General features: G+C 68.2%; 48 protein-coding genes (1 of these 48 running past the window's edge). 34 read left to right on the top strand and 14 right to left on the bottom strand.

Annotated features, from left to right (window positions below; translation table 11 throughout):
* On the bottom strand, positions 1-553 hold the 5' end (the start) of the coding sequence (locus SYV04_RS40655; protein ID WP_321551481.1) for a FadR/GntR family transcriptional regulator. It extends 695 nt beyond the left edge of the window; 553 of the gene's 1,248 nt are visible here — the first part of the coding sequence; it begins with the start codon at positions 551-553; the stop codon falls past the left edge of the window.
* Between the two features lie 165 nt (positions 554-718).
* On the opposite strand from SYV04_RS40655, the gene SYV04_RS40650 reads away from it, so the two are divergent.
* The 5 genes from SYV04_RS40650 to SYV04_RS40630 all read left to right on the top strand — a co-directional run bounded on the left by SYV04_RS40650 (position 719) and on the right by SYV04_RS40630 (position 5,651).
* Complete coding sequence (locus tag SYV04_RS40650) at positions 719-2,356, top strand: acetate--CoA ligase (RefSeq protein ID WP_321551480.1); 1,638 nt, start codon at positions 719-721, stop codon at positions 2,354-2,356.
* Between the two features lie 78 nt (positions 2,357-2,434).
* On the top strand, positions 2,435-3,292 hold the full coding sequence (locus SYV04_RS40645) for a hypothetical protein (RefSeq protein WP_321551479.1): 858 nt from the start codon (positions 2,435-2,437) through the stop codon (positions 3,290-3,292).
* Positions 3,292-4,008, top strand: coding sequence for a hypothetical protein (locus SYV04_RS40640; protein ID WP_321551478.1), 717 nt, complete (start codon positions 3,292-3,294; stop codon positions 4,006-4,008). Before SYV04_RS40645 ends, SYV04_RS40640 begins: the two co-directional genes overlap by 1 nt.
* Positions 4,009-4,011: 3 nt before the next feature.
* Positions 4,012-4,539: a hypothetical protein gene (locus SYV04_RS40635; protein WP_321551477.1), complete on the top strand. Its 528-nt coding sequence runs from the start codon at positions 4,012-4,014 to the stop codon at positions 4,537-4,539.
* A gap of 38 nt (positions 4,540-4,577) precedes the next feature.
* Complete coding sequence (locus SYV04_RS40630) at positions 4,578-5,651, top strand: glycosyltransferase family 39 protein (RefSeq protein WP_321551476.1); 1,074 nt, start codon at positions 4,578-4,580, stop codon at positions 5,649-5,651.
* A gap of 12 nt (positions 5,652-5,663) precedes the next feature.
* Here SYV04_RS40630 and gndA read toward each other — a convergent pair whose 3' ends face one another.
* The 4 genes from gndA to SYV04_RS40610 all read right to left on the bottom strand — a co-directional run bounded on the left by gndA (position 5,664) and on the right by SYV04_RS40610 (position 10,294).
* Positions 5,664-7,085, bottom strand: coding sequence for an NADP-dependent phosphogluconate dehydrogenase (gene gndA / locus SYV04_RS40625; protein ID WP_321551475.1), 1,422 nt, complete (start codon positions 7,083-7,085; stop codon positions 5,664-5,666).
* Positions 7,086-7,128: 43 nt separating this feature from the next.
* Positions 7,129-7,797: a 6-phosphogluconolactonase gene (gene pgl, locus SYV04_RS40620; protein WP_321551474.1), complete on the bottom strand. Its 669-nt coding sequence runs from the start codon at positions 7,795-7,797 to the stop codon at positions 7,129-7,131.
* Positions 7,794-9,338 carry a glucose-6-phosphate dehydrogenase gene (zwf, locus tag SYV04_RS40615; protein ID WP_321551473.1) on the bottom strand — a complete coding sequence of 515 codons (1,545 nt, stop codon included), beginning with the start codon at positions 9,336-9,338 and terminating at the stop codon, positions 7,794-7,796. Before zwf ends, pgl begins: the two co-directional genes overlap by 4 nt.
* Positions 9,339-9,415: 77 nt before the next feature.
* Complete coding sequence (locus SYV04_RS40610) at positions 9,416-10,294, bottom strand: NmrA/HSCARG family protein (RefSeq protein WP_321551472.1); 879 nt, start codon at positions 10,292-10,294, stop codon at positions 9,416-9,418.
* Between the two features lie 368 nt (positions 10,295-10,662).
* Here SYV04_RS40610 and SYV04_RS40605 point away from each other — a divergent pair, with 368 nt between their 5' ends.
* From SYV04_RS40605 to SYV04_RS40575, 7 genes are all read left to right on the top strand, one after another.
* A complete protein-coding gene (locus SYV04_RS40605) occupies positions 10,663-10,974 on the top strand; it encodes a hypothetical protein (RefSeq protein ID WP_321551471.1) in 312 nt (103 codons plus the stop codon).
* Entirely contained in the window at positions 10,971-11,576 is a 606-nt protein-coding gene (locus SYV04_RS40600) for a hypothetical protein (RefSeq protein WP_321551470.1), read from the top strand. The genes SYV04_RS40605 and SYV04_RS40600 overlap by 4 nt, the downstream gene beginning before the upstream one ends.
* 49 nt (positions 11,577-11,625) lie before the next feature.
* On the top strand, positions 11,626-12,420 hold the full coding sequence (locus SYV04_RS40595) for an SDR family oxidoreductase (protein WP_321551469.1): 795 nt from the start codon (positions 11,626-11,628) through the stop codon (positions 12,418-12,420).
* A 136-nt stretch (positions 12,421-12,556) separates the two neighbouring features.
* Positions 12,557-13,324 carry a lysophospholipid acyltransferase family protein gene (locus SYV04_RS40590; RefSeq protein ID WP_321551468.1) on the top strand — a complete coding sequence of 256 codons (768 nt, stop codon included), beginning with the start codon at positions 12,557-12,559 and terminating at the stop codon, positions 13,322-13,324.
* A complete protein-coding gene (locus SYV04_RS40585) occupies positions 13,315-14,094 on the top strand; it encodes a PhzF family phenazine biosynthesis protein (RefSeq protein ID WP_321551467.1) in 780 nt (259 codons plus the stop codon). Before SYV04_RS40590 ends, SYV04_RS40585 begins: the two co-directional genes overlap by 10 nt.
* Before the next feature lie 96 nt (positions 14,095-14,190).
* Positions 14,191-15,819: an HAL/PAL/TAL family ammonia-lyase gene (locus tag SYV04_RS40580; RefSeq protein WP_321551466.1), complete on the top strand. Its 1,629-nt coding sequence runs from the start codon at positions 14,191-14,193 to the stop codon at positions 15,817-15,819.
* A 48-nt stretch (positions 15,820-15,867) separates the two neighbouring features.
* Positions 15,868-16,992, top strand: a complete 1,125-nt coding sequence (locus tag SYV04_RS40575) for a DNA alkylation repair protein (protein ID WP_321551465.1) — start codon at positions 15,868-15,870, stop codon at positions 16,990-16,992.
* On the opposite strand, the gene SYV04_RS40570 is transcribed toward SYV04_RS40575, so the two are convergent.
* Together SYV04_RS40570 and SYV04_RS40565 are read right to left on the bottom strand one after the other, a co-directional pair.
* Positions 16,967-17,719, bottom strand: coding sequence for an immunity 52 family protein (locus SYV04_RS40570; RefSeq protein WP_321551464.1), 753 nt, complete (start codon positions 17,717-17,719; stop codon positions 16,967-16,969). The genes SYV04_RS40575 and SYV04_RS40570 overlap by 26 nt on opposite strands.
* A 12-nt stretch (positions 17,720-17,731) precedes the next feature.
* The gene (locus SYV04_RS40565) at positions 17,732-19,111 is read right to left on the bottom strand and encodes a Tox-REase-5 domain-containing protein (RefSeq protein WP_321551463.1); all 1,380 of its coding nucleotides are present in this window, start codon (positions 19,109-19,111) and stop codon (positions 17,732-17,734) included.
* A 443-nt stretch (positions 19,112-19,554) separates the two neighbouring features.
* On the opposite strand from SYV04_RS40565, the gene SYV04_RS40560 reads away from it, so the two are divergent.
* Together SYV04_RS40560 and SYV04_RS40555 are read left to right on the top strand one after the other, a co-directional pair.
* Positions 19,555-20,796 (top strand): exonuclease SbcCD subunit D C-terminal domain-containing protein, encoded by a 1,242-nt coding sequence (locus tag SYV04_RS40560; protein ID WP_321551462.1) that lies wholly within the window; start codon positions 19,555-19,557, stop codon positions 20,794-20,796.
* Positions 20,793-24,581 carry an AAA family ATPase gene (locus SYV04_RS40555; protein WP_321551461.1) on the top strand — a complete coding sequence of 1,263 codons (3,789 nt, stop codon included), beginning with the start codon at positions 20,793-20,795 and terminating at the stop codon, positions 24,579-24,581. The genes SYV04_RS40560 and SYV04_RS40555 overlap by 4 nt, the downstream gene beginning before the upstream one ends.
* Here SYV04_RS40555 and SYV04_RS40550 read toward each other — a convergent pair.
* The 3 genes from SYV04_RS40550 to SYV04_RS40540 form a co-directional block, all read right to left on the bottom strand.
* Positions 24,578-25,552: a TIGR02266 family protein gene (locus SYV04_RS40550; RefSeq protein ID WP_321551460.1), complete on the bottom strand. Its 975-nt coding sequence runs from the start codon at positions 25,550-25,552 to the stop codon at positions 24,578-24,580. The two genes, SYV04_RS40555 and SYV04_RS40550, sit on opposite strands and share 4 nt — an antisense overlap.
* A 109-nt stretch (positions 25,553-25,661) precedes the next feature.
* Complete coding sequence (locus tag SYV04_RS40545) at positions 25,662-27,419, bottom strand: M14 family zinc carboxypeptidase (RefSeq protein ID WP_321551459.1); 1,758 nt, start codon at positions 27,417-27,419, stop codon at positions 25,662-25,664.
* A gap of 33 nt (positions 27,420-27,452) precedes the next feature.
* Entirely contained in the window at positions 27,453-28,388 is a 936-nt protein-coding gene (locus tag SYV04_RS40540; RefSeq protein WP_321551458.1) for an MBL fold metallo-hydrolase, read from the bottom strand.
* 137 nt (positions 28,389-28,525) lie between these two features.
* Here SYV04_RS40540 and SYV04_RS40535 point away from each other — a divergent pair, with 137 nt between their 5' ends.
* From SYV04_RS40535 to SYV04_RS40455, 17 genes are all read left to right on the top strand, one after another.
* On the top strand, positions 28,526-29,971 hold the full coding sequence (locus SYV04_RS40535; RefSeq protein WP_321551457.1) for a sensor histidine kinase: 1,446 nt from the start codon (positions 28,526-28,528) through the stop codon (positions 29,969-29,971).
* Positions 29,968-31,365, top strand: coding sequence for a sigma-54-dependent transcriptional regulator (locus tag SYV04_RS40530; protein WP_321551456.1), 1,398 nt, complete (start codon positions 29,968-29,970; stop codon positions 31,363-31,365). The genes SYV04_RS40535 and SYV04_RS40530 overlap by 4 nt, the downstream gene beginning before the upstream one ends.
* Before the next feature lie 137 nt (positions 31,366-31,502).
* Positions 31,503-32,192, top strand: a complete 690-nt coding sequence (locus tag SYV04_RS40525) for a M15 family metallopeptidase (protein WP_321551455.1) — start codon at positions 31,503-31,505, stop codon at positions 32,190-32,192.
* 156 nt (positions 32,193-32,348) lie between these two features.
* Positions 32,349-32,975, top strand: a complete 627-nt coding sequence (locus SYV04_RS40520; protein WP_321551454.1) for a DUF47 domain-containing protein — start codon at positions 32,349-32,351, stop codon at positions 32,973-32,975.
* Between the two features lies 1 nt (position 32,976).
* Positions 32,977-34,002 (top strand): inorganic phosphate transporter, encoded by a 1,026-nt coding sequence (locus tag SYV04_RS40515; protein WP_321551453.1) that lies wholly within the window; start codon positions 32,977-32,979, stop codon positions 34,000-34,002.
* A complete protein-coding gene (locus tag SYV04_RS40510; RefSeq protein ID WP_321551452.1) occupies positions 34,003-34,605 on the top strand; it encodes a hypothetical protein in 603 nt (200 codons plus the stop codon).
* Positions 34,606-34,634: 29 nt separating this feature from the next.
* Positions 34,635-35,852: a hypothetical protein gene (locus SYV04_RS40505; protein WP_321551451.1), complete on the top strand. Its 1,218-nt coding sequence runs from the start codon at positions 34,635-34,637 to the stop codon at positions 35,850-35,852.
* A 90-nt stretch (positions 35,853-35,942) separates the two neighbouring features.
* Positions 35,943-36,827, top strand: a complete 885-nt coding sequence (locus SYV04_RS40500) for a Dyp-type peroxidase (RefSeq protein ID WP_321551450.1) — start codon at positions 35,943-35,945, stop codon at positions 36,825-36,827.
* A 150-nt stretch (positions 36,828-36,977) separates the two neighbouring features.
* Positions 36,978-39,197, top strand: coding sequence for a M64 family metallopeptidase (locus SYV04_RS40495; RefSeq protein WP_321551449.1), 2,220 nt, complete (start codon positions 36,978-36,980; stop codon positions 39,195-39,197).
* 56 nt (positions 39,198-39,253) lie between these two features.
* A complete protein-coding gene (locus SYV04_RS40490; RefSeq protein WP_321551448.1) occupies positions 39,254-40,090 on the top strand; it encodes a hypothetical protein in 837 nt (278 codons plus the stop codon).
* 156 nt (positions 40,091-40,246) lie between these two features.
* Positions 40,247-41,875 (top strand): cell wall anchor protein, encoded by a 1,629-nt coding sequence (locus SYV04_RS40485; RefSeq protein WP_321551447.1) that lies wholly within the window; start codon positions 40,247-40,249, stop codon positions 41,873-41,875.
* 240 nt (positions 41,876-42,115) lie between these two features.
* Positions 42,116-43,141 carry an efflux RND transporter periplasmic adaptor subunit gene (locus tag SYV04_RS40480; RefSeq protein WP_321551446.1) on the top strand — a complete coding sequence of 342 codons (1,026 nt, stop codon included), beginning with the start codon at positions 42,116-42,118 and terminating at the stop codon, positions 43,139-43,141.
* Positions 43,138-46,260 (top strand): multidrug efflux RND transporter permease subunit, encoded by a 3,123-nt coding sequence (locus tag SYV04_RS40475; protein ID WP_321551445.1) that lies wholly within the window; start codon positions 43,138-43,140, stop codon positions 46,258-46,260. The genes SYV04_RS40480 and SYV04_RS40475 overlap by 4 nt, the downstream gene beginning before the upstream one ends.
* Positions 46,260-47,657, top strand: coding sequence for an efflux transporter outer membrane subunit (locus SYV04_RS40470; protein WP_321551444.1), 1,398 nt, complete (start codon positions 46,260-46,262; stop codon positions 47,655-47,657). Before SYV04_RS40475 ends, SYV04_RS40470 begins: the two co-directional genes overlap by 1 nt.
* Positions 47,654-48,340: a heavy metal response regulator transcription factor gene (locus SYV04_RS40465; protein WP_321551443.1), complete on the top strand. Its 687-nt coding sequence runs from the start codon at positions 47,654-47,656 to the stop codon at positions 48,338-48,340. Before SYV04_RS40470 ends, SYV04_RS40465 begins: the two co-directional genes overlap by 4 nt.
* Positions 48,337-49,716 carry a heavy metal sensor histidine kinase gene (locus SYV04_RS40460; RefSeq protein WP_321551442.1) on the top strand — a complete coding sequence of 460 codons (1,380 nt, stop codon included), beginning with the start codon at positions 48,337-48,339 and terminating at the stop codon, positions 49,714-49,716. Before SYV04_RS40465 ends, SYV04_RS40460 begins: the two co-directional genes overlap by 4 nt.
* An 11-nt stretch (positions 49,717-49,727) precedes the next feature.
* The gene (locus SYV04_RS40455; RefSeq protein ID WP_321551441.1) at positions 49,728-50,450 is read left to right on the top strand and encodes a DsbA family oxidoreductase; all 723 of its coding nucleotides are present in this window, start codon (positions 49,728-49,730) and stop codon (positions 50,448-50,450) included.
* 35 nt (positions 50,451-50,485) lie between these two features.
* Here SYV04_RS40455 and SYV04_RS40450 read toward each other — a convergent pair whose 3' ends face one another.
* From SYV04_RS40450 to SYV04_RS40435, 4 genes are all read right to left on the bottom strand, one after another.
* Entirely contained in the window at positions 50,486-51,256 is a 771-nt protein-coding gene (locus SYV04_RS40450; protein WP_422724024.1) for a DUF5953 family protein, read from the bottom strand.
* A 343-nt stretch (positions 51,257-51,599) separates the two neighbouring features.
* Positions 51,600-52,964, bottom strand: a complete 1,365-nt coding sequence (locus SYV04_RS40445; RefSeq protein ID WP_321551439.1) for a S1 family peptidase — start codon at positions 52,962-52,964, stop codon at positions 51,600-51,602.
* Between the two features lie 119 nt (positions 52,965-53,083).
* On the bottom strand, positions 53,084-54,238 hold the full coding sequence (locus SYV04_RS40440) for a hypothetical protein (RefSeq protein WP_321551438.1): 1,155 nt from the start codon (positions 54,236-54,238) through the stop codon (positions 53,084-53,086).
* A 94-nt stretch (positions 54,239-54,332) separates the two neighbouring features.
* Complete coding sequence (locus SYV04_RS40435) at positions 54,333-55,151, bottom strand: hypothetical protein (RefSeq protein WP_321551437.1); 819 nt, start codon at positions 55,149-55,151, stop codon at positions 54,333-54,335.
* 830 nt (positions 55,152-55,981) lie between these two features.
* Here SYV04_RS40435 and SYV04_RS40430 point away from each other — a divergent pair.
* The 3 genes from SYV04_RS40430 to SYV04_RS40420 form a co-directional block, all read left to right on the top strand.
* Positions 55,982-56,386, top strand: a complete 405-nt coding sequence (locus SYV04_RS40430; protein ID WP_321551436.1) for a transposase — start codon at positions 55,982-55,984, stop codon at positions 56,384-56,386.
* A complete protein-coding gene (gene tnpB / locus SYV04_RS40425; RefSeq protein WP_321551435.1) occupies positions 56,380-56,760 on the top strand; it encodes an IS66 family insertion sequence element accessory protein TnpB in 381 nt (126 codons plus the stop codon). Before SYV04_RS40430 ends, tnpB begins: the two co-directional genes overlap by 7 nt.
* Positions 56,761-56,776: 16 nt before the next feature.
* Positions 56,777-57,671 (top strand): IS66 family transposase (locus tag SYV04_RS40420; protein ID WP_321551434.1); only part of this gene is annotated, 895 nt, incomplete at its 3' end.

The following is a 57,671-nucleotide window of genomic DNA, read 5'->3' as shown; positions in this document are numbered from 1 at the left end:
GGTCCACCATGCCCCAGAAGGAGCGCTCCAGGGATTGCAGCAGCAGCAGGTGTCCCGGCCGCTCGGCCACACGTGCCGCCAGCCGCAGCAACTCGAACTCGAGCTGGGCCCAGCGAGCCTGCGGCTCCCAGCGCACCGCGTCCTCCAGGCTCAAGCAGGCCTCCTGCAGCCGCTTCAAGTCCGCCTCGCTGGCGCATTCGCAGCAGGCACTCAGCAGCTCCACCGCGGTTTCGCGCTTGAGTGCCCAGAAGCCTTCCAGCAGCTGGCGACTCTGGGTGGGGGCTTGTTTCCTCGCGTGCAGGGCCACGCTCAGGTTCTCCAGCGTCAACGCCTGCTCCAGCGCCACCGCGCGGCTTCTGCGCCCAGGGTGCTGCACCACCAACCCTCGGGCGGCCAGCTTCAGCAGCGCCTCTCTCACCGTGGCTCGGGAGACACCGTAGCGCTGCGCCAGCGTGTGCTCGGCGGGCAGGTGTCCCCCTTGCGGTAGCTGGCCCTGCGAGATGACGCGCTCCAGTTCCTGCTCCACTTGCCAAACGAGCCCCATCCGTTCCATGTCCGCCACCCTCCTCGTTGCAGTTGCCCTCCATCCCATCACCTCTGTCTGACATGGCTTGGATGCAGGCGGGATGTTCGCGAGCGGGCGTTACGCCTTCAGATAGCGCCGCCACTCATCCAAGGCCCATGCCATGCTCGGCGCATCTCTTGACGGAGTGTGGCCATGTCTCCTGCGTCCCCGCGCAACATGAGCGACTATGAGGCCGTCCGCCGGTCCTTTCAGTGGGAGCGGCCCGAGCACTTCAACTTCACCACCGACGTCATCGACCGGTACGCCGCCGAGCGTCCGGAGTCGCTGGCGTTGCTGTGGTCCGACGAAGCGGGGCGGGAGCGGCGCTTCACCTTCGCGGAGCTGAAGCAGCGCTCGCTGCACGCGGCGCAGTTCCTCTCGAGCCTCGGCATTCGGCGGGGAGACCGGGTTTTCATCCTCATGCCCCGGGTGCCGGAGTGGTGGTTCGTGGTGCTCGGCTGCATCCGCGCTGGCATCGTCTTCATGCCTGGCACGCCCATGCTCACGCCCAAGGACATCCGCTACCGGCTCTCGGCCTCGGATGCGCAGGCGGTCATCAGCGAGGCGAGCTGCCTGGACCGCTTCGAGGGGTTGGTGGGCAACGGGAGGGTAGAGAACTGGGTGGCCGTGGGCGAGGCACCCGCGCCGTGGGTGCGCTACGAACCGGGTTCGGGCACGGGTGCGCACGGCTCGAGCTTCGGGCCCACGCGGGCGGAGGATCCGATGCTCATCTACTTCACCTCCGGCACCACGGGCATGCCGAAGATGGTGCTCCATACCCAGGCCAGCTATGGCCTGGGGCACCAGATTACCGGGCGCTACTGGCTGGACCTGACGCCGGAGGATCGACACCTCACGCTCTCGGATACGGGCTGGGCCAAGTGCGCCTGGGGCAAGCTCTTCGGCCCTTGGAGCCAGGGCGCGTGCAACGTCGTCTACGACTTCCGGGGGCGCTTCGACGCGGCCAAGGTGCTCAAGATGCTGGAGCGACAGAAGGTGACGACCTTCTGCGCGCCGCCCACGGCGTGGCGGGCCCTCGTGCTGCAGGACCTGTCTCAGTTCGATCTGTCCTCCATCCGCCATGCGGTGAGCGCGGGGGAGCCGCTCAACCCGGAGGTCATCGACTCCTGGAAGAAGGCCACCGGGTTGCACATCCGTGAGGGCTACGGGCAGACGGAGACCGTGATGGTGGTGGGGATGTTCCCTTCGCTGGAGCCTCGCGTGGGCTCGATGGGCAAGCCCTCCCCGGGCTTCACGGTGGCGGTCATCGACGAGCACGGCCAGGAGGTACCCACGGGGCAAGAGGGAGACATCGCCGTGCGGGTGGCGCCGGAGCGGCCCGTGGGGTTGTTCCAGGGCTACCTGGGGGACGAGGCGGCCAACCAGGCCTGCCGCCGGGGGGACTGGTACGTGACGGGGGACCGCGCGGTGCAGGACGCGGACGGCTACCTGTGGTTCGTGGGGCGGGCCGATGACGTCATCAAGACCTCGGGCTACCGGGTGGGGCCCTTCGAGGTGGAGTCGGCGCTGCTGGAGCACGCGGCGGTGGCCGAGTCGGCGGTCATTGGCGTGGCGGACGAGCGCATCGGCCAGCGCATCAAGGCGTTCGTGGTGCTGGCGCCCGGGCACACCCCCTCGCCCGAGCTCGCCATGGAGCTACAGGAGCACGTCAAGCGCATCACCGCCCCGTACAAGTACCCGCGGGAGATCGAATTCGTCACCGAGCTTCCAAAGACGGTGAGCGGAAAGATCCGCCGCGCGGAGCTGCGAGGCGCGCTCAAGCCCGCCTGAGCGCGGTTCTGTCGTTGACTTGGCTGGCGTGCCCCTCCTTTCATGATGACTGCGCCGATGCGTGGCGCCGAGGGGCATATGAACCGGTTGACTTGGAGTTGCTGCTGGCTGGTGGCGCTCGCGCTGGTCAGTGGCTGTGCGACACCCGCGGCCACGAAGGAGGCCTCGAGGCTTCACGGGCAGAACCTCGAGACCCTGAGGAGCTCCGTTCAGGGCTACCGCGCCACGCTCGCCGACTACTACGTCAAGCTCGCGGAGCGGCAGCGTCAGGCGTACATCTCCCAGATGATGGGCAGGGACCTGGATCAGATCGCTCAGGACCAGTTCTCCACGCTGACATACGGCCAGTCCCTGGGCATCCGGTTCAACAGCGCGCCCAAGCTCTCGCAGGGCGTGCCGGACTCCACCGCCAATGACTTCCTGGCGCTCGGCAACGGCATCGCGTCCGGCTATCGCTTCTGGGGAGACAACTTCGACTGGTGGATGAAGCTCGAGGGGGTGACGCTCGCCGAGAAGCGCGTCACGCTAGGGGCGCAGGTCGAGAAGCTCCAGGCGGCGCTGGTCAGGCTCCAAGCCCAGGAAGCGGAGGGGGAGGGCGCGCGCGCGGCGAAGGAGCAACGGGTGCGGCTGCAGACCCAGGCCCTGCGCGGTCTGGAGCGGCAACTGGCGCTCACGGATGAGGAGCTGACCCATGTGCAGGCGGCGGCGGGGCTGAAGCAGCAGGCCGCGACGCTGGATACCAAGCTGGCGCACCTCGAGGCCCAGCTCGGTGTCATGCGCTCCTTCCACGGCGTCATCGACGAGTACCTCGGCACGGATGCGACCATCGATGGTGCGGCGATCGCCAAGGCCGCGGCGGCGGGCGCGGCGGTGAGCCCGGACGAGTTCCCGAGCCTGCGCGACCTGGCGAAGGGTTCGAAGGAGGAGGCGAAGTGATGCGCACGCGAACTGGCCATGGAGCAGGGTGGAGTCTGGTGCTTGTCGCGGCGCTCCTCTCCGGGTGCGTGGGCGGCAGGGGGATCCGCAAGCTGGAGGACATCGAGAAGCAATACTTCGAGGCCCTGGCGAAGGAGCTGGAGGCCAGCCAGCAGCCCATCGATGGGTTGTTGGCGGACGCGGCCCGGGTGGACGCGCAGGCCCTCCGGGAGATCGCCTCGTTCGAGAGCCGGATCGCCAACGCTCGGAGGATCTACTCGCTGCGCGAGATGCTGACCGCTCCCAAGGGCGACTCGGCCGAGTTCATCCAGGTGACGCGCAACAAGGTCATCCTCTACCACCTGGTGGAGGCGGTGGACGCGGAGAACGAGCGTGTCTCGGCGGCGCTCGCCACCGCGGACGCGCAGCGCAAGCAGCTCTCGCAGCTCTATGGCGAGGTGGTCTCGCACACCCGGCAGGTGGTCGAGACGGAGAAGGCGCTCCACCAGTACCTGAACCAGTCGCCACCCCAGCAGTTCGCGGACTCCCTGGCGGAGGCGGGCCGGCAGCTCGTCGCCTTCAACCAGGAGGTCCAACAGACGGATCAGCAGAACGCGCTCATGCCCGTGCTGACCGAGGTGGGCCAGCAGGCGCAGAAGCGGCTGGATCAGGTGGACGAGGGGCTCGATAAGTTCATCGAGTTCTGGCCCAGGCTCAACTCGCTCAAGGAGAAATAGGCCATGGCGGACTACAAGGCGGTAGCCACGGAGCTCAAGGGGTTGGTCCAGAAGCTCGGCGTCTCCAAGAAGGAGCTGCAGGACATCCACGACCGGGGCGAGGCGGGGACGCGCGCCGAGGAGAGGGTGAAGGAGGTGGAGGCGGCGCTCCTCGCCGTCCAGGACATCGTGCGCAAGACGGAGCTCACCGAAGCCGAGCGGCAGCGGAAGATCGCCCAGCTGGAGGCGGACCTGGAGCTGTTGGAGATCATCAACAGCACCAGCCCGGACTTTCAGGAGCGGCTGTCGGCGCAGCGGCACATCACCCGGTGTCTGGCGGTGCTGGGCACCTACAAGGCGGCGAGCGTCCTGCGCATCGAGCAGCTCCTGGACGACAACAAAGACGAACTCAAGACCATCCTCGCCGAGGCGGCCAAGGACATCGCGGCCCGGCAGAACCTGCAGCGGGTGCTCAAGGGCGTCGAGGTGCTGCTGCGCGCCACGGCCTTCACCGCGGCGCTCACCTCGAAGCTGGCCATCGCGGCGGCCTAGCGCACGTGAACGCTCCCTGGATGGAGAAGTATCGGTGGATGCGCTTCCCGCTCGCCGTGTTCGCGATGAGCCGGGTGGCCATTGTTCTGCTCTCGCATTGGGGGCTGAGGATCGACCCCCGGCTGCACCGGGGCGCGGCCATCCTGGATCATCCGGGCGTGGACTCCCTGTGCTGGTGGGACTGTGGCTGGTTCGTCCGCATCGCCCAGCTCGGCTACCAGGACCCACTCTGGTCCAACTTCTTCCCGCTGTTCCCCCTGCTGGGCCGCTGGCTGCATCAGCTCACGGGGATGCCGCTGCCCTATGCGCTGGTGCTGTGGGCCAACCTGTTTGGCGCGGCGGGGCTCGTGGTCACCTACCGGCTGTTCGAGGCGCTGGAGGGGGAGTCGGTGGCCCGCACCGGCGTGGCCCTGCTCGCCGCGTGGCCGTTCAGCTTCTTCCACGCGACGGGCTACCCCGAGTCCCTGATGTTCCTCACCAGCGTGACGGCCATTTACCTGGCCCTGCGCGGGCGGCATCTGTGGGCTGGGGTGGTGCTGGGCGTGGGAATCCTCGGCCGGCACCTGACCGTCGTCGCCGGGCTGTCGCTGCTCGTCATGCAGTTGCTGGAGCGGGGACGCAAGCCGCTGCGCTTCGTGTTCCACCCCGCTTTCCTGGGGCTGGTGCTGCCCTTCGTGGTGGCCGGTACCTACAGCGTCTTCCTCGCGTATCGCTTTGGCGATCCGCTCGCGTTCCTGCACGCGCGCTCCGAAGGGTGGGGCGAGGGCGCCTGGTATGGGCTGGGGCAGTATTTCTCGGATACCTCGCGGTGGGAGCCGCAGATCCACGCGTATGTGGTGCTCTCGGCCATCCCGGGCGTGGGCGCGCTGGCGCTGCTGTCCCGGCGCCAGTGGTGGGGGCTGGCGGGGTTTGGCGTGGGGCTGATGATCGCCCTCTGGTGCATCGGCCTGCTGGGGCTGGGGCGCTACACGCAGGCCTGCTGGCCCGCGTTCCTGCCGATGGCGTACCTGCTGGAGAAGTACCCTGACTTCCGCACGCCGGTGATTACGGCGTTCGCCATGCTCCAGGGCCTGTTCCTCTTCCTGTTTACCCACTCGTACCCCATCAACTGAGGGCGGCGGGGATCAGCTCCAGTCGGAGTGGACGAAGCCCGCCTCGGGCTTGTCCCGGCGCTGGTAGGTGTGGGCGCCGAAGGCGTCGCGCTGGGCCTGGGTGAGGTTCTGCGGCAGCTCGGCGCTGCGGTAGCTGTCGAAGTACGCCAGGCTCGAGGAGAACACCGGCACGGGGATGCCCAGCCGCGTCGCCGTGCCCACCAGCTGCCGCCACGCTGGCGCCATCTTCGTCAGCACCGGCGCGAAGGCCTCCGAGACGATGAGGTTGGGCAAGTCCGGCTGCTGGGTGAAGGCCTCTCGCAGCGGGGTGAGCAGCTTCGCGCGGATGATGCAGCCGCCACGCCAGATGCGGGCCATCTCCGCCAGCGACACGTTCCAGTGGTACTCCTTCGAGGCCGCCTGGATGAGGCGCATGCCCTGCGCATAGGTGACGACCCGCGCGGCGTAGAGCGCGTCGTGCGCCCAGGAGATGAGGTTCGCCTTCTCCTCGGCCGTGAGCGTGAGGGGCGGCGCGGGGAGCTTCGCGCTCGCGGCCACGCGCTCGTCCTTCATCGCCGAGAGGTTGCGCGCATCCAGCGCCGAGGCGATGGAGGGCACGGGGATGCCCAGGTCCAGCGACACCTGCACCGTCCACTTGCCGGTGCCCTTCTGGCCCGCCTTGTCCAACACCAGGTCCACCAGCGGCTTGCCCGTCTCCGCATCCTTCTTGCGCAGCACCTTGAGGGTAGTCTCCAGCAGGAAGGACTCGGCGATGCCCTCGTTCCACTTCGTGAAGGTGTCCGCTAGCGCGTCCGCAGACAGACCCAGGCCCCGGCGCAGCACGTCGTACGTCTCCGCCAGCAGCTGCATGTCCGCGTACTCGATGCCGTTGTGGACCATCTTCACGAAGTGGCCCGCGCCATCCGGACCCACGTGGGTGACACACAGGCCGGACTCCGCGCGAGCGGCGATCGCCTCCAGCACGGGGCGCAGCAGGGCGTAGGCCTCGGCGGGGCCTCCGGGCATCAGCGAGGGACCGTGGCGTGCGCCCTCCTCGCCTCCGGAGACGCCCATGCCGATGAAGTGCAGGCCCTTCTCCCGGTAGGCCTTCTCGCGGCGCTGGGTGTCCTGGAACCAGGAGTTGCCCCCGTCGATCACCACGTCTCCCGGGGAGAGCAGCGGTGTCAGCCGGTCCATCATCTGGTCCACCGCCGCGCCCGCCGTCACCATCAGCAGGATGCGGCGCGGGCGCTCGAGCATGCCGACGAATTCCTCCAGCGAGCCCGTACCCTTCATCTCCGGGTGCCCGTGCTTCGCGTGGATCTCGTCAATCTTCTCCGGGTGCCGGTCCCACGCCGCCACCTTGAAGCCGCGGTCGGCGATGTTGAGCGCGAGGCTGGCGCCCATCACGCCCATGCCAGCCACTCCGAACTGGAACTTCGCTGCTGAGGTCATCTGGCTCTCCTCGTGGCGCCGCGACTCGCTCGGCGCCTTCAACTCATTGCCCCGCCGCCGCCCGATCCATGATCCACACGGCCTGCGCGATCCGCGCCGACGGGAGGTCCTCTCCCGCCAGCACCCGCCGCACCGCGTCCCGCTTGCCCGCGCCGGACACCACGAACAGCGCCTGCCTCGCTCCGGACAGCACCGGCAGGGTCAACGTCAGCCGCCACGGTGGTGGCTTGGGGCCCACCACCGCCAGCACCCGCCGCTCCTTCTCCTGCAATTCCGAGCCGCCCGGAAACAGCGAGGCTGTGTGACCGTCCTCGCCCATGCCCAGCACCACCACGTCCAGCACCGGGGGCAGCAAGGCCTCGTAGTCCCGCGCGGCCGCGTCCCGGTCCTCGCGCTCCCCCTCCATGCGGTGGACCTGCTCACGCTTGATGCCCAGCGGGCGCAGCAGCGTCTCCTCCGCGAGCAGGTAGTTGCTCTCCGGATGGTCCGGCGGCACGCAGCGCTCGTCCGCGAAGTAGAAGTCCACTCGCTCCCACGGCAGGTCCTTGCCCGCGAGCTGGCGGTAGATGGGGCCCGTTGTCTTCCCTCCCGAGAGCGCGATGCTGCACCGGCCGCCGCCCGCGAGTGCCCGGGTGAGCGCCTCGGTGAGCCACTCCGCCGCGCGCGGAACCAGCGCCTCCGCCTCCACGACGATGGGGGCGGGCCGGCTCACTTGAGCACCGTCCAGCGCCGCCCCTCTTTCGAGAGCATCGCCGCCGCCGCATCCGGCCCCGCGCTGCCTGGCGCGTACGTGTGGATGGGCCCTCCCACTCCCGACTCCAGCGCCTGGAGGATGGGCGTCACGTACGCCCACGCCTGCTCCACGCTGTCCTTGCGCGCGAACAGGGTGGCGTTGCCGCGCATGCAGTCCAGCAGCAGCCGCTCGTAGGCCTCCGGTACCGGCTTGCGGAAGCTCTCCGCGTAGGCGAAGTCCATGGTGACGCCGGCGATGCTCACGTCCTCTCCCGGCACCTTGGACTCGAACGAGAGCGCGATGCCCTCCTGCGGCTGGATGCGCAGCCGCAGCACGTTGGGCTCCAGCCGCTGGCAGGCGTCGCTCGTGGAGAACAGGCTGATGGGCACCGGCTTGAAGTGGATGGACACCTCCGTCACCCGCTTGGACAGCTTCTTTCCCGCGCGCAGGTAGAAGGGCACGCCCTTCCAGCGCCAGTTGTCCACGTTCATCCGCATCGCCACGTAGGTGGGCGTGCGCGAGTCCTTCGCCACGCCCTGCTCCTCTCGGAAGCCCTGGTACTGGCCCACCACCACGTGGCTGCCCACCTCGCCGCCCTCCACCGAGCGCAGCGCGCGGAACACCTTGTTCTTCTCGTCGCGGATGTCCTCCGCCCCGAACGAGGTGGGCGGCTCCATCGCGCACAGCGCCAGCACCTGCAACAGGTGGTTCTGCACCATGTCGCGGATGACGCCCGTCTCGTCATAGAAGCGCCCGCGCCCGCCCTCCATGCCGAGCGTCTCCGCCGCCGTAATCTCCACGTGGTCCACGTAGTTGCGGTTCCACAGCGGCTCGAAGATGGTGTTGGCGAACCGGAACACCAGCAGGTTCTGCACCGTCTCCTTGCCCAGATAGTGGTCGATTCGGAAGATCTGCCGCTCGTCCAGCACGGAGGCCAGGTTGCGGTTGAGCTCGCGCGCTGTCTCCAGGTCCCTGCCGAAGGGCTTCTCGATGACGAGTCGCCGCCAGGGCTTCTGGCCGGGCTGCTCCTCGCGCGGCAGCAGCCCCGCTCCCGCCAGGCCCTTGAGCAGCGTGGGGAAGGTGGAGGCGGGCGTGGCCAGGTAGTAGAGCTGGTTGCCCCCTGTGCCCTGGCGCTTCTCCGTGGCCTCCAGCCGCTCGCGCAGCCGCGCGAAGGCGGCCGGGTCGTCATACCCGCCGGAGATGCACTCCAGCCGCGAGGCGAAGTGCTCCCAGGCGGCTTCGTCCAACGGCTGCGTACGGGCGAAGCGCTGGAGGCCCTCCTTCACCTGCGCGCGGAAGGCGTCGTCGTCCTGCGCCGAGCGGCTGAAGGCCACCAGCCCGAAGTGCTCGGGCAAGAGCCCCGAGCGCTGCAGCTCGAAGAGCGCGGGGAAGAGCTTGCGCTGGGCCAGGTCTCCCGTGGCGCCGAAGAGCACCACGATGCACGGGTCCGGCCGGCCCGCGGAGACGATCGGCTCGCCCTCGCGCGGGGTGGTTTCGATGTGGAGACCCTGCGCTTCCATGCTGGCTCCCTCCGAAGACGGCGGTAGTTGTGCGGCTACACCTTATAAAGCTTTGTCCTGGGCTTTGCCGGCCGGACTCACGCGCCGAGCAGTGCCTTCCAGTCCTGGGCTTGTGCCCAGTCCTCGAAGGAGCGCCAGCCCACCTCGGGGTGGTCTCGGCGCAGGGCGGCGATGTCGGCGCTGTAGCCCACCTTTTCGAACCACTCGAACATGCGGGCCAGGTCCTCGCTGCGCGCACGCACCTGCTCGATGGGCACCTCCATGTAGCGCAGCGGCTTGCCGGAGACGCGCGAGAAGGTGGCGGCGAGCTGCTCCCCGGTCAGCTCGTTGGAGGCGATGTCCACGCGCCTGCCCTGGAACTTCTCGCGCTGCTCCAGCACCAGCGCTCCGAAGGCGCCGATCTCCTCCACGGAGATCTGCTGCAGCGGGCGCTTCGCCGAGAGGGCCATGGCGACGACACCCTGGGCCTTCATGCCGCCGACGAACATGGGGCTGAGGAGGTTGTCCTGGAAGAAGGCGGGCGCGACGATGGTGTAGGGGACCCCCGCCTTGGCCAGGTGCTGCTCGACGGCGAACTTGCTGTCGAAGTGGGGGATGCCGGTGTTGCGGTCGGCTCCTCCCACCGAGCTGTAGACGATGTGCTTCACGCCCGCGGCCTTGGCGGCGTCCACGGCGGTGATGCCCTGGCGCGTCTCGGTGCTCTCGCCCGCCTCGAAGGGGGTGCCCATGATGTAGACGGCGTCCACGCCGCTCATCGCGCGCGCCAGCGAGTCGCGGTCATCGAAGTCGCCCACGGCCAGCTCCGCGCCGAGTTTCTGCAGGGCCAGGGCCCCCTTGGAGTCCGGCTTGCGGGTGAGGGCGCGCACCTTGTGGCCCTTCTTGAGCAGCGCGCGGGCGACCGAGCCGCCCTGCTGGCCCGTGGCACCGGTGACGAGGACGGTCAGGGACTGGGACATGGGATTCTCCTGGAAGTGAGGGGACGTATCTCACCTGGAGCAAGGGCAGTGCCAGCTTCCAAGGCCTTGATTTGTCGTGCCGTCACATTTCGGTGATTCTCGTTTTGAGAGAGTGGAGGCCCAGGATGAGTAGAGCCTGCGGTATGCTCGGTCCTTCGAGGAGATGCATGCGGCCACCTCTCATCAGCACCTCGTGCCTTCGACGGGTCGCCGCTGGAGTTCTGGTCGCCGGAGTTCTGGGCGGATGCGCTCACGGCCCCAACACCGTGACGGGGCGCATTACCCCTCAGCACTTCAAATTCACGACGGTGACCGCGGTATCACGTAGGGCGCCGAGCGGGTGGAGGGCTGTCTGCATCCACGCCCGTATGACCCAAGGGGACTCCGGCGCCACGACCGTTTGTAAGTTCGAGGTGGGGTTGCCGGTACGCAATCAGCAGCAGGGAGACATTCCCTTGGAAGATGCGCAACGGGTCGCGGCGTATCGGGCCAACCGCTCCGCGCATACGGTTCTATCCAAGGCGCACGCTGGGGAGATGTTGGCGGTGCTGTGCCTTGCCTTCAAGGAGGAGTACGAGCGAGTGCTGGGTGAGCAAATCCAAGGGGCGCGCGTCTCGGAATGCGTCACGCAGGGCGTGGAGACGGTGTACTTCGATCTCCCGCGTGGTGTTGCGCCATGAGTGACTTCACTCGGGAGGAGCTCATCCGGGTCGCACACCACTATTACCCCGTGGGCTTCCCCGTGGAGACAGACACTCCCGAGCAGCCCCTTCACCCCTATCAGCGTACCGCCGAGTATGGGCGGTGGCTCGCGGCCTGGGAGCAGGCACTGGCCTGGAAGGATTGGGACAGCCTGCTGGATGCGGTCCATGAGGCGTTTCCCGGTGATGAAGCGGGAGATGTCACCCAGCCGAGGATGGCGGCCTGCCTTCGCTGCTGCCTCTACCGGAAAGAATCGCAAGCCGATGGCGGCCAACGCGTGACCCGGGTCGTTGCTGCCGTCAGTGTGTTGGCGCCTGTGTACCGTGTCTATGTGACGACCCAGGCCATCTGGTTTCGCCAGCGCTCCACGCCCGCGCAGCTCTTCCTGGAGCCTCCAAGCGAAGTGCGTCCTCTCGCGGGCACGCTCGCACTCCTCATCGAGCGCGTCCTCGGATACAGGCCTTTTCCCCTCCCGCTGGCGGAGGTGGCTTTGCCAGAACTTCGCGTGGGCTACCTCAAGAGGGCTCAGCCCACGCTGCTCACCGCCTTGCTCTCGGACCGCCTGGAGAATCTGCCCTGAGCGACGCTCCTGCTCCGGGCGGGCCCAGAAGGTGGTATTTCCTGGGGCCATGACTTCCTCTCCCGTGGCTCTCATCACCGGTGGCTCGCGCGGCGTGGGCCGCTGCGTCTCCTTGCGGCTCGCCAAGGCGGGCTATGACATTGTCTCCACCTACCGGCGTGACGAGGAGTCCGCCGCCTCGCTCACTCAGGAGGTGGAAGCGCTCGGGCGGCGCTGCCGCACCGTGGTCGCCGACCAGCTCGAGCCGGCCAGCCTCAATGGGGTGTTCGACACCATCCAGCAGGAGTTCGGCCGGCTGGATGCCTTCGTCGCCAACGCGGCCTCCACCGCCTTCGTGCCGCTGATGCAGATGAAGCTCCACCAGATGGACAAGACGTTCAACGTCACCGTGAAGAGCTTCGTGCTCGGCGTGCAGCGCGCCGTGCCCCTCATGGAGGGCCGCAAGGGCCGTATCGTCGCCGTCTCCGGCATGGACTCGCGCATGCCGCTGCCCTTCCATGGCTTCCTCGGCGCCATGAAGGGCTCCATGGAGGTGCTGGTGAAGTACTTCGCCGCCGAGCTCACCGGCTCTGGCATCCGCGTCAACGCCGTGAACCCGGGCTACATCGACACCGACTCCAGCCGCTTCTACATGGGCGAGGCCTGGAACGCCCTGGAGGCCCGCGTGAAGGACAACGTCCCCGTGGGCCACATCGCCAGCGCGGATGAGATTGCACGCCCCATCGAGTGGCTGTGCTCCGAGGCCTCCTCCTATATCAACGGGCAGACCATCGTCGTCGACGGTGGTCTGGAGGTGAACTACGCGATGAACTTCGCCGCCAACCTCACCCAGCCGACCCGGTGAGCCTCGGCTTGCCTCCTCGCTCGGAGCAGGAGCGGGGGAGCAGCGGGGCGGCTCACAAGGACCGACCTGGGGGCACTTCCTGGTTGGTTCTCGAGAGTGCGAGGCTCACCTCGTCCCCGCTGTCCGGCGCCTTCCTATGAAGTACCTCGTCACATGCTGGTTCTGGTTCGTGTTCCTGGTCACCGCGCCGGTGTGCGTGGTGCTCGGAGCGTCGCTGTGGCTCGTCTCCCTGCCGTTCGACCGGAACCGGGCCCTGCTGCACGCCTTCGTCTCCCGCTGGTGCCACTACCTCTACCTCCGGGCCATGCCCGGCTGGCGGGTGCGCGTGGAGGGCCGTGAGCGGCTGCCCCCGGGGCCGGTCATCATCGTCTCCAACCACCAGTCCGCGGCGGACATCCTGTGCGCCATGGGCCTGTTCCATCCGTTCAAGTTCGTCGCCAAGGCCTCCCTCTTCAACGTGCCCATGGTGGGGTGGCTGATGCGGCTCATGGAGTACGTGCCCGTGGTGCGCGGGCACGCCCACGCCATGGACCAGATGCTGGCCGACTGCCGAGGGTGGCTGCGACGCGGGGTACCGGTGCTCATCTACCCCGAGGGCACCTACGCCCCCACCCGCCAGCCAATGCCCTTCAAGCGCGGCGCCTTCCGCCTCGCCATCGAGGAGCAGGTGCCCGTGGTGCCCGTGCTGCTGGAGGGCACCACCGACGTCGTCGCTGGAGACGGGCCATGGATGGGGCCGCGCGCCTCGGTGCGCGTGCGCGTGCTGCCGCCGCTGCCGGTGGAGTCGCTCGGAAGTGACGACGTGGCGCTTGCCGAGCGCGTTCGCGCCCTCTATTTCGAGGCGCTCGGCTTGCCCCCGCTGCCCCAGGCGAGCACCGACGAAAGGAAGTCCGAGTGCGCCTGAGCCTCTTCCAGGTGGATGCCTTCAGTTCCCGCGTCTTCGGGGGCAATCCCGCCGCTGTCGTTCCGCTGGAGTCGTGGCTTCCGGACGCCACGCTCCAGGCCATCGCCCTGGAGAACAACCTCTCGGAGACCGCGTTCTTCGTGAAGGAGCCGGCCGGCTGGCACCTGCGCTGGTTCACTCCCGCGCAGGAGGTGGACCTGTGCGGCCACGCCACGCTGGGGGCGGCCTTCGTCCTCTTCCAGCACGTGCAGCCGGGCCTGGAGCGGGTGGAGTTCGCCTCGCGCTCCGGGCCGCTGGTGGTGACGCGGGACGGGGATTGGCTGGTGCTGGACTTCCCCTCCCGGCCTCCCAAGCCCCTGGCGATGTCCTCCGCGCTCGCCGAGGCGCTGGGGGCCGCTCCGCGCGAGCTGCTCGCCGCGCGGGACTGGGTGGCGGTGTTCGACTCCGAGGCCGAGGTGCGCGCGCTGCGCCCGGACATGGCGAAGCTCTCCGCGCTGAACACGTTCGCGGTGGCGGTGACGGCGCCCGGTACGGACGTGGACTTCGTCTCGCGCTTCTTCGCCCCTCGCGCGGGCGTGCCGGAGGATCCGGTGACGGGCTCGGCGCACTGCTCGCTGGTGCCCTACTGGGCAAAGCGGCTGGGCAAGTCGCGCCTGCGGGCCCGCCAGGTCTCCGCGCGCGGCGGGGAGCTGCGGTGCGAGGACCTCGGCGAGCGGGTGCATATCGCCGGACAGGCCGTGCTCTACCTCTCAGGGCACATCACCGTTTGAGCGGGTTCCCCAAGGCGCTCTGCTGAGTGCTCAACAGCGGAACATTCCCCTCGGCGGTGGCTCCGCTCGGAGCCGCGCCTGCGGTAGGGGTGGGGGATGAGCGAGGCAGGGGCTTCGGCCCGGCAGGTGGTCGACGGGGAGCGCTTGTCGATCTTCGACATCTGGCGCGTGGCGGTGGACGGCGTGGGCGTGGAGCTCGCGCCGGAGTGCGAGCGGGCCATCGAGGCCACCCATGCGCGGGTGCAGGAGTGGGGGCTGCGCCAGGAGCCTATCTACGGCGTCAACACCGGCTTCGGGGAGATGATCCGCGTCGCCATTCCTCCCGAGCATGGCTCTCAGTTGCAGTACAACCTGCTGCGCTCACACGCGGCGGGCTGGGGCGAGCCGTTCCCGGACGAGGTGGTGCGGGCGGTGATGGCGGTACGGCTCAACTGCCTGGCCCAGGGTTACTCCGGTGTCAGCATCGAGGGGGCTCACCTGCTTGAGGAGCTGATCAACCGGCGCATCCATCCGATCATCCCCCAGCAGGGCTCCCTGGGAGCCAGCGGTGACCTGGGGCCGCTGGCGCAGATGGCGCTGGCGCTCATCGGCGAGGGCGAGGTGCGCTACGAGGGCAGGCGGCGCAAGGCGGCCGTGGTGCTGGAGGAGCATGGGCTGCGGCCGCTCGTCCCCGGCTTCAAAGAGGGGCTGGCGCTGATCAACGGCACGGCGCCGATGACGGCGGTGGCGGCGCTGGCGCTCGTGGACAGCTACCACCTGCTGCGGCTGGCGCTGTTGGTGTCCGCCGACGTGGTGCAGTGCCTCGGAGGCTCCACCCAGCCCTTCGAGCACCGAGGCAACGCGCTGAAGAACCACGCGGGGCAGGTGTCGGTGGCGCGGGCGATGCGGGAGCTCCTGGCGGGAGGTTCCCTGGCGCGAGGGCACGAGGCGCTGATGGAGGCCATGCGCGCCCAGGCTCCAGCGGGCGCTGGAGTGGTGGACACGAAGATGTACCTGCAGAACGCCTACTCGCTGCGCGCGGTGCCCCAGGTGCTGGGCATGGTGGTGGAGACGCTGGACTTCTGCCGGCGCGCCGTCGAGGAGGAGGCCAGCTCCGTCAACGACAACCCGCTCATCTTCGACACGCCGGAGACGAGCTTCCACGGGGCCAACTTCCACGGCCAGTACGTCGCCATGGCGTGCGATTACCTCAATATCGCGCTCACGGAGGTGGGCGTGCTGGCCGAGCGGCAGCTCAACCGGCTCGTGGATCCGCACCTCAATGGCGCGCTGCCGGCGTTCCTGGCGTACAGGAACACGGGGCTGGGCCTGGGCTTCCAGGGCGGGCAGTACCTGGCGGTCAGCATCGCCTCGGAGAACCAGAACCTGGCGGCGCCATCGTCCATCAAGTCCATCTCCTCCAATGGGCAGAACCAGGACGTGGTGAGCATGGGGCTGACGGCGGCGCGGCGCTCGCGCCAGTTGGTGGAGAACGTGGGGACCATTCTCGCGGTGGCGGTGGCGGCCTGCCGGCAGGCCTCGCACCTGTTGCCCCCGGGAGACGCCGAGCGCTTGAGCCCCGTGGTGCGCGAGTTCCACGCACGGATGCCGGTGCTCCGCGAGCCGTACCGGGACGACGTACCGCTCAACGAGCTCATCGCCGAGGTGCGCCAGTGGGTGATGGGGCGCGAGGCGCGGGCCTTCCTGGAGGCCAAGGTCGTGCTCGGCGAGCGCGAGACGCCGTGACGCAACTGGCAGTCGCCGCGAGGCGATTCGTCGCTAACATGCGCGGCCATGGCCGAAGCACTCAAGACGTTCTTCGATGAGGGCGCGGTACGCCGTATCGCCGCCATGCTGCGCACCGCCTGGTCCGCCTTCCCCGAGCGTCGCTTCGTGGCGGAGGCCTCCGAGGGCCTTGGCTCGCTGGAACTCATGGACCGTGCGCGCCACATCAAAAGTGCCCTGCACCGCGCCCTGCCCACCGACTTCGAGCACGCCGCGAACATCCTCGTGGGCTCGCTCGGGCCAGGGCTGGAGCAGACCGAGGGCCATGGCATGTCCGTGTTCCTCTACCTGCCCCACGTCCTCTATGTCGCTGAGCATGGGCTGGGGCACTTCGAGCCCGCCATGCGCCTGCAGTACGAGCTCACCCAGCGCTTCACCGCGGAGTTCTCCATCCGCCCTTATCTGGAGCGCTACCCACGCGAGACCCTTGCGCGCCTGCGCCAGTGGGCCAGAGACCCCAGCGTCCATGTTCGCCGACTGGTCTCCGAGGGCACGCGGCCTCGGTTGCCCTGGGCTCCCCGGCTCCGCGCCTACCAGCGGGACCCGGCACCTGTGCTGGAGTTGCTCGAGCTGCTCAAGGATGACCCGGAGAGCTACGTCCAGCGCTCCGTCGCCAACAACCTGAATGACATTGGCAAGGACCACCCGGACCTGCTCGTCGCCACCTGCGAGCGCTGGAGCCGGGACGCGCCCGCAGCGCGGGGGTGGATCATCCGCCATGCGCTCCGCTCCGCGGTGAAGCGAGGGGATCGGCGTGCCCTCGCGCTGCTGGGCTTCGAGGGCTCCGCCACGCTGGACGTCACGGCCACCTTCAAGCCCAAGCGCGTGAGCATCGGGCAGTCCGTGCAGGTGACGCTGCACGTGGCCAACCGCTCCTCGAAGCGCCAGAAGGCCATGGTGGACCTGGTCGTTCACTTCATCAAGGCTCGGGGTACTCCTCGCCCCAAGGTCTTCAAGGGGGGCGCGGTGGAGCTGGCACCGGGAGCTGTGACGACGCTCCAGAAGACCGTGTCGCTGGCGGACCTGACCACGCGCCAGCACTACCCGGGGACACACCGCGTGGAGGCGCTCGTCAACGGGCTCGCCGCCTCCGTGGGTGCCTTTACCGTCACCCTGGCTTCCCGCGAGGGGTGACGGGCACCAGCAGGCCGGCGCGCTCCAGGGCCTGATGAACGTGAGCGGCCAGCTCCACGTGGGAAGGGCTGGAGACGGTGAATCGCTCGGGAGTGAGAGTGACCAGGGTGCCCAGGCCCTCCACGGGCTCGACGCGCACGGGGGAGGGGAGAGGCGGCACGGGGCCGCGACGCTGGGAGAAGTACATCACCCAGCCGACGAAAGTGCCCGCGCTCGCGCGCTGTGCCGTCTGCTCTCGGTGCTCATGGGAGGTGGCGATGGCCCAGTCGGGCTCCCAGCCGAGAGCCATGGCGCGCAGGACTTCTCCCAGCACCGGCCCGGTCAATACCCGGTCCACAAGAGGGCCCGTGGCAGGCAGGTTGAGGACGCACGAATTGCCTACGGGATCGATGTATGCGCCGCACAAGAAGCGCAGATACGCATGGTCGCGCTGCTGCTTCCCGGGTTGCATGCCATTGTCCGCGGTGACCTGGAAGCCCAGGTCCTGGATGACGCCACCCGTGTCGTTTCGGATCCTGTTCTGCTCGAACGTTTCTTGAAGGGTGGGGAGGTCTGTTTCGAGGGGACGGGGAACCTGCCCTCGGGACCTGGGAGGAAGGAACCATCGAGCGAAGAAGGCGTCATGCCGTGCGAGAGCCTGGAAGAAGCGCTGCGCGCGCCGCGCACATGCTTCGGCGTTCTCCTGGCGCGGGCCCCAATAGGCTCCCGCATAGTAGGTCTCGTTCAATTCCGCCGCTCCTCAGCGCATGGGTGGCGCGTGGATGATCTCAATGGCTTCATGCAAGGCGTCGCCTAGGAGCCTGCGGATGGCCCGTGCCGCCTTGGCCTCCGCGACGTACCAGCGGATGGGCACGCCATTGGCAACCCGGAGTTGTCGCTGGGCGTTTTCAACCATCTCCCTGGCACCTGTCTCCCGGAACCAATACGCGGGCTCCAGGGTGTCCAGGAACTTGTTGTCATAACCCGGGCCTTTGGCGTCCACCAGGAAGCCGTCCTTGTGCCCGTCGAAGTCGAACTTCTCTCCGCCGCGCTCGACCCGGTAGACCCAGCCCTCGGGTGCATCTGTTATCTGAGACTGGTACTTGCGTGAGCGTGGAGACATGCCCTCGTTCTTGGGTATCCACCTGCCAGGACCTCCAGGCGGAGGCTTCCAGGATGAATCGCGTGGGGCTCCTCCATCTCCGCCACCGCCCGCCCCATGCTGGGTCATGTGGAGGATGTAGAGGGCACCTGGCGCCGCGCTGATCGCCGTCACGGTGCTGCTGGCGGGGAGCGCCACCCTTTCGAGCGTCAACGCACCCTGCGCGGACAGGGACAGGACTGGCACTCGGAGGCTCCCCAGCGTGCTGCCGACGGACGCCAGCCGCGTGCTGCCCGCTCCCGCTGTCACGCCGATCAGCACGAGGTTCGTGACGATGCGCGAGACGAGGCGAACCCGCTCACCGTGCGTCACGGCGCGGAAGTGCGCGTAGTGGGCCGGAGCATTCTCCAGCAGGGCACGGACGGTGGCAGGCAGTCGGGACAGCCCCTCCAGGCTGTCGAGCGGGTGGAGCACCAGCGCGACGATGCCGCCGATGGTGTCGGCCACCGCGGAGTTGGCACCTTCCAACATCGGGCCCAACGTGTCCTCATCCGGAACATAGACGCCGGCAACGGCCGCATCCGGGTGGATGTCCAGTGTGCTGTCCACGGGATAGAGGAAGCGCCCCCGAGGCAGGTAGAAGGGACCGACCTCGAAGCCCTCCGCGCGAAGTGCTTCGCGCGCGAACTGCACGTCCCCGACGTGTTGGACGGCTCTGCCCGTGGTCGCGCGCACCAGATAGCCATCGGGTCGTAGCACCAACAGAGGAACGAAGCGGCGCATGCGCTCGTGCAGCACCTGGCTTCGGATTGGCGCCTCTCCCTGAGCCACCTCCAGCAGCAGGTGCGCGGCCATGCGCCAGGGGCCGAAGTCGTTCAGGGGCACCTTCGCGGCCAGCACGAGGTTGAGCAGGCGCACCGCCTCGTCCGGGGTGAGCTGGCGCCTGTTCTGAGGCAGGGCAGATGGGGCAACGCCTGAGCGCACCAGCAGTCCCGCGAAGTAGTCGACATCGACCAGGGCGCCATCAATGCGGCCCACCTCTCCGCGGGAGGAGGCGCCGAGCGGGGGCGCGGTGTGGATGCGTCGGCTCTGCTGCAGCTGGGAAGTGCGCCGCGGGAGCTTCCCGGATGTGGATGCGCAAGAACTCAGGCTCAGTGCCAGCACTGCCGCCAGGGAGCGCCAGCCTGGGAAGCCCTGAGGAGCATGGCGGGAAGGCATAGGCATCTCTCGGGAACGCGTCGAAGATGATGGGCACGGCGCAGGGTCGCCATTCTGCCTGCCGCCCACGCCTGCCTGCCCATCGCGGCATGTGGGATCGCCTCGCTCCACCTGCGAGGGTGGGTTACCTGCGCAAGTGCCCGAAATTCCACGCTGAATCGCGCATGTCAGACCGAGGGTGTAAGCGAGCCCCCGCCTGGTGCTTGGACCGGGTACGTGGAGTGTTGGAGGCTGCGCGCGCGGCCGAGGAGGGGTGGTACCGGATGCGTCTGCTGCACACGTCGGACTGGCACCTGGGGCATACGCTCTATGACGTCTCGCGGGAGGCGGAGCACGCCGCCTTCCTGGACTGGCTCCTGGAGACCCTGGAGGCCCAGGGCGTGGATGCGCTCCTCATCGCCGGGGACATCTTCGACACCTCCAATCCCAGCGCCGAGGCCCAGGCCGCCTGGTACCAGTTCATCGCCCGCGCCCGGCGCAAGCTGCCCAAGCTGGACGTCGTCGTCATCGGCGGCAACCACGACTCCGCCGCTCGGCTGGATGCCCCGGACCCGCTCTTCTCCGCCCTTGGCGTGCGCGTGGTGGGCGGGGTGCCTCGAACCCGTGGCGCGCTCGACTTCGAGCGTCTGCTGGTTCCGCTGCACGACGCGCGCGGGAAGGTGAGAGCGTGGGTGGCCGCCGTGCCCTACCTTCGCCCCGCGGACCTGCCCCTGGTGCCCACCGAGGGAGACCGGCTCGTCGATGGCGTGCGCGAGGTCTATGGCCTGACGTTGGAGGCTGCTCGCCGGCGCCGGCAGCCCGGGCAGGCCCTGGTCGCCATGGGCCACTGCTACATGGTGGGCACCGAGCTGTCCCAGCTCAGCGAGCGGAAGATTCTTGGCGGCAACCAGCACGCGCTTCCGGTGGACCTCTTCCCCGAGGATGTGGCGTATGCGGCCCTGGGACACCTGCACAAGGCGCAGCGCGTGGGCGGGCGCGAGGGCGTGCGCTACAGCGGCTCGCCCCTGCCGCTCTCCCTGAGCGAGAGGCACTACCACCATCAGGTGTTGCTCGTGGAGTTGGACGGGGAGGCGCTGAGCTCGGTGAGGCCGCTGTCCGTGCCTCGCACCGTGGACATGCTGCGCGTACCCGAACGGGACGCCCTTCCCCTGGAGGAGGTGCTCGTCAAGCTCGAGGCCCTGCCGGAGGTGGACCCCGAGGCTCCCGAGCGGGCGCGGCCCTATCTGGAGGTATGCGTGTCGCTGCCTCGGCCCGAGCCCGCGCTGCGGCGCAAGGTGGAGGCGGCCCTGGAGAGCAAGGATGTGCGGCTGGTGAAGCTCTCGCCCGCGTACACCGGCACGGGCCTGGCGCTGGCCGAGGCCCAGCCGAGCCTCTCCCTGCGCGAGCGCACTCCCGAGGACGTCTTCAAGGCCCGCTACGCCCGTGACTACCAGGAGCCCATGGCCCTTCCGTTGCTCGAGGCTTTCCACACCCTGCTCACCCAGGTCCAGGAGGACGCGTCATGAAGATCCTCGCCATCCGTGGGCGCAACCTGACGAGCCTCTCCGGAGACTTCGCGCTGGAGTTGGATCAGGCGCCGCTCGACAAGCTGGGCCTGTTCGCCATCACCGGGGCCACCGGCTCGGGCAAGAGCACGCTGCTCGATGCCATGTGTCTGGCCCTCTTCGACCGTACCCCTCGGCTGGAGGGGCGCGGGGGTGTGCCGGTGGTGCGCCCCGGGGTGGAGGAAGAGGATCCGCTGCTGTCCCATGACGTGCGCGGGGTGCTGCGCCGTGGTGCCGCCGAGGGCTTCGCCGAGGTGGACTTCCTGGGCAAGGACGGCCGGCGCTACCGCGCCCGGTGGCTCGTGCGGCGGGCGCGCAACAAGGCCGAGGGCCGCTTCCAGCCCCAGGAGCTCTCCCTCACGGACGTGGAGGCGGGGCAGGCGTTCGGGCGCACCAAGTCCGAGGTGCTCAAGGCCATCGAGCAGAAGCTGGGGCTGTCCTTCGACCAGTTCCGTCGCTCGGCGCTGCTGGCGCAGGGCGACTTCGCCGCCTTCCTCCGAGCCAACGCAAGTGAGCGCGCGGAGCTGCTGGAGCGCATGACGGGCACGGAGGTGTACAGCCAGCTCTCCATCGCCGCGTACGAGCGCCACAAGGCGGAGCAGACCGAGCTGGGACGGAGGGAGGCCGGACTGGCCGCCATCTCCCGGCTGACGGACGAGGAGCGAGTGGCGGCGGAAGGTACGCTGGCCTCGGAGGAGACGGCGCGCGTCACGGCGGAAGGTGTGCTGGCGGCGGCCGTGGCGGCGGCGGAGTGGTACTCGGGGCGGGCCAAGCTGGTGGAAGGGGAGCGGGAAGCCTCGGTGGCCCAGGCCCGGGCGGCGGAGGCGGTGGAGGCAGCGGCGCCTCGCGAGGTGTTCCTCTCCCGGGTGCGCGCGGCGGAGGCCTTCCGCGCGCCAGTGGTCGCGGTGGAGAAGGCGGAGCGCGGGCTGACGGAGGCTTCGGCGGCCCAGGTGCTGCGTGCCTCCGAAGCGGAAGCGGCGCTCGCGACGGCGGGTGCGCGCAAGGCCGAGCTGGCGCGGGCGGAGAAGGCGCGCGCGGTGGCGGTGGCGGCGGAGGAGACGGCGGCTCCGGCGCTGGCCGAGGCAGCGCGCTTGGATGCGCAGTTGGTCGTGGAGCGCCGTGAAGCGCTGGAGACCTCGCAGCGGGCGGAGGCTTCTCGCGCGGCCGAGAAGCAGCAGCGTACGGTGCTGGCGGGCATCACCGCGCAAGAGGCGGCGGCGCGCACGGCGGCGGAAGGAGCCCAGGCGTGGCTGGCCGGGCATGCGCATCTGGAGCCGCTCGCACGTGAGTGGCCGCGCTGGGAGGCGGAGCTCATCCGCCATGAGCGCTCGGTTCAGGCAGAGCAGCAAGCGCGGGCGCAGGCCACGCGGCTGGGCGGAGAGAAGGAGAAGCTGCGCGCGGCGGCGGAGCTGCGGCGCCAGGAGCGACAGTCCGCCGCCGATTCCACGGAGATGGCGCAGGCCACGGCCACGCACGCCGAGGCGGCGGTGGGAGAGGACTCGGGCGCCGCGCGACGGGCGCAGCGTGAGTCCCTATTGGCGCGGCAGGAAGCGCTGCGGACACTGGGGACGGCGCGGGAAGGCGCGGTCGCGGAAGCGACCACGGAGCGAGATGTGCGCGCGGAGGCGGAGGCCGCGCTGAGCGAGGCGGAGGCTGCGGGATCCGAGGCCCGGGGCACGGCGGCTCGGCTCGTGGAATTGAATGCGGAGCTGAAGGAGGCCGGGCGGGCGCTGGCGCGGGCCCAGGCAGCCCAGGGGCTTTCCTCCTACCGGGCCGCGCTGCAGCAGGGAGAGCCCTGTCCGCTGTGCGGTGCGAAGGAGCACCCCTACGGCAGCGCCGAGGCTGCGCTCGACGGGCTCGTTGTCGAAGCCACCGCGCGTGTGAAGGCGCTGGAGGCGGAGAAGACGGAGGCAACGAGGACGGAGGCGGCGGCCAGTGCCCGAGAGAAGGCGGCCCGTCCCCGGCAGGCCAAGGCGGAGGCCCGGCGAGCCGAGGCGGCGATGCGTCTCACAGCCCACCGTCAGGCGTGGCAGAAGGCGCGTTCGCTCCTCGAGCAGCCACTGCCGCCCGAGGAGCCAGAAGACGCGAAAGCCCAGGCGTGGCTCCAGGAAGCCCTGAAGGAAGCCCAGGAGCGGCTCGTCGCGGTACGGGCCGAGGAGGAGGCCGCGGAGGCCCGAGCCCGCAAGGCGAAGGAGGCCCGCGCCGCGCTGGAGACCTGGCGCGCGCGGCTGGAGTCGGCCGTGGAGGCGCAGCGGCGGGCCGAGGATGCGCTGGCCGAGGCCGAGCGGGCGCTGCGGCAGGCCGAGCACGAGGCCGAGCAGGCCGGGGCGGCACGGCGCCAGGGGCTTACGGAGCTGGCACCGGCCTTCACGGGCTGGAGCGACTGGGAGGCGCGGCTCGTGGCGGAGCCGGCCCGCTTCCGCAAGCAGTGTGCGGAGCAGGTATCCGGCTGGAACGGCCATCAAGAGGAGCTGCGGGCCGCTCAGGCGCGTGAGGCCGAGGCGCGGCAGGGCCGGGCGGCGGCCGAGGCCAAGGCGGAGACCCTGCGTGAGACGGCCGAAGAGCACGCCCGCGTCTGGACCCGGGCGAACGAGGCGCTCCAGGCCACGCAGGCCGCGCGCGGGAAGGTGCTGGCGGGCCGGCCCACCGAGGAGGTCCGCGCGTCGCTGCACGCGGCCGTGGACACGGCCACCCAGGCACATGAGCTGGCACGGAAAGCGGCGGAGTCCGCGGGCCAGGCCGCCGCGATGTCCACCGCGCGAGCCGAGGAGGCCGCCAAGGCGCGCAACGCAGCCGCCGAGGCGCTGGAGCAGGCCCAGAGCACGCTCGAGGCGCTGCTGAAGCAGCAGGCCGTGACGCGGGAAGATGTGAAGGCCCTGCTCGCGCGAGGCGCCGCCTGGTGCGAGGACGAGGCCCGGGCGCTGGCGGTGCTGCGCGAGGCGCAGGCCAAGGCGGGGGCGGTGCTCGAGGAGCGCCGAGCCTCCCGCGCGCGGCACGAGGCTTCGGGGCCGCCCAGCCTGCCCGAGCCCGAGGTGGCGGCCGCCTGCGAGCGCGCGCGGGTGGAGGTGGAGACCCGCCGCACCGCCGCCGCTCGCTGCAAGGCCCGGCTCGACCAGGACGACGACGCCCGCAGGCGTCACGGCGCGGAAGCCCAGGCACTGGAGGAGCGCCGCCGAGCGGCCGAGGTCTGGAAGACGTTGCAGGAACTCATCGGCTCGGCGGACGGCAAGAAGTTCAAGGTGTTCGCCCAGAGCCTCACCCTGGACGCGCTACTGCTGCACGCCAACACCCACCTGCAGGAGCTCGCCCGCCGCTACCGGCTGATGCGCGTGCCGGGGCATGACCTGGACCTGCAGGTGGTGGATCAGGACATGGGCGATGAGATTCGCGGCCTGGCGAGCCTCTCCGGCGGCGAGTCGTTCCTCGTCTCGCTGGCCCTGGCCCTGGGGCTGGCCTCGCTCTCCTCGGAGACGACGCAGGTGGAGACGCTCTTCATTGACGAGGGCTTCGGCACCCTGGACCCGGAGACGCTGGAGGTGGCGCTGGCCACGCTCGATGCCCTCCAGGCCACGGGGCGGCAGGTGGGCATCATCTCCCACGTGTCCGGGCTGGCCGAGCGCATCGGCGTGCAGGTGCGCGTGGTGAAGCAGGGTGGGGGGCGCAGCCGCCTCGTCGTGGAGGCCGAGGGCAGCCTCGCCCTCGTGCCCGAGCCGCCCGCCCCGGGACGGGGAAAGAAGGTGGCCTAGCCGGCGAGGCTCGCCAGGTACCGGTCCAGCGTTTCCGCGAAGGTGGGGTCATCGCTGAGGAACGCGAGCCCCACGCCGCCCTTGTACGGGTCGTCCACCACGTGGACCACCAGGGCCTCGCCCTGGAGCCGCTCGCCATTGGGCAGTCGCAGGTCCACCTTCACGATGGTGTCGATGGGCGGCCGGTGGGCCGTGCGCACGAAGAGGCCGCCGTTGGAGATGTTCGTGGCGTGCTCGCGCACGAAGTCCAGCTCCGTGCGGAACTCCATCTCCAGTTGGACCGGGAAGCGCCGGGCGCGGCGGTTCTCCGGCCCCGCGGGAGGCTGCAGCTCTTCCTGCGCCTCCTCGACCTCCTCCTCCGGCTCCACCGTCTCGAGCGGCTCGATGGGCTCGGCTTCCTCCTCCGCCTCTTCCACGCCGACCAGGGGCTCATCGACGACATCGGTCCCCAGGGGCTCATCGCCACCCGCCGCGGCCTGAGCGCCACCCGCCGCGGCAGCCGGAGCCTGGCCCGCCCAGACGGCGGCCGCGTTCGGAGGCGGAAGGCCCGTCGGAGGCAGGATCGGCTTCAGCCCACGCGCGGTGATGGCCTCCAGGTGCTCCTTGAGGGAGCTGGCCGCCTCCCAGTAGTTCGTCGTGGTGATGATGTTGCCGCCCGTGAAGGCGGCGGCGCGGAAGGCATCCCGCTCGGCCTTGGGCAGGCGCCACAGCTCCACCAGGGTGCCCTTGCTCGCCTTGATTTCCCAGGCGAAGCGGTCCATCTCCATGCGGGGGAAGGTGGACATCTCCAGCTTGAGCTCGAGGTTGGCCTCGTTTTCCCGCAGCGCGACGACGATCTCGACGGGCTGCGTGGAGGGCAGCAGCTCATCGATGGCCTCCACGATACCCGCCACGTGGCCCGGGATGGCGGAGGCATTCCACAACGCTGCGAGACTGAAGGTAGGCACGTCCCGGGAACATACCCGAGTCATTCCCGGCCTCCACATCTAGGATGCGAAAGTTCTCCCAACCCGTCAGGGAGTGGGCGCTAGACCCCTCCCTGCAGGGCTGTAGCACGGCCTCGGCGAGGGGCGTACCCGATCAGCGGGCCGGGCGCAGGCCCGCGGGGGGAGAGTCCGCGCGGAAGACGGGGTAGAGGTTGAAGCGCTCGTCATAGGTGGGGTGGCGCTCGTAGAAGAAGCGGTAGCGGGCGCGGGGGTCGGCCGCGAAGGCGGGGTCCTTCAGGCGCTGCTCCCAGGCGGCCTTCACGGCGGCGTCCTTCTGGATCAGCTCCCGGGCGAACGGCTCCAGCACGTACTCCTCGATGTACTCCTTCTGCTCGAAGTGCGCGTTGAAGAAGCCCCAGGCCAGCAGCGACTCCGGGCCCAGGGGCTCCAGCAGGTGGGCGAGGACCTCCACTCCGGGTTGAGCCACCGGCACGTAGAGTGTTCCGGCCGGCAGGGCGCGCGGCTCCTTCTTCCACGTGCCCTGCACGCTCAAGGGCTGGCGGTTCTCATAGGACTGCGGCCGGAGCTTCGCGTCGGTGGCGCGGAACACCTCCACCTCGGCGGAAGGGACCTCCTTCTCCAGGCGCTGGAAGCGCAGGCCGTGGGTGCGCAGCTTCTCGGCCACCCACGCGGCGTGGGCCGGGGGCACCAGGTAGCCGCCCTGGGGCAGCGGGGCGGTGTGGGCGGGACGCACTTCATCGAAGTAGGGCACCTTCCACACCTGCGGCTTCGTGTCGTCGTAGCGCACCACCCGCTGGTTGGAGATGGGGGAGGTCTCGTGGGTATAGGCGTAGCCGCGAAAGTCGATCTGCCGGCTCTTGTCGGTGCTCTCCCAGGTGAGCACCACCTCGCGCACCTTGCCGGCCTCGGCCTCCGCGTCCACCGCCTTCACGGCGGTCCGCAGGGCGGCGCCGTCCCGCGCCACCAGCCGCAGCGTGCCCTCCAGCACGTCGCGCGTGGTCTTCACCCGGTGCGCGTAGTTCTTCCACGAGTGCGTCTCCACCAGCACGCCGAAGCGGCGGTTCACCGCCCAGTAGACGTGGCTGAAGCGCGGGGGAGAGATGCCATAGCGGAAGCCCGAGGCCGGGTCGTCGTCCTGGATGAAGGAGGGGTAGAAGACGAGAGGCAGGTGACCCTGGGCCTCCAGCCCCGTGACGAGCTCCGCGCTCAGCTTCGCGCCCAGCGCGCGCAGGGACTCGGGGCCGCCCTTGTACGGCTCGAGGGAGACGGAGACATCCGGCTCGAACTTGGCGCCGTCGGTGACGTGCAGGTCCAGGTAGACGAGCGGGTCCCACGTGTGGAGCAGCTTGAGCAGGGCCACCATCTCGGGCGCGTCCGCCTTGGTGTAGTCGCGGTTGAGGTTGAGGTTTTGGGCGGTGACGCGCCAGCCCATCTCTTCGGGGCCCACCTGATTGGGGCGGTTGTTGGGGCCGAAGCGCTCGTGGCCATCCACGTTGACGACGGGGACGAAGACGACCGTCACCTGCTTGAGCACGCCGGGCAGCGCCTTGCCCGCGAGCATGTCGCGCAGCAGCCAGAAGCCGGCGTCCTTGCCGTCGATCTCCCCGGCGTGGATGCCGCCCTGGAAGAGGACGACGGAGCGGCCCTTCTTCGCGGTGGCGGCGGGGGTGAGGGTGCCGTCGGCGCTGGCGATGAAGGCCAGCAGCGGGCGGCCCTCGGGGGTGGTGCCGTACGTCTCACAGCGCACCTTGCCTGGGAAGGCCTGGGGGAAGGCGCGGCAGAGGGCCTCCACCTCGGGGTAGCGGCCGGTGCGCGTCCAGTTGCTGCGCTCGGCGGTGGTGGTGAGCGGTGCCTGCGCGAGCGCCACGGCAAGGAGGGTGGACAGGAGCATGGGGGGCTCCCAAAGCACACCGCTTCGCCGGGCTCAACCGTTACGAACGGTGAGGCTCTCGCCCACGGCGAGCACGTGCAGCTTCTCGCGCGGCCAGGCGCGCCGGGTCCACTCCGCGTCCAGGCGCTGGGGCGGCTCGTTGAGCGGCTCGTCGGTCAGCTTGAAGGTGCCCCAGTGCATGGCCATGAAGTGGCGGGCGCCCAGGTCCTCGAAGGATTGCACCGCCTCCTCCGGGTTCATGTGCTGCTTGCTCATGAACCACGCCGGGTCATACGCGCCGATGGGCAGCATGGCCGCGTCGATGCCGGGGTAGCGGCGGCCGATCTCCTTGAAGCCGTCGAAGTAGGCGGTGTCGCCGGAGTGGTAGAGGCGGGCGCTGGAGCCCTCGATGACGAAGCCGCCCCAGAGCATCTCGTTGGCGTCATTCAGCCCCCGGCGGCTCCAGTGCTGCGAGGGGACGTAGTGGACGGTGACGGGGCCCACCTTCGTGGAGCCCCACCAGTCCAGCTCGGTGCAGGGCAGCTTCGCGCCCCGGAACAGCCGCGCGTGGCCCAGGCCGGTGACGATGGGGGCGCGGACCTGCTCCAGGCTGGGCAGGTCCAGGTGGTCGTAGTGGTTGTGGGAGACGAGGCTGGCGGTGATGGGCGGCAGCTTCTCGGGAGGAACGCCCGGGGGCACGTTGCGGCGGATGACGACGTTGATGGCGTCGCGCAGCACCGGGTCAATGAGCAGGGACAGCCCATCGAGCTGCACCAGCCAGCTCGCGTGGCCGAGCCACGTCAGCCGCGCGCCCTCGCCGGGAGCGGGCGGGGTGGCCAGGGCGGCGAGGTCCGGCTCGACGGTGGGAACAGGGGCCCGGTCCGGGGACTTGCGACGACGGCCGGCCAGCTTGTCCGCCACCGCCCACTTGAAGACGGTGTTGAACGACTGGGGGATGCTGCCATCGAGGTTCTTGAAGCGCGGCGCCATGGGGGCTCTCCTCGGGCGCGGGGCCCGCTCCCCCGTTCATGCTCGCCCGGAGCCTGTCCGCGCAAGAGGGGAGATGTCGGCCGCACGCGAGGAGAGCCGCCAGACGCGGCTCCCTCCTTATATAGAGAGAAGAACTCATGCGTCCCCCGTCTGGAACCACGCGCAAGCTGCTGCTCGCCTTCGGGGCGCTGGTGGCCCTGTTCGCCGCCGCGTCCGTGTTCGCGCTCGGCCGCCTCTCGGACATTCACGAGGGCACGCATACCCTCCAGGCGGCCAGCGGCCGGGTCCGCGACGCGCTGGAGCTGGCCACCGCCGTGAGGGACCAGTACGCGCACCTGGCGCACACCATCATCCTCGGCAACGACAGCCACGCCCGCTTCCACGCGGAGTCCCGGGCCCGCGTGGAGGCGCTCACCCGCCGGCTCTGGGAGCAGGCCCGCGACGCCGAGGAGCGCGCCTGGGTGGGCGACATCCAGGAGTCGGGAGACGCGCTGGACCGGCTCTACCGTGAGACGCTGTTGCCAGCCGTGGTGGCGAAGGACCACGCCGCGGTGACGGCCGCCCACGGGCGTGCGCTGGAGCTGGTGTCCGTCATCCAGGCCCGAGCGGACGCGCTGGCGCGCAGGTTCGATGCGTCCATCGGCTCGTTCGAGGAGCACGTGGGCGCGGTGGAGCACACCAGCTTCCAGTGGACGCTGCTGCTGCTGGGCGGGGCCACGCTGTTCGCGGCGGGCGTGGGGCTCTACATCGGCAACTCGGTGGCGCGTCCGGTGGCGCGGCTGACGGAGGGGGCGGCGCGGCTGGCGCGCGGAGAGCTGGACACCCGCATCCCCGAGGACGAGCCGGGGGAGTTCGGAGGCCTGGCGGCCCAGTTCAACCGGATGACGGAGGCGCTGCGCGCGCACCAGGAGCAGCTCGTCCAGCACGAGAAGCTCGCGGGCATCGGCCGGCTGGCGGCGGGCGTGGCGCACGAGATCAACAACCCGCTGGGCGTCATCCTCGGCTACGTGCGGCTGCTGCAGCGCAAGGCGCAAGGCCCGCTCGCCGAGGACCTCAAGGTGGTGGAGGAGGAAGCGGTGCGCTGCCAGGAAATCGTGGAGGGGCTGCTGGACCTGGCGCGGCCGGGGCGGGTGGCGGTGGAGCGCGTGGCGCTGCGAGAGGTCTGTGACGAGGTGGTGGCGCGGCTCCAGGAGGCGGCGCGGCTGGGGAGCGCCCAGGTGCGGGTGGAGGGAGACGCGCCGGCGTGGATCCACCCGCAGCGGGTGCGGCAGGTGCTCTTCAACCTGGTGAAGAACGCGGCCGAGGCAGCGGGAGGCACCGGGCGGGTGGAGGTGCGAATCGAAGGCCGCGCGGATGGAGGCGCCAGCGTGGCGGTGTCGGACTCAGGGCCGGGGGTGAAGCCGGAGGACCGCCCGCGCCTCTTCGAGCCGTTCTTCACGACGAAGGCCTCGGGCACGGGGCTGGGGCTCGCGGTGAGCCAGGCGATCGCCCACGCGCACGGCGGGCGCATCGAGGCGGACACGGGGCCGCTGGGAGGCGCACGCTTCACGCTGCACCTGCCGCCGGCCGGGGAGGGCGTATGAGCGAAGCGAGCCGGCCGAGCGTCCTGGTGGTGGACGACAAGGAGAACATGCTCAAGCTGTTCTCGCGCATCCTCGGAGAGGCCTACGCGGTGACGACAGCGGGGGACGGGGAGCGGGCGCTCGCGCTGCTGGCCTCGCGCGAGTTCGACGTGGTGGTGACGGACATCCAGATGCCAGGAGCGGACGGCTTCGCGGTGCTGCGCGAGGTGAAGCGGCGCGCGCCGTCCACCGAGGTGGTGCTCGTCACCGCGTACGCCAGCATCCCCAAGGCGGTGGAGGCCATGCGTGAGGGCGCCTACGACTACCTCTCCAAGCCATTCGATCCGGACGAGGTGGCGCTGGTGGTGGCACGGGCGCTGGCCCGGAGGCGGCAGCAACAGGAGACGGAGGGGCTGAAGGAGAAGCTCGCGGCGGCGCCGGACTTCCACGGGCTGCTGGGCACCAGCGCGCCCATGCGGCAGGCGTGCGCGATGCTGGCGCAGGGCGCGGCGCGCGACTTCACGGTGTTGCTGCTGGGCGAGACAGGAACGGGCAAGGAGCTGGCGGCCCGCGCGGTACACGCCGAGAGCCCACGGCGAGCCGGTCCCTTCGTGGCGGTGAACTGCGGGGCGCTGCCAGCGGAGCTGGTGGAGAGCGAGCTGTTCGGCCACGCGAAGGGCGCCTTCACCGGAGCTACGGCGGCGCGGGTGGGGCTCTTCGAGGAGGCCAGCGGCGGCACGCTCTTCCTGGACGAGGTGGGTGAGCTGCCACTGCCGGTGCAGGTGAAGCTCAACCGCGCGCTGCAGGAGAAGGAGGTACGGCGCGTGGGCACCACCACGCCCATCAAGGTGGACGCACGCGTGGTGGCGGCCACCCACCGGGACCTCCAGGCGGAGGTGGCCGCCGGGCGCTTCCGCGAGGACCTCTACTACCGGCTCAACGTCTTCACCGTGCGCATGCCCCCGTTGCGCGAGCGGCGCGAGGACCTGCCGCTGCTGGCGCTGCACTTCCTCGCCAAGGCCGGACGTCCGCTGGAGGGCTTCACGCCCGAGGCACTGCGCGCCCTCACGAGCGCTCCGTGGCCGGGCAACGTGCGGCAATTGGAGAACGCGGTGGCGCGAGCGGTGGCGGTGGCCCAGGGCCCGCGCATTCAGCTCGAGGACCTGCCGCCGGAGCTGGGGCGCTCCGCTGGAGGCGGGGCCCTGCCGCCCGAGAGCCTGGCGAAGCTGCCCTACCGGGAGGCGGTGGACAGCGCCCGCGACGCCGTGTCCCGCGACTACCTCACGGCCCTCATGCAGGAGTTCAGCGGCAACGTCACCCACGCGGCCGATCGCGCCGGAATGGAGCGCGAGAGCCTGCACCGGCTCCTCAAGCGCTATGGGGTGCGCTCCGAGGACTTCAAACGCTCGGAATGACTGGGTTTTTGACGCGCCGCGCCTCGAAAACCGGAAAACATGAGGGGGAGAATGTGGGGGTTGGGCGCAACCCGGACCTGATCCTGGCGATAACCAGGCAGGTTCTCTCTTCTTTCAAGAAATGAGGTCTTTCCCCCATGACCACCGTTAGCGCGACGCGCACCCAGGCCACGAGCCTCTCCGCCACCAGCAGCCAGCCCACGCTCCGCAATGGCTCGAAGGGCGCGGCGGTGACGCAGCTGCAGAACCTGCTGCGCAACAAGGGCTACAACATCTCGGCCGACGGGGACTTTGGTCCGAAGACCGAGGCGGCGGTGAAGAAGTTCCAGAGCTCCAAGGGCCTGGTGGCTGACGGCGTCGTCGGGCCGAAGACGTGGGCGGCGCTCAAGGGCGGCGCGGTGTCCAACCCGGGCACCCCGGCGGGCTCCAAGCAGGTGACGGCGTACGTGCAGGGCAAGCCCTCCACCATCACCGTGGTGCCGGTGGGCAACGGCAAGTACATGCGCGCCGACGCGGCGAAGAACTTCATGGCCATGCAGAAGGCGGCCAAGGCGGCCGGCATCAACCTGACGGCCACCAGCGGCTTCCGCTCCATGGAGGAGCAGAAGGTCCTCTATCAGAAGTACCTCAACGGCACGGGCAACCTGGCGGCCAAGCCCGGCTACTCCAACCACCAGAACGGTATCTCCATGGATATCGGCGGCATCGGGGGCTACAACACCAAGGCTTACAACTGGCTGAAGAACAACGCGGCCAAGTACGGCTTCAAGAACGACGTGGCCGGTGAGCACTGGCACTGGACGTACAAGGGCGGTGGCGTGGCGTAAGCCGCTGCGCCTACATGTGAAACACCCCCCCACCTCACAGAGCACTGGAGATTCTCTACAGGTAGGGTAGGTGACGCCTCCGTAACGGGAGTGTCGCGATTGTGTCGCGGCCTCCCGCCGAGCGCGCCCAGATGCCGGGCGCAAGCAGGAGGCGGAATGCTCCAGAAGTTGATGCCGAAGTCCGACGAGTTCTTCGACGACTTCGACGCGCAGTGCGCGGTGACGGTGGAAGGCGCGAAGATGTTGCACGCGCTGCTCAGTGACTACCGGGACGTGCCCGCGCGGGTGCAGGCGCTCAAGGACATCGAGCACAAGGGCGATGAGGTGACGCACACGGCCTTCAACCGCCTGCACAAGCAGTTCATCACCCCGTTCGACCGCACGCAGATCCACTCGCTGCTCTCGCGCATCGACGACGTGTTGGACCTGACCAACGCGGCGGCGGCGCGGCTGCATTACTACGAGATTCCCTCCAGCCTGCCGGACGCCACGGAGCTGGCGCGGCTGCTGGTGCTGTGTACGGAGAAGGTCCGCGAGGTGGTGGCCGCGCTGCGGCTCATCAAGCGGCCTGATCAGATCCTCGCCGGCTGCAAGGACATCAAGAAGCTGGAGTCGCAGGCGGATGAGGCGCTGCGCTCCGGGATGGGGCGGCTCTTCAAGAGCGGCGCGGATACCCTGACCATCATCAAGTGGAAGGAGATCTACGACCTCATCGAGACGGCGACGGACAAGTGCAACGACGTGGCCAACGTCATCGAGGGCGTGGTCCTGGAGCACTCCTGAGATGCTGCTCATCTCTGTCATCACCATCGTCGCGCTCGCGCTCATCTTCGACTTCATCAACGGCTTCCACGACGCGGCCAACTCCATCGCCACGGTGGTGTCCACGCGCGTGCTGTCGCCGAACCTGGCGGTGGCCTGGGCGGCCTTCTTCAACTTCATCGCGGCGTTCGGCGGTGGGGTGAAGGTGGCCAACACCATGGGCAAGGGCATCATCGACTTCGAGATGCTGCGTGCGCAGGGCTCCACCGGCGTGCTGATGGTCATCTTCTCCGCGCTGATGGGCGCCATCGTGTGGAACCTGCTGACGTGGTGGTGGGGGCTGCCCTCCTCCTCGTCCCACGCGCTGGCCGGAGGGATGATCGGCGCCACGCTGCCAGTGCTCGGCCCCTCGGGCCTCGTCGGCTCGGGCATCGCGAAGATCGTCGCCTTCATCGTGCTCTCCCCGCTCATCGGCGTGACGCTGGGCACGATGATGATGGTGGCGAGCACGTGGATCGTCCGGCGCTCCACGCCCTTGAAGGTGGACTCCTGGTTCCGGCGGCTGCAACTGGTGTCCTCGGCCATCTTCTCCTACAGCCACGGCACCAACGACGCGCAGAAGGTGATGGGCATCATCGCCGTGGTGCTGTTCGGCACCATCTGGAAGGACCGCGAGTTCCACATCGACACGTGGATGATCCTCTCCTGCCACGCGGCGATTGCCTTGGGGACGTTCTTTGGCGGCTGGCGCATCGTCCGCACCATGGGCCACAGCCTCACGAAGCTGGCCCCCATCGGCGGCTTCTGCGCGGAGACGGGCGGCGGCGTCACCATCATCGCGCTGGCGAAGCTCGGCATCCCCGTGTCCACCACGCACACCATCACGGGCGCCATCGTCGGCGTGGGCAGCACCAAGGGCTGGCGCGCGGTGAAGTGGGGCATGGCCGGGCGCATCCTCTGGGCGTGGGTGTTCACCATCCCCGCGGCGGCGCTGGTGGCCGTGCTCGTCTACGGGCTCACCCGGCTGGTGGTAGGGCTCGTCGGGTAGGTGGAGGGACTGTCGAAAGAGGCGTGGGAGGAGCGGCTGTGCTCCTACTCGCGCAGTGCGCACGCGATGCGGCGCACCTCCGTCGTCGAGGAGATGCCCGCGCTCTACCAGGAGCAGTACAGCGTCGGGCGCGGCTTCATGCAGGGCTGGTTGGCGCGGTATGGCCCGCGGATGCTGGCCGAGCGCACGGCCCTGCTGGAGCGGGCGGGAGCGGTCTCCCCCAGTCCCATGGTCGTGATCCACGGCGATGTGCTGCTGGCCTCGGTGGTGCTCGACCTAGCCGGGCCGCACGCTGCGACGGGGGAGCAGCGGCTCGTCGCGCTCCTGGACCAGGAGTACGAGTGGTTCCTGCGCACCTATCCCGAGCCGCGAGAGTTCGACTACCACGTGTCGAGCTGGTCTCGCTTCGAGCCCGCGAGCGAGGCGCTGCTCGCCAAGGCGCGGGAGCGGGGGCATGTGCTCCAAGCAGAGCGCAAGTACTTCAACCACCTGACGGGCACGCTCTGGGGACCTCGCCGCGGGCTGGAGGCGGAGAACCTCTGGGGCTGGGACGGCGTGAAACTAGAACTCGTGGAAGAGGCACTCACGCACGTACGCTTCTGACCTGAGCACCCTCGGGGAGGAAGAGGAACGTGGCCAATGACCTGAAGGCACTGCAGGAGGCCCGCGACACGCTGCTCGCGTGGGAACCGAGCTACGAGACGTGGGAGCGGCTTGCCCGGGTCATCAACGATGCCTGGGCGCTCGCTCCCGAGACGCTGGCCTCGGAGTGGGTGCCCCTGCTCGAGGAGCGCCTGGGGAACTGGCCGCCAGGGCTGAGGAACGCGCCTGGCGCCTGGCTGGAAGGGGAGGGCGTGGGTCGGGCCCCGCTGCTGGCGACGGCAGACACCTTCGATGCGGCCAGGCAGCTCAAGCCCGCGGCGCGGCGGCAGTTCGTGGATCGGCTGGTCGCGCACGTGCCCGGGGCCGCGAGCAAGGTGCTCACCTACTTCGTCCGCGTCGAGGACCGGACGATGATGAAGCAGCTGGTCGACTTCGGCGCGCTCTCGGTGCCAGCGATCATCTCGGCGCTGCGTGAGCCGGATGGGACGGAGAAGCGCTACGAGTCGATGGCCGAGTTCGCGAAGCAACTCGGGTCCGTGGCCCGAGAGGCGGCCGACGCGCTGGCGGACCGCGCCGTGGAGATGAGGGCGCGGCGTCCTTCGCAGAAGACCACGCCGGCGCTTCAGCGGCTGGTCGAGGCGCTCCTGGGGTGTGACGCGCCCGTGGAGCCGGTGAGCCGGGCGCTGACGCCGCTGCTCGACTACCCCAACGGGGCGTTGCGGAAGCTGGCGCGAAAGGAGCTCGAAGCGCGAGGGCTGTCAGCGCCCCAGTCTGTCTGGGAGCAGTGCTCCGTGGGCTGGCCGGTCATCGCCGAGCTCCAGCGGCTCGGGTGTCAGTTCAATCCTCGCGTGTACCGGCCGGAGCGCATGCAGTCGCCCGCCGGCGAAGTCGAGGTGCCACTGCCCTTCCGGTACTTGTTCGCCGTGGAGTGGCCGCGCGGCCGCCTTCGGGGCAACGAATGGATGTTCGGGAGCGACGCCCACAGCGAGATCTCGGTCGACTTCGGCCCGCCGCACTTCCTGGACATGGAGGCGTACGAGAAGCGTCCGTATGTGGAGATGGCCACCGATGGCTGCGGGGGCTACTACTACCACATCAGCCTGCTCGACCTGCCCGCGCAGCTGGGGGATGAGGGACTCGCCAACATTCCGGTCTATCGGCTCGAGCGCGGGGGAAGGTGGCATCATCCCCGCGGCCCAGCCATGACGACGCTGCAGACGTTCCTGTCGAACCTCAGCAGGCCTTGAGGCAGCGCGGCCCTGGGCCGTGTCGAGTCCCCAGCAGCCCGGGGCGCATGTGCCTCGACGCACGGCGTGGCTTGCGGTAATCGCGCGCCCATGGTCGAGAACGCTCAGCCTTCAGTCCTCGCCGACCGCCCGACGGTCGGCCGCTCGCTCACCTTTCGCATCGCGCCGGAGACGGATGTGCTCGGCGCGCTCCGCCGCCTTCGTGACGGCGTCTCGCTGGACTGCGGCGTCATCGGCATCGGCGAGCCGGTGGCGCTCGCGCTCGGCAAGAAGATCCCCGGGCTGCGCACGTTTCCGGCCATGTCCGGTCCTGCCTGCAGCGTTCCGTCGACGCAGGACGCGCTCTGCTTCCTGCTGCGCGGCCCTGATCGTGGCGTGGTGTTCGACCTCACCCAGCACATTCGCGAGCTCGTCGCCGACGCGTTCCTGCTCGCCGATTCGAACGACATGTTCACCTACCGCGAGGGTCGCGACCTGACGCGCTTCGAGGACGGGACGGAGAACCCCCAGGGAGAACTGGCGGTGAAGTCGGCGCTCGTGTCCGGAGGCGAGCACCTGCGTGGCTCGAGCTTCCTCGTCGTGCAGCGATGGGTGCATGACCTCGTGCGCTTCCGTCAGTTCACCCAGGATCGCCGCGAGATGCTGATCGGCCGGCGTGCCGACTCGAATGATGAGATCGAAGAAGCGCCGGAGTCCGCTCACGTGAAGCGCACGGCGCAGGAGAGCTTCGAGCCACCGGCCTTCATGCTCCGCCGTTCCATGCCGTGGGCGACCGCGACGCAGGAGGGGCTCGAGTTCATCGCCCAGGTCGAGTCGTTCGACCGGTTCGAGATCATGATGCGCCGGATGGCGGGGCTGGAGGACGGGGTCGTGGACGGACTCTTCATGTTCTCGCGGCCCGTGAGCGGCGGCTACTACTGGTGCCCGCCGGTCGCGGCCGGCCGCCTCGACCTGGCGCTCCTCGGCGTTGGATGAGATGACGCGAGCCTGATGTAGGTTCAGGTCCGCAAGGTTTTTGGCACCCCTTCCGGGAAGATCCTCCGGAGGCTCCGTTCACCTGGGTACGAGGCCCGGCTTCCGGGCCCTGTGCCGCGTCGCTCGCGACGCTGTGAGGGGAGTCAAACGATGCTGTCCAAAGTCATCACCATCCTTCCAGGAGTGCTCTGCGCCATGCTCCTGTCCGCCACCGAGGCGGCGGCGCAGTGCGAGGCACCCACCTGCACCAAGCTGATCAACAACGGGCCGGACTCAGGGAAGAAGGTCGTCGTCGTCATGGGCGACGGCTACACGGCCGCTGAGCAGGCCGCCTACAACACGCAGGTCAACGACCTGGTGGCCAACGGCGTCTTCGGCAACGACTTCTTCCGAGAGCAGCACAACGCCTTCAACGTCTACCGCCTCAACCTGAACTCGACGGACTCGGGCGTCAGCCAGATCGAATACGACGAGAACGGCACCAGCAGCGACCCGGATGATGACACCGTCATCAGCCAGACGAGCCGGAACACGGCGCTGCGCTACATCTACTCTGGCTCCTGGGCGCACTGCTGGCTGCAGCACTCCTCGCTCTTCGGCGTGAACCTGACGGAGAACCTGAAGAACACCGCGCTGAGCGACAACGGCCTGTCCCACGCGGACTACATCATCGTCCTGCTCAACGAGCCGGGCTTTGGCGGCTGCAACCGGGGCCCTCGCGACATCGTCCAGACGCGCTCCTCTTCCTGGCAGGTGGTCGCTCACGAGGCGGGCCACGGCATTGGCGGGCTGAGGGACGAGTACTCGGCCTCCGGCAAGGGCGCGTACACGGGCGCGGCGATCAACACCCGCAACTGCTCGACCGTCCTGAACCGCAGCACCGTGCTGTGGAACCGCTTCATCAGCCCCACCACGTCGATCCCCACCACGCTCCTGTCCGGCATGGACAGCAACCGCACCGTGGGCATGTTCAACGGGTGTGGGACCTATGAGTCGGGCCTCTACCGCCCCGTGAACAACTGCCGGATGAAGGGCAACACCCCCAACTACTGCCCCGTGTGCCAGACGCTCATGCGCCAGTCGCTCTATCCCCAGCTCGACCATGACTTCAGCAAGAGCTTCCCGGGTGACTTCGACGGGGACGGGCGGACTGACGTGCTCATCCAGAACGGGAACGACCTGGCCATCTACCGCTCGCAGGGCAGCCCGCTCCAGCTGGACCGGGTCTGGACCGCGAACAACCTGGTGCCCTCGGCGCCGAGCAGCACCTACTTCTGGACGCTGGCGGCCGGCGACAAGCTCTTCGTGGCGGACTTCAACGGTGACGGCCGGGACGACGTCTACGTGCTCAACACCACGAGCTGGGGCACCCGCTACCTGGGCCTGCTGCGCTCGAACGGCACGGGCCTGGAGACCGTCATCCACTACGCCGGCACCCTGCCGGGCTACGGCTCCATCGGCGCGGCGGATCAGCTCTTCGTGGCCGACTTCGACGGTGACGCCAAGGATGACCTCTACCTGTTCACGGGTACCAGCTGGAGCATCCGGTACATGGGCATGCTCAAGTCGAGCGGCACCGCGCTCTCCACGGTGGAGCGCTACGACACCAGCATCCCGGGCTGGAGCATGGGCCCCCATGACAAGTTCTACGTGGCCGACTTCGACGGCGACAACAAGTCGGACCTCTACGTCTTCAACGGCGTGGACTGGAGCTACAAGTACCTGGGGATGATCCGCACCACGGGCACGACCCTGTCGGACATCAAGCTCTACACGACGACGCTCGCCTCGGGCTGGAACATGGGCGCCAACGACCAGCACTTCGTGGGCGACATCGACGGCGACAACAAGGACGACCTCTACGTCTTCAACGGCGCGGACTGGGGGGTGGCCTACCTGGAGCTGACGAAGTCCACGGGCACGGCCCTGAACTACGTGAAGCGCTACGACGACGACGCGGGCACGGACTGGGCCACCAACATCCCGGGCTGGACGATGAAGACGGGCGACAAGTTCACCGTCGCGGATGCGAACAAGGACGGCAAGGCGGACCTCTTCGTCCTCAACGTCACCGACTGGACCCCGAAGTACCTGGGCACGCTGATGTCGTCGTCCACCGCGCTGAGCGGCAGCTGGTCGTCGGACTTTATCAACGGCGCCGCCTCGGATTGGGGCCTTGGGACAGCCGACCAGATCCAGGCCGTCAACTACGAGGGGGGCGCTGGCAAGGCGGACATCTTCATCCGCAACGCGGAGTGGTTCGGCATGGTTCGGCGCTCGTCGAGCGGCTTCGTCCTGGACCGCGGCTACTACCACTGGATCTACAGCCCGCTGCACGACTCGAAGCCGTGGTCGGACACCCTGCCGTGAGCCGCCACCGCACGACACGCACTGAAGCTTCCATGAACTTTGAAAGGTTTGAATCCATGTCTCTCGAGATCCGCAGGTCGTTGTTCAAGAAAGCAGGGCTTCCCGTGGTGCTGGCGATGCTGAGCGCGCCGGTGGCCTTCGCCCACACCCCGGAGATGCCCCGGGGCCAGGGTGTTCACACGCAGGGGCAGCCGCAGCCCTCCCCCCGGAGCGAGGCTCGCGCGGGCACCATGCCCGGGGCGAACCTCCAGCCCGGCACGGTGAAGCTCCAGGCCCAGCCGATGTTGGTGGGCGGGAAGGTGCGGACGATGGAGGAGGCCCTCAAGAGCCCGGGGCAGGTCGCGGGCGAGCTGCCTCCCCGACGACAGGTGCAGGCGTCGCTGGCGCGCGGTGGGACGCAGCAGGACCCGGTCCGGCAGGCACCGGCCAGCGGCTCACACCTGCGGGTGGTGCTGCGGGTGACGGCCGATGGCGAGTCCGAGGTGGTGAGCGCCACCGAGCTGCCGGGAGAGGCGAAGCTCTCCGAGGAGCCGAAGGGTGACCTGGTGTACGAGGTGAGCGACGGCACCCAGACCCTGGCGGTGGAGGCGCTGCCGGAGCTCTTCGAGGCCCACAGCTTCGGAGGGCCGGAGGATGACCTTCGGGGTCACGCCTTCCATGTGCAGAAGGAGGCCACGATCGTGGTGACCGTTCCGCAGCGCAACCTGCGGAGCAACCTGGAGCGGCTGAACGTGCGCCTGTACCGCATCACCTCGGGCCCCGCGACCGAGGAGATCAACCCGGCCACGCTCGAGAAGCTCAAGGCAGGGCGCCACCTCCAGCCGCTGGTGGAGAGCCGGGGTGGGGCGTTCGGCCGGCAGATCCAGGAGCGGAGCTTCAAGGTCCGCGAGTAACTCGAAGCGGTTGGCCGCGGCCCGTTCACCCGGGCCGCGGCTTTTGAGTGCCGCGACTGACGCGGGCGGCGGCACGGAGCTTCATCCACGGTAGGGTAGGGCGAGCGGGCGGAGTATGGAGAGACCCGTTTCGCATTCCCCCAGCCTGGAGTCACCTTGAAGCTCTTCCATCAGAAGCTCTCTCGAATGGTGTGTGCGGTATCGCTGTTCGCGCTCGTGGGGTGTGGCTCCCTGGAGCAGGACGGGAGCCCCGTCGAGGTCCGCGCCACGCAACAAGCCCTGTCCACGGTGACGTACCGGAGCAGCTCCACGGCGACGGCGGCGGTGAGTGGCAACGCCTCGCTGGCCATCACGCAGCCCGCCGGCACGACGGCGGGAGACGTGCTCCTGGCGCGCATCATCAACCGTAACAACGCGACCGCGGTGGCGACACCGCCCACGGGCTGGACGCTGCTGCGCTCGGACCAGAGCGCCTCGCAGATCAAGGCGTGGGTCTTCTACAAGGTCGCGACCGCGTCCGAGCCTGGCAGCTACACGTTCACGCTCGATTTCGCCAGCAACCTGGCCGGCAGCATCTCGGCCTTCTCCGGCGCGGACCCGACCAACCCCATCGACACGCACAGCGGCCAGAAGAACGGCAATGTCGCCAGCTTCGACACGCCCGCCCTCACCACGAGCACGGCCAACGGCGTCGCGGTGTGGTTCGGCTCGCAGGTCTGGGCCGGCACGGCCTGCCCGGTGAGCCCCATCGTCCCGCCCACAGGCTTCACCGAGCCGCTCGACACCTGCCTCGTGTCCCAGAATACCGGCCTGCTCTTCGATGTGGCCTACAAGGAACTGGGCGCCGCGGGTGCCCAGGCCGCATTCAACGGCAGCTCACCCTACCCGAACACGAACATCGCCCAGGTCGTCGCGCTCCGAGCGGCGAACGCGTCCTCCTCCTGCTCCGTGGGCGACACGTTCGCCACCACGTACACCACCCAGGGCACCGTGACGTCCACGGCCATCGTAGAGCCCTCGGGCCTCGCGACCAGCCGCCTCACCCCCGGCGCCCTCTACGTACACAACGAGGACACCACCGCCATCGTCGCCATCAGCACCACCGATGCGAGCACCCTGGGCACCTTCAACGTGTCCAATGTGACGCCCGCGGACTGGGAGGACGTCGCCACCGGGCCGTGTCCCTCGGGCCAGTGCATCTACATGGGGGACATCGGCCGCTCGAGCGCCAACTTCCCCACGCCGCCGTCCACCTTCGCCGTCTATCGCATCCCAGAGCCCAACATCGGCGCGGGCCAGACGAGCGGCAACCTCACGGCCGAGGCCTTCCCGTTCCAGTACCCGGACACGCCCAAGGACGCGGAGACCATCATGGTCCACCCCAACACGGGCGACATCTACATCATCACCAAGTCCTACTCGGGCGCGAGCAAGGTCTACAAGTTCCCGCAGCCGCTGCCGACGCCGGGCACCCTGTCCACGCTCGTCTTCGTGTCCAACCTGCAACTGCCCACCACCACGGACACCAACTACGGCGCGGCCACCTCGGGCAACATCCACCCGTGTGCCAACCGCTTCCTGCTGCGCACCTACCGCAAGGTGTATGAGTTCCGCGCTGCCTCGGGCGCGGCTTTCGAGACCGCCTTCGCCGCCACTCCCGTATCCCTGACGGACACCGTGGAAGGCCAGGGCGAAGCCATTGAGTACGACTCCACCGGCACGAGCTATTACACGATGAGCGAGGCCCCCTCGCCCTTCAGGCTCAAGCGCGTCGTCCGCCAGTAAATCCGGGTGCGCAGGCGGTCCCGCACGTAGCTGACATTCTTGTCATCTTCGCGTCAGCTTCGTGCCCGCTCGGTTCACTAGGACTACTGGGGCATGGCTCCCAATGAAGAACCGTCCCGTGGCGTATGGGCCAGGAAGCTCCCTTTTCTCGCCGTAGCAGTCCTGGCCATCGGCGCAGGCGGGTGGTGGCTCTCCCGTTCCACGAAGCCACCCGCCGCGGCGGGGCCATCGCCGGTCCCCGTGGTCGTCGAGCAGGTCGCCCGCAGGGACATCCCGCACCTCCTCCGCGGTATCGGCACCGTTCAGTCGCTTCACAGCGTTGTCATCCGCGCCCAGGTAGACGGCCTCCTCACCGAGGTCGCCTTCAAGGAGGGCCAGCACGTCAACAAGGGTGACCTGCTGGCCCGCATCGATGACCGGGCCATCGTGGCCGAGGTCGAGCAGGCACGCGCGGAGAAGGCCCGCAACGAAGCGCAGCTCCAGGCGGCGCGAATCGATCTCGAGCGGTATGGCAACCTCGTCCGTGACGAGGCGATCGCACGCCAGACGGTCGATCAACAGAAAGCCCAGGTCGAGCAGCTCGAGGCTACCCTCCGCGCCAACGAGGCCACCCTCGCCGCAGCCCAGGTTCGCCTGTCGTTCACGCGCATCACCTCTCCGGTGACGGGCAGGGTGGGCCTGCGTCGCGTGGACGCTGGCAACCTCGTGCGCGCGTCCGACACCCAGGGGCTGGTCACGGTCACCCAGATCGATCCCATCTCGGTGATCTTCTCTCTGCCTCAGGACGATCTGCCGCGCTTGCAGTCCCTGCTCCGTGAGCCGGCTGGCGCACCTGTCATCGCGTTCAGTCGCGCAGGTGGAGAGCCTGTGGCCGAGGGGCGCCTGACGATGATCGACAACCAGATCGACCCTACGACCGGCACCATTCCCCTGAGGGCGGAGTTTCCGAATACCGAAGGCAAGCTCTGGCCAGGCCAGTTCGTCACCGTCGAGCTCCGGATTGGAGAGAGCCAGGGCGCCACCGTCGTCTCGGCACGTGCGGTCCAGCGAGGACTGCAGGGGCCGTTCGTGTTCCGGGTCGATGATGCCAAGGCCACGGTCGTCCCCGTCACCCTCGGCTATGCGGACGATGAGCTCGCGGTCGTGACGTCGGGCGTGACTCCCGGCAACACGGTGGTCAGCGATGGGCACTCCCGCCTCAAAGCGGGGAGCGTGGTGAAGCTCACCCCGGCTGGTGGGGCGGCCGCGCAAGGAGCGGCCCCGTGATTCACTCCCAGCGCGGTCTCTCCAGCTGGTTCGTGAACCGTCCGGTCGCCACGACCCTGCTCACGGTGGGCGTTCTCCTCCTGGGTTTCTTCGCCTACCCACGCCTCCCCATCGCACCGCTCCCCGAGGCGGAGTTCCCGACGATCCAGATCGGCGCGAGCCTGCCGGGCGCGAGCGCCGAGACCATGGCCTCCGCCGTGGCGACACCCCTGGAGGTCCAGCTCAGCGCCATCCCCGGCATCACGGAGATGACGTCGACCAGCTCCCTCGGCACGACCTCGATTACCCTGCAGTTCGACCTGGAGAAGAGCATCGACACGGCGGCCCAGGAGGTACAGGCCGCCATCAACGCTGCCTCGGGTCGGCTCCCGTCGGAGATGCCGAGCCTGCCCACCTGGCGCAAGGTCAACCCGAACGACAGCCCCATCTTCGTCCTTCGCGTCCAGTCGGAGCTGATGCCGCTCACCGAGCTCAGCGACATCGCGGAGACGCAGCTCGCGCGGCAGCTCAGCCAGATCTCCGGTGTCGCCGAGATCAACATGACCGGCCAGCAGCGTCCCGCCCTGCGCATCCAGGTGTCACCCGAACGGCTGGCCTCGCAGGGACTGACGCTCGCGGACATCCGGGCGGCGGTGCAGGCGGCGAGCGTCAACCAGGCGAAGGGCGCCCTCTTTGGGGAGACCCGTGTCTCGACGCTCTCGACCAACGACCAGATCTTCCGCCCCGAGGACTATGACGACCTCGTCGTCGCCTACCGCGAAGGCGCGCCGGTCTACCTGCGTGACGTCGCGCGCGTGAGCGCGGGCGCGGAGAACGACTACGTCCAGGCCTGGCAGAACGGCAAGCCCGGGCTCAACTTCATCATCCGCCGCCAGCCCGGTGCGAACATCGTCGAGACCGCCGATCGGATCCTCGAGGCCCTGCCTCGGCTTCGGGAGCAGCTCCCCGCCAGCGTCGAGGTCGACATCCTCAATGACCGCACGCGGACGATTCGATCGTCGCAGCACGAGGTCCAGCTCACCCTCATCATCACGATCGTTCTCGTCGTCGTGATCATCGGTCTCTTCCTGCGGCAGGTGTCGGCCACGCTCATCGTCGGCGCGGTGCTCCTGGTGGCGCTGGTCGCGACCTTCGCGGCGATGTACGCGCTGGGGTTCAGCTTGAACAACCTCACCTTGGTGGCGCTCGTCGTCGCCGTGGGCTTCGTCGTGGACGACGCGATCGTCGTGGTGGAGAACATCCACCGTCACCTCGAGGCCGGAATGGACCAGCGGGAGGCAGCCCTGGCTGGCTCCGCGGAGATTGGCTTCACGGTCATCTCGATCAGCTTCTCGCTCATCGCGGCGTTCATCCCGCTGTTGTTCATGGGCGGAGTCGTCGGGCGCCTGTTCAACGAGTTCGCGATGACGATGACCGCGGCGATCCTCCTCTCGGTGGTCTCATCGCTCACGCTCGCTCCGATGCTCGCGTCGCGGTTCATGAAGCCCCTGGCGCACGGTTCCGGCGAGTCGCACCGCGGGATCGCGCAGCGTCTCGTCGACGCGTACGACCGGACGCTGCGGTGGGCGCTGGACAACCAGAAGCTCACCTTGCTGGGCTTCGGACTTGCGTTGGCGGCTGCCGTGGCGAGCTACGTGTATGTCCCCAAGGGGTTCTTCCCGGTTCAGGACACGGCCTTCGTTCTGGGAACGACCCAGGCGGCGCAGGACATCTCGTACGCGGACATGATCGCCAAGCACGCCGCGCTCGCCGAAATCATCGCGGAGGATCCGGCGGTGCAGGAGTTCGCGCAAGCCGTCGGCGCGACGGGCGGCAGCCAGAGCACCTCCAGCGGTCGCTTCTGGGTCGTGCTCAAGGATCGCTCGGACCGGGACGTCTCGGTCACCGAGTTCATCGACCGGCTGCGGCCGAAGCTCGCCCAGGTGCCCGGCATCATGCTCTACCTGCGCCCGGCGCAGGATATCAACCTGGGAGGTGGCCCTTCGCGCGCGCAGTACACGTACGCGCTGAAGAGCAGCGATGGCGCCCTGCTGTCCGAGTGGGCGGAGAAGCTCACGACGAAGCTCGCCCAGGTCCCGCAGCTCCGCGACGTCTCGAACGACCTGCAGCTCGGCGCCAGCGTCACGCGCCTCACGATCGACCGGGTCGCCGCCGCGCGTTTCGGCATCACGGCCCGCGACATCGATCAGGCGCTCTACGATGCCTTTGGGCAGCGGCAGATCAACGAGTACCAGACGGAGGTCAACCAGTACCGGGTGATTCTCGAGCTCGACAAGCAGCAGCGGGGTACCTCGCAGAGCCTCACCTATCTTCACCTACGGTCACCCCGGACGGGGGAGGTGGTGCCGCTCTCCGCGTTCGCGACGCTGGAGCCCCTGACGACGGGGCCGCTGTCCATCAGCCACAACGGCATGTTCCCGGCCGTGAACATCTCCTTCAACCTGGCACCCGGGGCTGCGCTGGGAGATGCGGTCACGGCCATCGAGCGGGCCGAGGCCGAGATCGGAATGCCGGCCGCGATCGCGCAATCCTTTCAAGGGACCGCGCGCGGCTTCCAGGAGTCCTTGGCCAGTCAGCCGTTCCTGATCCTCGCCGCGCTCCTCGCGGTCTACATCATCCTCGGGGTGCTCTACGAAAGCTTCGTACACCCGCTGACCATCCTCTCGACCCTCCCTTCGGCGGGGCTTGGGGCGATCCTGCTCCTGTGGGCGATGGGCCATGACTTCTCGGTGATGGCGCTGATCGGCATCGTCCTCCTCATCGGAATCGTGAAGAAGAACGGCATCCTCATGGTCGACTTCGCGCTCGACGCACAGCGGACGCGAGGGCTGGCGCCGCGAGAGGCGGTGCATGAAGCCTGTCTCGTCCGTTTCCGGCCGATCATGATGACGACGCTCGCCGCGCTCCTGGGAGGCATCCCGCTCATGCTGGGCTTCGGCACTGGGTCCGAGCTGCGGCAGCCCCTGGGCATCTCGATCGTGGGAGGCTTGCTCGTCAGCCAGCTCCTGACGCTGTACTCGACGCCTGTCGTGTACCTGGCGCTCGATCGCCTCTTCGGGCGCCTGCGCGGCCCGTCCGTCGTGAAGCCCTCCACGTCGTCGGAACTGGAGGCGACGTGATGCGCCGGTCCCTGCGACTCATGGCCGTGCTCCTCGCGGTCACCAGCTGCGCGGGCTCCACCGCGCCGAGCTTGCGTGCCGCCGAGCTCCAGGCGGATTGGGTCAGCGCTCCCGCCACGGCTCGAAGCGCTTCGATTGACGCGGCGTGGTGGCGCTCGTTCGGTGATCCGGTCCTCGATGAGCTGATCGTCGTGGCCGAGCGCCGGAACCTGGATCTTCGCCTCGCGGATGCGCGAATCCGCGAGGCACGCGCGCTGCGTCAGGGAGCTGGGGCGGAGCTCTTCCCGCAGCTCAACGGCAGCGCCGGCATCAGCACCGGTCGAACCGTGGGAGTTGGAGGTGCTGTTCTGGAGCGCACCGCCGCCACGCTGGGCGTCGAGGCGAGTTGGGAGGCCGACGTCTTCGGGCGGCTGCGTGCGGAGACCCGCGCCGCGGACGCGGTGTGGGCGGCGACCGTGGCCGATCGCGATGGCGTGCGGCTCACGCTGGTCGCGGAGGTGGCAAGGGCCTACCTGGAGTTCCGCCTCTACCGCACCCAGCACACCCTCGCGGAGGCCAACGCGAAGGGCGCCGAGGAGACGCTTCGGATCGCGCGAGCGCGGTTCGAGCAGGGGATTGCCAGCCGCCTCGACGTCGAGCGCGCCCTCACCGCCCGGGGTGAGACCCGGGCTCGGGTCGCTCAGCTCGCGGAGTTCGCCGAGTCCTCGCGCCACCGCATCGTCCTGCTCCTCGCCACGACTCCCGAGGAGCTTGGCGGCGTGCTCTCCGAGACGGGGGCCCTCCCGAGCGCGAGCGCGCTCGGCGTGCTCCTCACTCCCACGGAGGTCGTCGGCCTGCGGCCCGATGTCCGGGCGGCCGAAGCCCGGTTGCTCGCATCCATCGCTCGGCGGGAGGCGGCCGAGGCCCTTCGCTATCCCCGGATTTCCCTGGGCAGCATGCTCGGACTCCAGAGTGGCAGCGATGGGGCCGCTGTCCTGTCTGCTCCCTCGCTGCTCTGGTCGCTCGGCGCCAATCTGCTCGCGCCTCTGCTCGACTTTGGGCGCATTCGCGCCATGATCGACGCTGCGGATGCGAGACAGGAGCAGGCCTATCTGAGCTACGAGTTGACCGCACGCGTCGGACTCCAAGAGGTCCAGACGGCGCTCATCCTCTACACCCAGGGAGAGCTCCGTCGGAGTGAGCTCGCCGACGCCACCGAGTCGGCGCGGCGGGCGGTAGGGCTCGCGCGGCGGCAGTACACCGAAGGGACCCTCTCCTTGCTGGAAGTCCTCGACGCCGAGCGCACCCTCTACACGCTCGAATTGCAGGCGGTGCAGGCGACCGCCGACGTGTCGCTCCGCCTGGTGAGTCTCTACCAGACCATGGGGCTCATGCCTCCCAACCCCGAGGCGGCATGAAGATCCTCATCGTCGAGGACGAGGCGAAGACGGCCGAGTATCTGCACCGGGGCCTCCATGAGCAGGGGTACACGGTGGACGTGGCGCGGACAGGGCCAGAGGGGCACGCCCTGACCCTGCAGCACGACTATGACGTGATCGTCCTCGACGTGATGCTCCCGGAGATGGACGGCTTCGCCGTGCTCCGGGCTATTCGCACGCACAAGCAGACGCCAGTGCTCATGCTCACCGCGCGCGACCGGGTCGATGACCGGGTCCATGGGCTCCGAGAGGGCGCGGACGATTACCTCGTCAAGCCGTTCTCCTTCCTCGAGCTCGTCGCGCGCTTGCAGGCGGTGACCCGGCGCGGCCGCGCGCAGGAGTCGACCCAGCTCAGGGTGGGGGACCTGGAGATCGACCTGCTCAGCCGGAAGGCGTACCGCGCTGGGAGCCGGCTCGAGCTGACCGCGAAGGAGTTTGCCCTGCTCGCCTTGCTCGCCCGGCGCGAAGGGCAGATCCTGTCGAAGACCGTCATCGCCGAGCAGGTCTGGGACATGAACTTCGACAGCAACACGAACGTCGTCGAGGTCGCCATCAAGCGCCTGAGGGCGAAGATCGACGGGCCCCATGAGCGCAAGCTCCTCCACACCATCCGCGGCATGGGATACGTGCTCGAGGTGCGCGGCGACAAGGAGGCGCCATGAAGGCCGCGATCGCCACCCGGCTGGCCGTGATGTTCGCGGTGGCCGCACTGGGGGTCTTCTCGCTGGTGGGCTTTGCCCTGCGGCACGTGCTTCAGCGGGAGCTCGATCGCCACCAGCTCAGCGAGGTGAACACCCGCCTCGAGTACGTGGGCATGATGGTCGCCCGGAACGACAGCGCCGAGAAGTGGCAGTCGCTGCGCTCGAAGCTCGATGCGCTCACGCCGCTCGACGGCAGCGTGCGGTTCTGGGTCATGAGCCCCAACCCGCGCTTCGAGTACGGCGATGCGCCGACGATGCTCCGCGAGCGGTTGAGCACCCACACCGGCGGGCCCTTTGTCATCGACCTGGAGGGCCGCTCGATGAAGGCGTCCTCGCGGTCCTTTGCTTCGAATGGGGAACGTCCCGCGGTCCAGGTCGTCACGGCGGTCGATTCGACGCGCTTCCTCGACACGCTGAACGCCTTCGCTGGGGCGCTCGTCGCGCTCTCCCTCGCCGGGGTCGCGCTCGTGGCGCTCCTCGGCCACCGCATCGCCAAGGTCGGGCTCGCGCCGCTGAGCAGCCTGTCCCAGGAGGCCCAGTCCCTCAGCCCGCGCGACCTGTCTCAGCGGCTGCGGCTCTCGCCCCTGCCGCCTGAACTCGCCGACCTGGTCTCTTCGTTCAACGGTGCGCTCGACCGGGTGCAGCGGGCATACGCCCAGCTCGAGGGGTTCAATGCCGACGTGGCGCACGAGCTCCGCACGCCGCTGGCGAACCTCATCGGCCAGACGCAGGTCGCGTTGGCGAAGGAGCGGACCGCGCCGCAGCTCGAGGAGACCCTCCAGTCGAACCTCGAGGAGCTCGACCGCCTGCGGGCGATCGTCAACGACATGCTCTTTCTCGCTCGCGCGGATCAGGGAGAGACCGCGCTCCATCGGGTCCAAACGTCTGCCGCGGAGGAGGTCTCGAAGACCGTCGAGTTCCTCGAGGTGCTCCTCGATGAGGCGGGCGTCTCGGTGCGGGTGGAGGGTGATGCCCACGCGCCGTTCGAGCGCTCCCTGTTCAGGCGGGCCGCCAGCAACCTGCTCCTCAACGCCATCGAGCACTCCGAGCGTGGCGCCGAGATCGTCGTGGCCATCGCACAGCAGGAGTCCAAGGTGCGCATCGCCGTCACGAACCCGGGAACTCCGATTCCGGAGCAGCACCTGGAGCGGCTGTTCGATCGGTTCTACCGGGTCGACGGCGCGCGCCGGAACAGCCGCGACAACCACGGCCTGGGCCTGTCGATCGTGAGAGCGGTTGCCAAGATGCACGGCGGAACCGTCTTCGCGACGAGCACGGCGGGCGGCAACACGGTAGGCTTCACCCTCGCGGACGCCCCAGCAGCCCGGGCTCCTTGAGGAGATTGTCCATGCGCGTCGAAATCTGGACTGACATCGTCTGCCCCTGGTGCGGGCTGGGGTATCACCGCTTGGAGCAGGCACTCGCCCGCTTCGGCCACGAGGGGGAGGTGGAGCTCGTCCACCGCTCGTTCCAGCTCGACGAGAGCGCCCGCGTCGGCGTCACGGAGCGGGTGCGAGACATGTTGAAGAGCAAGCTGGGGCTGTCGGACACGCAGGTCGTCGATATGACCCGGCGCATCGAGCAGATGGCCCAGGCCGACGGCCTGACGCCTTACAATGTCCTGAAGAATCGCGTCGGCAACACCTCGCTGGCCCATGAGTTCGCCGCCTGGGCCACGGAGCTCGGTAAGGGCAAGGAGGTGTGGCGCCTGCTCTACAAGACCTACTTCGCCGAGGCGCGCTCCATCTTCGACGTGGACTCGCTCGCACCGCTCGCGACGCAGCTGGGCCTGGACGCCACGGCGGCGCGCGAGGCGATGACCTCGAGGCGCTATGCCGGCAAGGTGATCGCTGACGGGCGCGAAGCCCGCTCGTTGGGGTCGGGTGGGGTGCCGTTCGTCGTCATCGACCGCAAGTACGGCGTGTCAGGCGCGCAGCCGGTCGAGGTGCTGCTGGAGGCGCTCGAGACCGCGTGGCGTGAGAAGAACCCGCAGAAGCTCGTCTCCGTCGCCGGCCAGTCGGACGCCGGCATCTGCGGGCCTGACGGCTGCGAAGTGCCCGAGCGGCCGTAGGACGGCCACGCCCAGACGGAAGGATTCGAGTTCGGTCATACGCCGGAGGCTCCTGTGCCTCGGCCGCCAATCTCTGGAAAGCGTTCGTATGCGCGCAGGAGGGCGTCCAGGTGGACAGGGGTGTCGAGGTCGAGGGGCTCGTCCGTGAGTCGGACGAGCCACCCTCCCGTGGCGGTGCGCCGAGAACGTGAGAGCAACTCCGCGTCGCGCGCAGGATCTGGAAAGTTCAGCCACCGTGCGGTGGCGGCGGACCAGTAGTTCAGCCACCCAAGGCAATGCGGAATCTCGGGCGCACGGAGTCGCTCTGAGAGCGCGAGCACTGGCAGCCCTCGTGGCGGGCGGGGCGGGCCCTGTAATGGACGGATCGACTGCTGCGCGATCTCCCCCACCGCACGGTCTGGCGTTGCATGGCCCCACAGCGCTCGGGCACCCTCCGCCACTTCCTCCAGCATATCCACCGCCACTGCGATGGTCGCCGCGTCCAGCGGTAGCTCCGCGCTGACTTGAAGCAGGGGCTGCGCATGCGGCTCGGGCCCCGCGCGTCTTTCCCACGCGCTAATCGTTACGGGGTAGCTCTCGTCACCGTTGCATACGAGGCGGAATCCTCCGTCGGGTGTCACTTCCGAGATCCATGCGTCGCGTCGAGGCAGCGCGACGGGACGTCCCTCCTCGGACACCTTCCATCCCAGGTGCAAGCCGGGGAACGCCCGTTCCATTCCATGGACGATAGCGAGCGCACGGCCGTCGTTTCCTAAGAGCGCAGGCGCGAAGACCCTGATCCCGAGACAGTCTCGTGTCGCTGTCATCTCAGCACCCTGTTACGACGATCTGCAGTCGCTCATCCTCGCGCTCCAATGCGAGTTTGTGCGCGGTACTGCTCACTCCGATGATGGTTGGATGGGGCCGGGTTGCTGGGCGGGACGTTCGCGCTAGTACTACTGTGTCATAAACTTCTGCTTCCCTTTGGGAAAGCCCCGTCTCAGAGGCTCTGCTGGCACGCCGTTCTCCGAGGGAAACCATACGGTTATGGCAGTAGTACTTGCTCAGAGCGAGCTGAATGGAGAGTACATCTGCCGCCTCTCCCTTTGATTCACGCTCGGCTGCACACCAGCCGTGAGCAAGAGTTGCAAGTGGTGCGGTGGTTGAGGGTTATTGAGCATCCACTGTTATGTATTGGCTGACGGGACCGCCAATACCTTGACATCTCAAGTAATAGATCGTGGAACTCCTGGGAGGAGCGACATTCAGCGTGTCTCTCGGTCTGACATCACGATTGAGGTCCCCTCCGACCAGACGGCATTCCGTGCCGTTGACCACGTTCCAGTAAAGGTTCAAGAACTTACTGCCGTTATCCTCCACAGGTTTGGCGCCAAAATACTGAATGGCCACAGGGGGATTGATTGCTTCCGCTACCGTCGCGCGCATGTCTACTAGTCCCTCATTGTAACAGACCAGGGTGTAGCTCCGAGCGGTGACAGGCTTGACGATTCGCAGGCCCTGTGTGGGTACATCTTCCCCGTCAAGAGTGCATCTCCTGGCGTCCTCTGTCTCCCACGTCAAGGTGACATTTCCGTCAGCCTTCCGCTTCGCTTTGACACTGGAGGGAGAATCATCGTATGCCTCGAACTCATTCTGAGACACGAACGAGATGATGCGTGGGGATCTGGGCAACGCGACCAGAACCTCCTTAACGATGTGCAAAGGGTCGTTTGGGGACGAGCAGACAAGGCTGAAGCGGGTGGTCTCCGTGAGCCAGTCGATCTTCACAGAGCCAACGGCAGGGACCACTCCGACTCTGGGCTCGATTCTGCAGGCTGTTCCGTACGAGGCCTTCCAGGAGAGCGTGGTGGTGCTATCAGCAGGGATAAATGCTGGGTCCGCTGAGAAGTCATAGATGGCAACATGCCGCCTCAGGGAGACAGGGTACCCACGTGCCGCTGCCCACTCGAGCGCCTTGTCGATAGGGAAAGCCTGGCCCTCCTTGGGAGAAACCGCCTGAACCAAACCCATCAGTTCCCACTGCGGGGTGAACAGCCCTCCTCCTGAGGCGCCGGGCTCGACATTGCTGGATTCGAACAAGATCCTCTCGCCTGAGGAGGATGGCCTGACAAGCGCGTTGCCGCTCGTGGAGCTGAACCAGGGAATTCCGCCCCCTTGCCCAATAAAAGAGACGGGCATCCTCTCGGAAAAATTCCCGGAGTCCGTCAGGCAGCGAAGAGAAACCTGGCTCAGATAGTTTCCAAGAGACTCAGGGAGTTCGAACACCGCGACGCTGAGATCGAGTTCCTTATCATAGGCGAGAGGTTTGAGACTCCCGGCCTCCACCCACTGAGGCTTGCTCCAGGGCGCCCAGAGCCGGACCTTGAGCTTATCGAACATCTTCCCGCGGTCGTTGCGAAGGACATGATTGGCCGTCAGGACGTAGACCACCTTGCCCACGTTTCCGATGATCAGCCCTGCGCCGAACTGCACCTTCCCCCTCGATGCGCCGTTGATCATGACGACCATGCGCATGGACTCATCTTGAGTCCTGATCTGGGTAGCGTTCGAGGGGCTCGGCTGTGCATGAGCCACCTTGGGGCCTCCGAGAAGGAGCGCGAGCGCGAAGGCAGTGAATGAAGCCGCTCTCATGACTACCCTCGGAACCAGTTCCACACAGAGATGGTCAGCGCGACGATGAATGCCAGGGCTCCCCAGATCAGCGCCAGCTTCTGATTGGCGGCGACCCACTCAAGATAGCTAGGCATGAGATTCTTAGTATTGTTGCCCGAACCGATCTTCAGGCGATCAATGTTGCCGTGAAAGACGATCGAGATCCTGCCCTCGCTATCGATGGAGGCAGGGCCCAGTTCCCCGTCCTGGATTCCCAAGACGACGGGCGTCCCCAAGCGCAAAGGAACCTCCTTGTTCCCCAGGTCTCTGAGCACCAACGTTCCTGAGATGATCCGCGAGAACGGCGTCACGATCCGTTCTTTCCCATCAAAGCCCTCGTCGGTCGAGTCGAACGCGAGATGAGAGATCGGAACGGGGAGACACATGATGCAGTCCAGTGTCTGGGCAGCCTGGATGTCAATGCGTGAATCGTCTCCGCTCCAGGCTGAGAGGCCTGCAGCAGCGTTCAGAAGAACAGAGCGGGAGTCGAAGCCAAGCGCATCCAAGCGAACTGGGCCGACAAAGTCCGCTTGCAGCAGCACCTCGGGATGCTTGATGTCGATGGCTAAGTCGCGAGCGGAGGCGACGCTGAGTCCAAATCGCGCATTAGCAGGTAGGAAGAAGGGGCGCAACTTGATGGTCGTCGATGGCATGGTGGCCTCAGGTTCAGGGTTCACCATCAGCGTCAAGCCTGACTCTCCCTGAGGCTTGAGGGACAAAGGACGGCCTGCATCGTCAGGAAGTCGAAGCTTGCTGGCGCCTGTCACGGTCAGAGAGGCAGCCTCAATGTTGTTCCTGAGCAGTTGATACTTCCTGCCAAGGGTCGCGTCGAAGCCTGACATTGTGGCAGATAGCTCGATCTCGGTGGTTTGTATCCGAATGCAGGTCATCCCCACTAATACGAGCACTGCCACGACGACGAGGAGGACCATGGGATGATAGATGAACTTCTTGCGATTGGGAGCAATCCGTTCTGCCACATCGAGGAGCAGCTGCAACTCAGACAGAGTCCGGGGCTTGCTGACTCCAGGTTCCTGGGTGAGTTCCTGTTGGATGAGGGCGTGCGCCTCAGCTTTCAACTTCTGCTCCCACTCCTCTACGGCAACGTGCGGCACTGCAGTAGACACGAGATGCATCGGATCTAGTGCTGCAGGCGCCTCGGGCAGACTGGGCGCTGGCACCTGTACGATGCCTAGCGCTCCAGGCGTAGCCGTGGGAGGATTGGCGGCTTCACCTTTTCTGTGAGGGGGCTTGCTTGGCTTTCGCATGGACGAGGTAAAAGTCGGTCGTGAGCGGGCTATTGTCCCGGGTCTTCGCGGAGATCCAAACCCAGTAGATCCCTGTCTCGGAGAACCAATCAGTGGGAAGCTCCAGGAACTGTGGGAGAGAGGGCGGCACGGGAGCAAAGGGGAGCTTCGCCATGTCTTTGATGGGGGGGCCGATCTTGCCGACGGCATCGACGGGCGCGATCGTCACTAGGACCTCCGCCAAGATTGTTCCTGGAAAGAAGCCGAGCCTGTATCGCTCTATCGGAACAATGTCCGCCTTTGAATGAGCCAAGAGCGTGGGGACATAGACATCCTCCTCGCTTATCAGCGGGCTTCGGCTGTGCGCGAGAATTCCAAGATCCCGAGGGGGTACTAGGGCTCGGACCAGTTCTGCGTTCCAACTGTACTCGGACGCAGCAAAGGGGCTCCGGGTGTCCATCCGGTAGTACTGGCCTTTGTGAAGCCGGGACACCCGGATGTGAAGCTCCCCGTCGAGCTTTAGCTTCTCAGCCGAGAGTCGAGGCCACTGAATGAACAGGGACTCATTCTCGGAATCGCTGTAGTCCGCGATGCTCGTGGTCAGCGACAGCAAGGCCAAGCCGGCCCCTGAGACAGATTGGATATAAAGACCTTCGCACCGGTCGCCCCTCTGTGTGTAGCCGTACTCGCTGCGTGGGTCGACTTTGAGAGAGGGGTCGCAGAGCCCATCGGGTTCGGGAGGGTCGCCTGACGCTGTGGTGGCGGCCAGAAGCAAGGCCACTAGGTGGTAAGGACGTCGCATGAGGATCTCCCGAAGATGCCCTGCTCCTTGCACTATACTCAACCTGGGGGGGGTAGAGCATAGATGGGATGAGATGCCATGACGTCCTCAAGGGTAGGAACTTGTTGGAACGCATAGGGCTAATGGAAGGCCTAATGAGGTGTGGGCTGGAGAGGGGGGCGACAAGGGACGCTGACGGGTGCCCCACGGGGGGAACTCTGGGCCGGTGGAGGGGCGTTCATGCGACCCGGAACCCAGTGCTCCGGAGGGATCAAAGTATAAGTATAGGAGAGATGGAGGCCCTGTTACGCATGGCAGCAGCGGCTACGCTGGACAGAGGTGGACCTCCCGTCCCCCAAAAACAGCCCTGGCGTGCCTGCCTGGAGGGATTCTCCCCACACACGTCTTCGCCTGCTCCTCCGGCGTCGGTTGCCGCAGTGGTTAGAGGCTTCCTTGGGGCGCGCAGCGCCACACGTACCGCCCAGGCGATGGTGAGGGCGATCAGCACAACGCCAGCGACCACACAGAAGAGGATGGACTCTGCGCTCGGCTGGGCGGCGGCGAGGATATGACCGACGAGCAAGGGCGTGGACTGTCGCACAAGAACCGGTGGGGTGTCTCCTGAACCTCTTTGCAGTGGGCGCTTCGGGCGGAGAAATAACTGCACAGCCGCTTTCTTGGCCAAGGGTTTTCTGGAGGCTTACGGAGCAGCGCGCTCCTGCAGCGCGATGACCTGCACAAGGGCAGTCTCGTGCTTGACTTCAAAGGTATCGTAAGACCTCGCCGTGCCCCGTCGTGACGGGTTCTCCTTCTTGTGAGACCACCTGCGGCCACACACCAGGAGGTGGTCCGTGGAGTTGGAGAAGGAATTGGAGCAGTTCCGTCAGGAGGCGCAGCGGCTGAAGGCTGGGCGGCGCAGTGGCTCGTTGCCGTTCCCTGAGGCGCTGCGCGTCTTCGCGGTGCGCTACGCCGAGCACACCGTGGCGGCGGGAGGGACGGTGACGGACGCGGCGCAGAAGCTGGGGGTGTCCGGGCCGACGCTCTACGAGTGGCGCAAGGGCCGTCCCGCGGGACATCGCCGTGCAAAGCCCGCGGAGAAGAGGGCGGCGCTGGTGCCGGTGCGCGTGGGCGAGCGCCCCGCCCGAGCCGAGGTGGCCGGAGTGCAGCAGGTGGCGCTGGTGTCACCGGGAGGCTGGCGAGTCGAGGGCCTCAGCGAGGAGGCCGCCGTGCAGCTGTTGGGGAAGCTGGGGTGCTGACGCTCACGCGTTCGGTACGCGTCTTCGCGTACGCAGCCCCGGTGGACATGCGCAAGGGCTTCGATGGATTGAGCGCCCTCATTGAGCAGCAGTTGGAAAGGCAGTTGCTCAAGGGCGACGTGTTCCTTTTCGTGGGCCGGTGCCGGCGTCGGGCCAAGGTGCTGCACTTCGACGGCACAGGCCTGGTGCTGCTCACCAAGAGACTCTTCCGGGGACGCTTCGCCCGGCCCTGGTGCGACGAGGGGGCGCAGGCAGTGGAGCTGACGGTGAGCGAGCTGTCGCTCTTCCTGGAAGGCTGCGAGCTGGCGGGGCGGTGGAAGCTGTCGCCTCCGGCGGTGGACGAGAAAGTCCTTGCGGTAGGCAGTGGCTTGTAGCACCTGTCAGGTAGTCATGGTGCGAGTGGAGCAGCTGCGAGACTTGGAGACGGCCAAGCAGGTGGCGGCGCTGCTGGAGGCGGAGAATGCCCGGCTGCACCAGCGCCTCGAGGCGCTCGTCGCGGAAGTGGCCCGGCTCAAGGGCGAGGACGCCCAGGCACACCTGCAGCTGGAGCTGACGCAGCTCAAGGAGCAGCTGGCGCTCATGCAGCAGCGGCTCTTCGGCGCCTCCAGCGAGAAGCGGGGGGCCAGGCCGCCGAAGCCTCCGCGTGCCAAGCCGCAGCGAGGCCACGGCCCCAAGGCTCAGCCCGAGCTGAAGGTGCAAGAGGTGCTGCTGCCGCTGGAGGAGGCAGACCGGGTGTGCGGCCTGTGTGGCGGCGGCCTGCATGCCTGGGAAGGCCAGAGCGAGGACTGCGAGGAAATCACTGTCGTCGAGAGAAGCTTCCTGCTGCGGCGGGTGAAGCGGCAGAAGTACCGCTGCGGCCAGGGCTGCGCACCCGTGACGGCACCGGCCCCCCCGCGCCTGATTCCGGGCGGCCGCTACTCGGTAGACTTCGCCGTCCACGTGGCCCTCATGAAGTACGGCTTCCACCTGCCGCTGGCTCGTCAGGAGAGGCTCTACGGGCGCGAGGGCCTGGTAGTGGAGGCGCAGACGCTGTGGGACCAGCTCGAGGCGCTCGCCCGGCACCTGCAGAAGTCCTACGAGGCGCTGCTGGCCGAGGTCTTCACCTCGCCCCTCATCCACGCGGACGAGACGCACTGGTACCTGCTGGACAAGGGCCCGGGCACCAAGTGGTACGCGTGGACGGTGGCCTCGCCCGACACCGTCTTCCATCGCATCTACCCCAGCCGCTCCGGGGCGACGGCGCGCACGGTGCTGGGCGACTACGAGGGCGTCGTCCTGGTGGATG

It is taken from the genome of Hyalangium ruber (assembly GCF_034259325.1).
In the GTDB taxonomy this organism is placed as follows: domain Bacteria; phylum Myxococcota; class Myxococcia; order Myxococcales; family Myxococcaceae; genus Hyalangium_A; species Hyalangium_A rubrum.
Note: the sequence above shows the minus strand (reverse complement) of the source record. Positions and strands in the feature narration are given on the sequence as shown.

What these genes read in the sequence shown, in the direction of transcription:
- SYV04_RS40515 (WP_321551453.1), top strand. Translation starts at nt 32,977, where the DNA reads ATGCTGCTCATCTCTGTCATCACCATCGTCGCGCTCGCGCTCATCTTC.
- SYV04_RS40605 (WP_321551471.1), top strand. Translation starts at nt 10,663, where the DNA reads ATGACCCAAGGGGACTCCGGCGCCACGACCGTTTGTAAGTTCGAGGTG.
- SYV04_RS40555 (WP_321551461.1), top strand. Translation starts at nt 20,793, where the DNA reads ATGAAGATCCTCGCCATCCGTGGGCGCAACCTGACGAGCCTCTCCGGA.
- SYV04_RS40590 (WP_321551468.1), top strand. Translation starts at nt 12,557, where the DNA reads ATGAAGTACCTCGTCACATGCTGGTTCTGGTTCGTGTTCCTGGTCACC.
- SYV04_RS40450 (WP_422724024.1), bottom strand. Translation starts at nt 51,256, where the DNA reads ATGACAGCGACACGAGACTGTCTCGGGATCAGGGTCTTCGCGCCTGCG.
- SYV04_RS40550 (WP_321551460.1), bottom strand. Translation starts at nt 25,552, where the DNA reads ATGACTCGGGTATGTTCCCGGGACGTGCCTACCTTCAGTCTCGCAGCG.
- SYV04_RS40560 (WP_321551462.1), top strand. Translation starts at nt 19,555, where the DNA reads ATGCGTCTGCTGCACACGTCGGACTGGCACCTGGGGCATACGCTCTAT.
- SYV04_RS40545 (WP_321551459.1), bottom strand. Translation starts at nt 27,419, where the DNA reads ATGCTCCTGTCCACCCTCCTTGCCGTGGCGCTCGCGCAGGCACCGCTC.
- SYV04_RS40455 (WP_321551441.1), top strand. Translation starts at nt 49,728, where the DNA reads ATGCGCGTCGAAATCTGGACTGACATCGTCTGCCCCTGGTGCGGGCTG.
- SYV04_RS40640 (WP_321551478.1), top strand. Translation starts at nt 3,292, where the DNA reads ATGCGCACGCGAACTGGCCATGGAGCAGGGTGGAGTCTGGTGCTTGTC.
- SYV04_RS40470 (WP_321551444.1), top strand. Translation starts at nt 46,260, where the DNA reads ATGCGCCGGTCCCTGCGACTCATGGCCGTGCTCCTCGCGGTCACCAGC.
- gndA (WP_321551475.1), bottom strand. Translation starts at nt 7,085, where the DNA reads ATGACCTCAGCAGCGAAGTTCCAGTTCGGAGTGGCTGGCATGGGCGTG.
- SYV04_RS40650 (WP_321551480.1), top strand. Translation starts at nt 719, where the DNA reads ATGTCTCCTGCGTCCCCGCGCAACATGAGCGACTATGAGGCCGTCCGC.
- SYV04_RS40490 (WP_321551448.1), top strand. Translation starts at nt 39,254, where the DNA reads ATGTCTCTCGAGATCCGCAGGTCGTTGTTCAAGAAAGCAGGGCTTCCC.
- SYV04_RS40460 (WP_321551442.1), top strand. Translation starts at nt 48,337, where the DNA reads ATGAAGGCCGCGATCGCCACCCGGCTGGCCGTGATGTTCGCGGTGGCC.
- SYV04_RS40580 (WP_321551466.1), top strand. Translation starts at nt 14,191, where the DNA reads ATGAGCGAGGCAGGGGCTTCGGCCCGGCAGGTGGTCGACGGGGAGCGC.
- SYV04_RS40645 (WP_321551479.1), top strand. Translation starts at nt 2,435, where the DNA reads ATGAACCGGTTGACTTGGAGTTGCTGCTGGCTGGTGGCGCTCGCGCTG.
- SYV04_RS40535 (WP_321551457.1), top strand. Translation starts at nt 28,526, where the DNA reads ATGCGTCCCCCGTCTGGAACCACGCGCAAGCTGCTGCTCGCCTTCGGG.
- SYV04_RS40635 (WP_321551477.1), top strand. Translation starts at nt 4,012, where the DNA reads ATGGCGGACTACAAGGCGGTAGCCACGGAGCTCAAGGGGTTGGTCCAG.
- SYV04_RS40540 (WP_321551458.1), bottom strand. Translation starts at nt 28,388, where the DNA reads ATGGCGCCGCGCTTCAAGAACCTCGATGGCAGCATCCCCCAGTCGTTC.
- SYV04_RS40630 (WP_321551476.1), top strand. Translation starts at nt 4,578, where the DNA reads ATGCGCTTCCCGCTCGCCGTGTTCGCGATGAGCCGGGTGGCCATTGTT.
- SYV04_RS40435 (WP_321551437.1), bottom strand. Translation starts at nt 55,151, where the DNA reads ATGCGACGTCCTTACCACCTAGTGGCCTTGCTTCTGGCCGCCACCACA.
- SYV04_RS40445 (WP_321551439.1), bottom strand. Translation starts at nt 52,964, where the DNA reads ATGCGCATGGTCGTCATGATCAACGGCGCATCGAGGGGGAAGGTGCAG.
- SYV04_RS40465 (WP_321551443.1), top strand. Translation starts at nt 47,654, where the DNA reads ATGAAGATCCTCATCGTCGAGGACGAGGCGAAGACGGCCGAGTATCTG.
- SYV04_RS40525 (WP_321551455.1), top strand. Translation starts at nt 31,503, where the DNA reads ATGACCACCGTTAGCGCGACGCGCACCCAGGCCACGAGCCTCTCCGCC.
- SYV04_RS40530 (WP_321551456.1), top strand. Translation starts at nt 29,968, where the DNA reads ATGAGCGAAGCGAGCCGGCCGAGCGTCCTGGTGGTGGACGACAAGGAG.
- SYV04_RS40500 (WP_321551450.1), top strand. Translation starts at nt 35,943, where the DNA reads ATGGTCGAGAACGCTCAGCCTTCAGTCCTCGCCGACCGCCCGACGGTC.
- SYV04_RS40610 (WP_321551472.1), bottom strand. Translation starts at nt 10,294, where the DNA reads ATGTCCCAGTCCCTGACCGTCCTCGTCACCGGTGCCACGGGCCAGCAG.
- zwf (WP_321551473.1), bottom strand. Translation starts at nt 9,338, where the DNA reads ATGGAAGCGCAGGGTCTCCACATCGAAACCACCCCGCGCGAGGGCGAG.
- SYV04_RS40440 (WP_321551438.1), bottom strand. Translation starts at nt 54,238, where the DNA reads ATGCATCTCGTGTCTACTGCAGTGCCGCACGTTGCCGTAGAGGAGTGG.
- SYV04_RS40520 (WP_321551454.1), top strand. Translation starts at nt 32,349, where the DNA reads ATGCTCCAGAAGTTGATGCCGAAGTCCGACGAGTTCTTCGACGACTTC.
- SYV04_RS40575 (WP_321551465.1), top strand. Translation starts at nt 15,868, where the DNA reads ATGGCCGAAGCACTCAAGACGTTCTTCGATGAGGGCGCGGTACGCCGT.
- SYV04_RS40600 (WP_321551470.1), top strand. Translation starts at nt 10,971, where the DNA reads ATGAGTGACTTCACTCGGGAGGAGCTCATCCGGGTCGCACACCACTAT.
- SYV04_RS40495 (WP_321551449.1), top strand. Translation starts at nt 36,978, where the DNA reads ATGCTGTCCAAAGTCATCACCATCCTTCCAGGAGTGCTCTGCGCCATG.
- SYV04_RS40595 (WP_321551469.1), top strand. Translation starts at nt 11,626, where the DNA reads ATGACTTCCTCTCCCGTGGCTCTCATCACCGGTGGCTCGCGCGGCGTG.